The sequence below is a fragment of the Jejudonia soesokkakensis genome, assembly GCF_042664795.1.
GTDB lineage: Bacteria > Bacteroidota > Bacteroidia > Flavobacteriales > Flavobacteriaceae > Jejudonia > Jejudonia soesokkakensis.
The window spans coordinates 231672-289342 of sequence record NZ_JBHTBN010000003.1 but is presented as its reverse complement, the minus strand read 5'-3'; the positions used below and the strand labels follow the sequence as shown (position 1 = coordinate 289342).

Here is a 57671-nt window from a genome sequence, read left to right as displayed (position 1 = left end):
ATAAACTCCGTTACGGATAGCAATATCTGTTGCGCCAGGTACTTTTAAAAAGCTTAACGCTATGGGATTACTGGGGTCACTATTATCGTAGATATGGAACCCTTCTCGTTTTTCAGTAATAAATAAAAAATCTTCAAAAACATAAATTTTTCCGGCATTCTCAATCTCTTTTGTAGTTTCAAAAACAATGCTTGACTCAAACTCGGCGCGGTCAAGAATGATAGGTTCGTAAGCAGTTTGGAAAGGCTCTTCAATAACATCATCGGGGCAGCTTCCATTAAAACAACACCCTTGTAAAATCCCTGCACTGAGTATACAGAGAAAAAGAAGTTTGATATTCATTATAGGTTGGTTTGAGATTGTCTTTTTTATGCATCAAAGATTACACCAATTTTAATGATTCTTCAGAAAAACATAAAAATAAAAATTGCTGTAAACTTATTCTAATTTGTAAAGCTCTTTAAGCTCCGTAATCCCTCTTTTGAGATTTTCGGTAATAATTAAGGATTTGTCAATCCTGGTTTGGCTATTTTTTATTCGTTTAATGTAGTATATTATCGAACGTTTCTTTCCATCTGTAAGTTTTTTAAAGATTTCAAAGGCAAATGGGTCACTATTGAGAACCTCTTCTAGCTCTTCTGGTGGTATTACACCATATTCTGTAGTGTCCTCAAATAATTGTAATGTAAATGGCTCTCCTTTCTCTAATTTCAATTCTTGCTGTTTAGCCTTACTGAACATAAGTAGATAGTGATCGTTTCTTTTGCGCAATGCACCATGAAAAAGAATTTCATTAGAAGCATGACTTGCTTTGAACTGGGGTCGACTGTGTCCTTTCTCTATAAATGGCAATACAATAGTTTCTGGGAGTATAATTATATACATCCCATCGATAGTAACCTCAAACGGTTTCGATTTCAAGCTATATTTCACTCTTTAGTACTAGTAATAATCTGCGTTGTAGTTTCTAATGTTTTATGAACAGGACACTTATCAGCTATCTGTAAAAGTCTTTTTCTTTGAGTCTCATCTAGATCTCCAGATAGTACTATCTCTCTTTTGAACGTGTCTATTTTTGCTCCATCATTTGTTTCACAATCTTCACAGTCTGTCGCATAGTCTTTGGAATAGCTTGTATGAACCTGAACATTCTCAACAGTCCATTTTTTTCGCTTTGCATACATTTGTATCGTCATAGCAGTGCAGGCTGACAAACTACCCGCTAATAATTCATAAGGAGTAGGGCCATAGTCATCACCACCGACGCGTACAGGTTCGTCTGCTTTTAAATAATGATTTCCTAATTTTAATAATGTAGTAAATCCATCATCACCGTCGAGACTTGCTGCTACTTGATGGTTACTTTTAATGGCTTCTTTTTCAGGCATTGCAATATAACGAGCTGCCCAGCCTGCAATTACCTTTCCTACATATGCTGCGTTTTTTTTGTCAATTAATAAATGTTCAGATCCGTCTAGGGTTACAAAACTCTTAGGATGATGTGCTGCGTGGTAAATTTCTTCAGCATTTTTAATAGACACTGTAGCATCCTGGGGCGAATGCATAATGAGTAACGCTTTGTTCAGTTTTCGAGCAGCGTTTTCGCAGGAGTGTTCTTCCAGATTATCCAAAAATTGTTTTTTAAAAGTAAAATCTCTCCCGGCAAGACGTACCACAGCTTCGCCTTCATCTTTAATAGTACTTAGTTCTTCCCCAAATTGTTTCTGAACGTGCACTGGATTACTGGGTGCTCCAATAGTAGCCAAAGCTTCTACGCTTTCAATTTCTGAAGCTGCAAAAATAGCTGCGGCTCCACCTAATGAATGACCAACCAATAGGGAGGGAGCTTTATATTCTGAAGCTAGAAAATGGGCTGCGCTTACCAGATCCTCAACATTACTAGAGAAGTTGGTTTCTGAAAAATCCCCATCACTATCACCTAACCCCGTAAAATCAAATCTAAGTACTCCAAAACCTTGTGAAGCTAGTGCTTTACTTACATTGCGAACTGCCGAAAAATCTTTGGTACAGGTAAAGCAATGGGCAAATATGGCAAAGTTATGTGGATCCTGTTCCAAGGGTAAATCCAGTCTACCAGAAAGCGTTTGGCCTTTATGATTTGTAAAAGTGATTTTGCTGGATTTCATAAGCTACGGTTTTACAGTTTCTTTTTTTTGTAGGTCTGTATTGATGGTCACTATAAATTGAAGTCTGTCGTAGTTCCTGCCGGTTAGATGTATTTTCATATAACCTGCCTGACAAGATATAGCATCATTAATCACGTACCCTACTGCTCCAAAAAGCCTATTTTGATTAAAAATATCATCATTAAAATTGATGAAAATTTCATCAAATGCCTGAATAAACCATTTTGAATTTATAGGATATTTCAAATTAAGACGGTATCGAAATCGATTCACTACAGTTTTATTGATTTTTTCTTGAAAAAATCTATGTTCTAACCTGTATCTATGCTGTAATCCAATTTTTCCAAATGAATGCTTAAATGCAATTTCTTCAAGCAATCTGTTTTCCGAAAAATTATTTTCTTCCTCAAGATCCTCAAAAGTAGAATCGGTATAAAAATATCCATATCCTATACCCAGCGTAATATCATTTTTAATCGCATGCTGGAAAATACCAATGGCCCAAAACTGATCAATATTAGTAAGTACTTCAAATGTGTTGTATTGAAACTCAGTGTAAATAGCAGCATTGTCACTTAAACTGTGTGTTCCATTTAGTATTGCCCAAGAGCCTAGTTGGTCTTCACCTGTATCTTGTGCTTTTAATATAGTAATGGTACTTATAAAAAAAACAGTCATTAAAACGTGCTTCATATTATCAACTATGAATAAAAGTTAAGGAATAGACTCTTTCTTTTTTCTAAAGTCCGGAGTGAATGTAAGTACTAATAAAATTCTATCAAAATCAGGACCATCTAAATGGATTTTTTGATACCCCACTCGTGTTTTAATAAGGTCGTTAAGTTGATAACTTAATCCAGCACCTAACCAGTTCTGTGCAAAAGTAGGCTCGTCACCAACGTTTAACCAGACCTCATTATAAATATCGGCACTCCAAACATCTAAAAAAGGAATTACAAGCTGGCCCATATATCGAAACCAATGACGGGTATCTGTTGTTTCATTTTGAACAATAAATCTATTTTCCAATCGGGCGCGATGATTGACTTTTACTTTTCCTACAGAATGATCAAGGTAGACATCTTCTACAATTCTATGCTCTGTAAAATCGGGTGGCGTTTCTGAAAGATAGGAGAAGTCATTTCTAAAATATGCATAACCAGCACCCACCGAAAGTCCTTCCATAATTCGATATTTTACACCAGTTCTTATTTTAAACTGCTGTAATTCGCTTGCAAATTCAAAATACCTCAATTGTGTTTGTAATTGCACCGAAAATTTATCTGAAACTTTACTGTTGGAACTTAGTATATACCAAACACCTAATTCATCTTCTGGTGCGTTTTGTGCTTTTATTTGTTGAACCCCTATACTAAAGAGGAAAAGGCAAATAAGGACTTTCTTCATAGTTTTTATTTTTCAGCTTTTAATTCTAAATCTTTCATTTTTTCTTCATCCATTTTTGAAGCACCTTCTCCTTTAAGATAGGTGTCCAAAAATTCTTTAATCTTTCCGTAGGCTTCAATCTGATTTTCTTTTTTTACAAATCCATGACCTTCATCTTCAAACAATACATACTCTACAGGGACACCATTTTTACGAACCCCTTCTACAATCTCGTCACTCTCGGCCTGTAAAACTCTTGGATCCTGCGCACCTTGTAAAACCAATAAGGGTTTAGTTACGTTTTCTGTATGAAATAAAGGGGATATTTCTCTAAGACGGATGGAATCTTCAGTATTAGGATCTCCTAATTCAAGATACAATGCATCTTTAAAGGAAGCCCACCATGGTGGAATACTTTTCAACGTACGTATCCAGTTGGTCACGCCGTAGATGTTTACACCTACTTTAAATTCTTCTGGAGCATAAGTTAACGCTGCCATGGTCATATAACCTCCATAAGAGCCTCCCATAATTCCTATTTTGTCAGCATCTATTACTTCTTGTGCAGCTAACCAATCTTTTCCCGCAATACAATCTTTTAGGTCTTTATCCCCATGGTTTTGATCATCCATTTTAAAAAATGTCTTCCCGTAACCACTACTTCCACGATTGTTGACAGCGAGAACAGCATATCCATTATTCACAATATATTGAGTTGTTGCACTAAAGTTTTGCCGTGATTGTCCTCCTGGACCACCATGCACTAAAACAATGGCCGGTACTTTGTTTTCTGCCGAAGCTTGTTTCGGCTGATAATAAATTGCTGGAATCTCCAGTCCGTCAAAAGATTTAAATCGTACTACTTCAGCTTTTACAAGATCTTCTGGGTCGATGTCGGGATTTAAAACATCTGTTAATTGATGGTGTTTTTTTGTTTCCATCGAATAAGAATACACATTGGTTGGATGAGCGGAGTCTCCAACAAATAATAAGGCCATTTTTTCGTCTCTTGAAAAGTTTGCGCCATTTACTTCCTTTCCATCAATATCGGGGAATGTCACTTCTTTACCAGTAGCAACTTCTGTGATTTTAGTTACCGTTTTTGCATCAACATTGGTATCCAGAATCTGATAGGTTCCATTATGAGAAAAATAAAAGCCTAAAATATCCCATTCATTGTCTGTGACACGTGTAATTTCTTCGGTTTCAAAATTGTAGTTGGCTACATAACTGTTTTCCGAATCAACATCTGTTGAAAAATACAAAGACTTGCCATCTGGGGCAAAGTCTAAATGAGTATTACTACTTTGAACTGAATTGATTTTCTTTTTCTCGTTTGTTTCAGTATTTAAAAGATATAAATTTGAATCGTTTGTATTAATGGCTTCAATAAGCGTAATGTACTTTCCGTCGTCGCTCATATCACCAAAATTGATATTACTTTCTAACTTGTGAATCAATTTTGATGAAAAATCTTCGGTATTCATTTCGTAATGATCCATAAACTGTGGGTCACGCTCATTGCTTCCGAAGTAAAATTTAGTGCCATCTTTTGACCAGCCTCTAAAAACAACCCGAACATTCTCTGCTGGAGTTACCCGCTTTACAGAATCATCATCCATTACAAATAATTTAAAAATTTCATCGCCATTACCATCCATTCTAAATAAAATACGATCATCTTTTGGGAAATAGGAGATCCCAAATACCGAAGCACTATCGCTTTTTGTTAACGGTATTAGTTCGCCTCCCGTAGCGGCAATTTCATACATGTTGTAAATTCCAGAACGGTTGCTAGTCATAAGTACTTTAGCGTTGTCTGATGAATATCCGTTAGCAAACGCATTTTCATTGTCCATAAATTGCGCAACACTATACTGTTTTACTTTTTTAGTTTGAGCGCTTTCTTCTTTCTTAGCCTCTTTACAGCCATAGAATAGTAAAAGTGAAAGTATTAAAATGCCTATTTTTTTCATGAGTTCTTGGTATTAGTTAAGTGAAAAGGTTTTGGTTTCTTTAAATGGAGAAAGCTCCACTTTTTCTATCATAGTTCTATATGCAGGCCATTCATTTGTGAAAAATGTATTGGTAGCTGAAAGTACTTCATCCAATTGATTTCTAGCATGTAGTAGTAACGTCTTCTCTGTTGAGGTAAGTCCGTTAGGCCTACTACCCGCATAGCCACGAGCATTTCGTATTCTTTGAATTACAGTGACTTCAGGATTTCGGGTAATGCCCTGGCGTCTATCGACCTTTCCTATATATAATGCAATTAACGAGTCTGCTTTTTTAATAATTTCTTTGCTTTTATCAATTTCAGTTGTATATTTTTTATCATCCTCTTTCTTCATTTTTTTCTGAAAGTCTTCAGCAGTAGTTTTACTTTCTACCAATTGTTTTACAGCATCGGCTGCCACTTGGGTCATGGCCTCCAGCTGTTTTGAAGCATTGTAGGATTCTGTTATTGCTTTTTGTGGGACATCCAATCGTGGATCGCTTTCTACTTTGATCATCGTAGAAGACTTTTGATCCATATATTCCAGATCAACTTTGTAAGTGCCGGGTTTTACTTGTGTTCCTCCAGGCTCATTGGTGCGTTCTCTAATTCTTCTCGAAGGATTGTCAACACCTGCTTCATCCATATACCAACTCCATTTATAGATACCGGTGCTATCTGGTGTATTTGTTTTCAAAGTTCTAATGAGTCTGCTGCCATCATAAATCTTTAGATATAATGAATCTTTTGAAGGTCCTTTTTTGGCTTCTTCTTTTTCTATTTCTGAAAGTTCATCTTCATCTCCCGGCGCTCTGTCTTCTTTTTCGGGTAAAGTGTCGTCCTCTTCATCTTCCTCCTTTTTTGAAGCATTGTTCTTTTCCTTTCCTTTTTCTGAAGGATCTGCTTTAAAATAATAGGTCAATTGGGCTCCATAGTTTCTGTTTTCTCCCTGATAAATAGCATCACCTCCAAATCGAGTCCCTGTAGGCTGTTGATAGGCTGCCTGGTATGCGGTGGGTGGTTCAAACAATTTAATTTTCTGGCTCAATGTATTGCTATTTTTTGCCAACTCCCTTAGAGGTCTAATATCATCCAATACCCAGGCTGCTCGACCAAACGTTCCGATAACCAAATCATGTTCCCGTTCCTGTATGACCAAATCTTTTACAGAGGTAGTAGGAAACCCTTTGGTCCACTTTTGCCAGTCTGCACCAGCATTCAGTGAAACGTAAAGACCGTCGTCTGTACCTAAGAACATCAAATTTTTTTCGATAGGATCTTCAATAATACTTAGTGTAAAGCTTTCAGTATCGTTTTCATCAACAATGCGATTCCAGGTTTTTCCGTAGTTCGTAGTGCGATACGCATAAGGGGTGTAATTAAATCTTCGGTAGTCATTAGCTACTAATAATGCTTCACCTTTCTTTTTATTGGAAGCTTTTATTTGAACAATCCAACTACCTTTTGGAAGTCCTGGAATATTTCCCGAAACATCTGTCCAGCTTTGGCCGCCATTTTGGGTATAGTGTACACGTCCATCATCACTTCCTACCCAAAGCATCCCTTGTTCCAAAGGTGAGGGCTCAATGACCAATAGTGTCGTATGGTTTTCGGCACCCGTAGCATCTAACGTTAGACCGCCACTTTCGCTTTGTTTTTGCTTTTCAGGGTCATTTGTCGTTAGATCTGGAGAAATAACATCCCACGTTAACCCTTTGTCTGTTGATTTATGTACAAACTGACTTCCAAAGTAAATAGTACTATTATTAAAAGGGTCTATATTAATAGCACTGTTCCAGTTAAAACGAAGCATGACATCAGGATCTGGATGCGTTGGTTTTACACCGTAATTATTCCCAGTGATCCAATCATATCTGCTTACAAATCCCTGCTGACTCATACTCCAACCATAACGGCTATCGTCTCTGTCTGGAACCACATCAAAACCATCGCCAAAACTAATTTCCTGCCAGTAACTATTTCGAATTCCTTGGTCTTTCCATACGTAAGCAGGGCCTCTCCAGCTTCCGTTATCTTGCATTCCGCCATACACATTATAAGGAAATTCATTGTCCACATTAATATGATAAAACTGTGCTACCGGAAGATTTCCTATAAATCGCCAGGTCTTTCCGCCATCACGCGTAATATTAAGCCCTCCGTCATTTCCATCGATCATAAAATTACCATTGGTTGGATGAATCCACCAGGCGTGATGATCTGGATGTACTCCATTATTAACTCCATAAGCACCCATGAGTTGGTCGAAATTACGACCACCATCTTCGGAAACATTTACGTAGGTAAAAACTGAATAGACCCGGTTTTCATTCTGTGGATCTACATAAATTTCAGAATAATAGAATGGTCGATTTCCAATATCGCTTTTGTCATTTATTTTTTTCCAACTGAAGCCGCCGTCTTCAGATTTGTACAAAGCATTCTTTTTGGCCTCAACCAATGCATAGACAATGTTTGGCTTGTTTCGTGCAATAGCAATTCCAATACGTCCTAAATTTCCTTCGGGCAATCCATCTGCTTCAGTTCGCTCTTCCCAGGTGTTTCCACCATCATGTGTGATAAAAATACCAGAGCCTTCTCCGCCAGACTTAAAGAACCAAGGATCTCTTTTGTGTTCCCACATGGCAACAATGAGTTTGTTAGGATTGGTTGGGTCCATCACCATATCGGCAACTCCTGTTTTATTATTTTGAAATAAAATTTTATTCCATGTTTTTCCACCGTCTGTTGTTTTAAACACCCCTCTTTCTGGATGCTCTCCCCAAGGGGAACCTATAGCTCCCGCATAGACAACATCTGGATTGGTTGGATCTACAATGACACGATGAATGTGTCGCGTTTTCTCCAGTCCCATCAATTGCCAGGTTTTTCCGCCGTTAATAGACTTATAAATTCCGTATCCGCCATTTAAGCTGTTTCGCGGATTTCCTTCGCCAGTTCCTACCCAAATCACACTAGGATTTGACTGCTGGATGGCAACTGCTCCAATCGAAGCGGTAGCTTCATTATCAAATATGGGATCCCATTTGATACCACCTGAGGTAGATTTCCATAACCCTCCAGAAGCGGTACCCACAAACATCACATCGGGATTGCTTGTTACTACATCAATTGCAGTAACTCGTCCAGACATTCCGCCAGGTCCAATGTTTCTGGGTTGCATGTCTTTTAAAATAGTCATATCTAATTTTTGAGCCGATAGGGATGTTGCGATGCATAGGAGCATCAAGAAGAGTGATTTTTTCATTGTATTTTGGTTGATCATTATTAAGTTCCTAAAATTACTAAAATGTTTAAAGAACTACCCATAAATTCGATAACTATTGAGTGACAATCACCAGAACTAATAAATTAATAGCAGTTTAACTTTTTTACTTATTTTTTAAACAATCTATGTTGTAGTTTTATACGAATGAATACAGCTTCAGAAAATAAAGACTTTCAGCCAAAAAAAACAGGGTTTATTTTTACCAAGCATACGCCTAAGGAGCAATCTATTTTTGATCGTTTGTTTGAAGTGTTTCAAGAATTAATTACCCATACCTCTGGAGATTTTGACGAAGCTATGGATTGGTTACGTCAGTTGGATGAAGAATATCAGCTAACTACAGAAGACTACACCTTAGATGACTTTGTTCAGGAATTAAAAGACAGAGGTTTTATTCGTGAAGAATTTAAGCCAGACGGAAAAAACGGAACTAAGGGTGACGGAAAAGGGGGGACTTCTATTACTGAAAAACTGGAGCGATCGCTTCGGAAGCGTGCCCTTGAGCAGATCTTTGGAAAGATAAAACGAAGTGGTGCGGGCAATCATAAGACAAAATACCATGGGGTAGGAGATGAGCAGGCAGGGGAGTTTCGTAACTATCAGTTTGGAGATGCCCTTGAACGTATTTCAATGACCGAAAGTTTACGCAATGCACAAATCAATCATGGTATTGGCGATTTTCATTTAACTGAAAATGATCTCGTCGTTGAAGAAACCATGTATAAGGCCCAAATGAGTACCGTATTGATGATCGATATAAGTCATTCAATGATCCTTTATGGTGAAGACCGTATTACTCCTGCGAAAAAAGTAGCGATGGCACTTTCAGAATTAATAACTACTAGGTATCCAAAAGACACATTGGATATACTGGTATTTGGAAATGATGCCTGGCCTATAAAAATTAAAGATTTACCGTATTTAAATGTAGGACCTTATCATACCAACACCGTTGCTGGATTGCAATTAGCAATGGATATGTTACGTAGAAAGCGAAATACCAATAAGCAAATCTTTATGATCACCGATGGAAAACCAAGTTGCTTACGATTGCCCGATGGTCGATATTATAAGAACAGTAATGGTTTGGATGAATATATTGTCAATAAATGTTATATGATGGCCCGACAAGCCAGGAAGTTACACATTCCGATAACTACTTTTATGATCGCAAGCGACCCATATTTACAACAGTTCGTGGACCATTTTACCGAAGCCAATCATGGAAAAGCATTTTATACAGGATTGCAAGGATTGGGTGAAATGATATTTACAGATTACGAAAATAATCGAAGAAAAAAATTGAGATAATATATAGTCAAAACTTAGAAGAAAGAAAGAGGAAATGAAAATCGATACTATAAAAACATTAGGCGAATTAAAAAAAGCAGGGTACGAATATAAATCTGTAAAAGAGGAATTACGACGAAATCTGCTTCAGAAATTATTAAAGAAAGAAACTACTTTTGAAGGTATACACGGGTATGAATTTAGTGTGATACCCGAGTTGGAACGAGCTATTCTTTCAAAACACAATATTAATTTATTGGGACTACGTGGGCAGGCGAAAACACGTTTGGCTCGCCAGATGGTGAATCTACTTGATGAATATGTGCCTGTAGTTGAAGGCAGTGAAATCAATGATGATCCGTTGTTGCCTATTTCCAGATATGCCAAAGAGCTACTAGAAGAAAAAGGAGACAAGACTCCTATACGTTGGTTGCACCGTGAAGATCGTTTTGCTGAAAAATTAGCAACACCCGATGTGACTGTAGCCGATTTGGTAGGTGATGTAGATCCTATCAAAGCTGCCAATTTAAAATTAACCTATGCAGATGATCGTGTAATTCACTTCGGAATGATCCCCCGGGCCAATCGCTGTATTTTTGTCATCAATGAATTACCAGATCTACAAGCTAGAATTCAGGTTGCCTTATTTAATATTTTGCAGGAAGGCGATGTACAGATACGAGGATTTGCCGTTCGATTGCCATTGGATATTCAGTTTGTATTTACTGCTAACCCAGAAGATTATACCAACCGAGGAAGCATCGTAACTCCGCTGAAAGATAGAATTGGTTCTCAAATTTTAACCCACTATCCTGAAAGTCTAGAAGTAGCTAGAACCATTACGGCTCAGGAAACAGCTGATGCAGCTTCAGAAAAGAAGAATGTGTATGTGCCAGAACTGGCCAAAGACATTCTGGAACAGATAAGTTTTGAAGCCCGTGAAAGTGAGTTTATAGATGCCAAGAGTGGCGTAAGTGCACGTTTAAGTATTTCTGCTTTTCAGAATTTATTAAGTACTGCAGAACGCAGAGCGTTACAAAATGGTAGTGAAAGAACTACTGTTCGTATAAGTGATTTTATGGGAATTGTCCCTGCTATCACAGGAAAAGTTGAATTAGTGTATGAAGGCGAACAAGAAGGTGCTAATGAAGTAGCAAAACAACTTATTGCAGATGCTATAGTGACACAGTTTCTGGCGTATTTTCCGAAGATAGAAAAACTCACCAAGGAAGGTGATCACGATCCGTATGAAGAATTAGTAGGTTGGTTCTTTGAAGAAAGCGGTGGATTTGAATTACTTGATACGCTTGACGACAATGCATATCAATTGCAATTAGACAGAATTGAACCCTTAGACGACCTATTAGAAAAATATGTGCCCGATCTTTCAGAAGAAGACATGCCTTTTTTCAAAGAATTTGTTCTATGGGCGTTGGTTGAATTAAAGAAATTGAGCAAGTATAATTTGAGCGATGGTATTCGGTTTAAAGATATTTATGGCGGTTATATTAGCGGGTTATAAGATTTCTGACAATGCTTTAATAATAAGAACAATTCCTGAAAGGACCATAATAGCAATAAGCCATCGTCTAAAAGCAATTTTACTCATGTGTTTGAGAATTTCTTTTCCAATTAGGTTACCAAGCGTAGCTCCCAAACCGAGAACGATTCCGTAGATCCAGAGTTCCTTTGTTAATAGTCCAAAAAATGTATAGCTGCTAATTTGAGCGATTCCTAGAAAGAATGCCTGGGCTGCTTTGGTTCCTACAAGTTGCTCCTTATCAATACCCACATTGAGAAGAAATGGATTTAAGATAGGGCCCATTCCGCCAGTAAAGGTTCCAATAATCGCTATGCTAAATCCCAACGGGATAAAGAACCAATAATGAACTGGAAACGAACGGTCTTTTTTTCCGAAGCGATACTGAAAAAAAGTACTCACAAGAAACAATCCAACAACGATCTGAATCCAGTAAATTTTAACTTCAGCAAAAAGGTATCCAGCAATGACAGCGCCTCCCATTGCCGCAGGAACATAATACCAGAAGACCTTCCAATGGATGTATTTCCAGAAGATGATAATTCGGGAAGGACGACTTATCATAGTTCCCAGATTTATAACGGGAGCGGTTTGCGAAGTGCCGATTAAAAAGTTGAGTATTGGAATTTGCATGAGTGCCCCACCACCTCCACTAATTGTTGACAATGTAAAGGCAATTGCTCCTAGAAAAAATAGAGTAATGAGAAGCCAAAGGGAGATTTCTGAAAACATAAAAATAAAAAAAAACCCGCTCAGGGCGGGATTCTATGAATATAAAGGTCTTATAAATTTGGAATTACTAATTCTTGTCCTGGATGAATTACATCAGGGTTTTTTAGTATATTCTTATTTGCTTCAAAAATTGCATTGTATTTCATAGGATCTTTGTAGTAATGCTTTGCAATTTTACTCAAAGATTCGCCGCTCTCTACCGTATGCCTTGCGTAAACAGAGGTGTCTGCCACTCTAATATCTGCCATAATATCATTTGGATTTTCACCGCCAGAAGCTTTAATTTCATCCCATAATCTATCTTTGTGATATTGTGTATTTGCTGTGCCTTTAATGTGGAGTTTGTTATCCTCTACTTTAACATCTCCGTTCTGGATTTTGAATTTTTCCCCCAGATCCAGTACATTTTGATATTTTGCTTTAACCATAATTTTCTAGATTTTAAATTAAACACTAAAGATACAAAATCTGCTGTAGTAACAATTATTTGAATAGCATAAATCAATGCGCTGTATATCAGTTTACTATAAATTAACATCAAACTTCGTTATTGTTAATAATTGGCTAATATTTAACGAAATATTATCTACTCATTAGTATAAGTTATCTAATCTAAATTTTACATTTGTTCTATAAATTTTAAAACCAATTAAAAATGAAACTTAATAAATTAGTATTATCGTTAGCAGTTGTAGGTATGTTATTTGCATCTTGTGACGACACAAAGAAAAAAGAAGCAGAAGCGAAAGCTGAAGCAGAAAAAATGGAAATGGAAGCTAAAATGGCAGCTGAAGAAGAAGCTAAAATGATGGAGGCAAAAAAAATGGAAATGGAAAAGAATTCTATTGCTGGAAAAGCGATGTCAAATCCTACCTATTCTACTTTAGTGGCAGCTCTTAAACAAGCAGGTTTAGCCGAAACCTTTATGGGAGAAGGTGAATACACTGTATTTGCTCCAACAAATGATGCTTTTGCAAAATTACCGAAAGCGACAATGGATGCTGTAATGATGGATGAAAATAAAGAAATGCTTCAAGGCATCTTAAAATATCATGTTGTTGCAGGTGAGTGGAATGCTGATGCAGTAGTAAAAGCTATAAATGATAACAAAAACGCATATAATGTAACTACTTTAAATGGTGAAAACCTGGTTCTTTCTTTAAAGGATGGTAAAGTTATGATCAAAGATGCTAAAGGAAATATGGCGACTGTTGCAGATCCAAACATGGATGCTTCTAACGGTATTATCCACGGAATTGACAAAGTGTTAATGCCAAAAGGATAATTCGAAATTTTCTAATAAAAAAAAAGACCTCCCTCAGGGAGGTTTTTTTTTATTAAAAAGTATTATTATTAACATCTTTAATAAAAGATACGAGTCCAGGAAAGAAATGCTCTTGGTCATCATACTGAGACAAATGACTTCCATTTGGACAATGTAAATACCGTCCGTTTTTTACTTCATTAGCAAGCCATTCCATTTGTTTTGGATCCATAGTGTCATGCGCTGCTCCAATTGCTAAAGTAGGGACTTTAATTTCATGCAACCTGTCTTTTACATCCCAATCCTTAAGCGTAGCATTGCCTTTAATTCCAAACTCACTAGGTCCTTGCATAGTTACATACACATCCGGGTTCAAATGTTTAAAACCTCTATTAATTGAATTTGGCCAATCTTTTTGCGGAATTCTAATCACATGCTTCGGATAATAATGTTCAGTAATAAGGCTTAAATACTCTTCATTTCCATAATCTTCGGCAGCTTCATACTTCATAATAGTTGCTAACACTTCTGGATCTAGTTGAGGAGCTAATACTTCCTCGTTGTATTTCATATAATCAGGAATCGAAGGGACCATATTGCTAATGATCAAGCCTTTTAAATGTTCCTGATACTTCAAGGCATATTCCATGGCAAGTATACCTCCCCAGGATTGCCCAAATAGATAAAAATTATCTTGATTTAGATTAAGTGCTTGACGTACTTGCTCTACTTCTTCAACAAATCGAGCTGTGTCCCAAAGGCTTAAATCATCGGGCTGATCGCTATAATAACTTCCTAACTGGTCATAATAATAATATTCAATCCCTTCCTGCGGAAAGAACCCGTCAAAACTTTCATAGATTTCATGAGTCATTCCTGGACCTCCATGTAAGAGTAGTACTTTCATTTTGGGATTGGTACCAACTCGCTTGGTCCAGACATTAAAGGTGCCTTTAGGGGTTTCAATTGGAACCATTTTAATTCCACCAGTAGCCTGATCATCACGACCTTGATACGAAAGATAGTCTGTACAGTTTATTTCTTCGGAAGCAGTTTCCGTAGCTATTTTTTTAGATGTGTTTTCAGTGCAAGAAACCATCAGTATACAAACAGAAAAAAGACAAATAAAGTATTTCATAATTGGGAGTTTAAATAGTATGCAGAAAGTTACAAAATTTATGCTAAGAGATTTTATGTATCTTCGAATTTAAAATCAGATTCATTGGATAATTTTATTACAAAGAACAAGCGTTCCATATATGGAGGATTGATAGCAACCATCTTTACTGGATTGGGTGCCTTTTTATTGGGTAATTTATCGGGCTATGAGGCAAAACAATTGATCACTTCTTCCTTACCTGGAGTCAATATGCTATGCAATACCATCGCACTGGCTTCGGCCACTATTCTAGCGTTATTGCTTACATTACTTGGGATTAGTTTTGGATCTGAATCAAAACTGAAGAAAGCGCATTACCATCAAGTGCTTACCATCGCGAAATTTGATACCATATTGTTTGTGGGAGCACTCGTGATGTTTCAGTTTTTTAATATTCCTATTACTGAAGCTGAAAATGTAGAAACTTCTTGGTTTGAAACCATCTATTGGGCGACATTGTTATTTTCCTCTATTTTAAGTGGAATGATGATTACCGTAATTTTGATGTTGTACAGTACTGTAACCAATATTATTCATATCATTGGATTAGGAGAAGATCATTATCTGATTTCTAGTGATGAAACTGAAGAAGAAGCCGAAGATTAGTTGTTAGCAACGACTGTTAGAAAGATATTCAAATTTTTTAAGATCGCTCTCTGTTCTAATATGATGACTAATACCATCTTTAATGACTATATTCTTGGAGGTTGTTTGTAACACATCATCATAATAATGATCTGTCAACATAATCCCTTTTTCTTTTTTTATTTCTAAAAAGAAAGTTTTCATGTTTTCTTTCATCATAGGATCTACCATTGAAAAGGGTTCATCAAATAGTAGAAACGGATGCGTACTTGCCCCCAATAAAATGACTTCAAAATATTTTAATTCTCCCAGCGATAACTCACCAACTCTTTTATGTGTGAGCTTAGCAACTCCAGAATTATAAAACACAGTGTCTTGTTGTTTTTCATCCTGATAGCAAGTAAGAATAACATCCCTTACTTTTAAGGATTTTGGTAAAAAAGGATGTTGAGGTACATATCCCATTAATTGCTTCGGAATGACCTGAGAAGCATTCACTTTTTTGCCGTCAATCTCAAAATCTAGCAGATCTGAAGACATCGTGCCAAATAACATCTTAAGTAGGGTGGATTTTCCGCAGCCATTACGACCAAAAATCCCGAGAACCTCACCAGTTTCCACCGAAAAAGAAACACGTTTTAGAATTTCCCTCTTTCCGAAGCTCTTTTGAGCATTATATAATTGTAAGAGTGCCAAATAAATAGGAAATTAAAAGAAATAATAATCCGACAGGTATAGCCACTACCAAATTAATTATACATGCTTTTTTAAAAAGCATCTTTTTGGTTATGCCCATATTGAAATAAAAGTAGAACTCGTCTGCTTTCAATATAGTAAAAGCTGTAAAACCAAACCATATTCCTATAGTACAAAAGAGCACTATTGCTAGGAACCATGCGAAGAATATCGCACATATCAACCCGAATGTTATAACAAACGGAAAACAGTCTTTATAGAATTGCCAATAAGGGCGTAAGGACATATTTTATAAGATTTCTAACATTCTTTTTCTTTCTAATTGGGTACCTTTAAAATAAAAAAGCATGTCAAAAGATAACGAAAAAATTTATGATGAATTTTATGATTTAGTAAATATGACCCCTAGCGAGTTAGAAAAATGGTTAGACACCGAAAAGTCAAAAAATGTAGGTCAGGATAGTGGTGATGGAGAAGCAATAGGACATAAAAGCGGACGTAAAATCATCAAAATAAAACGTAAGAAAAAAGAAGAGCTCACTAGTACAAATTATGATCACATGAATAAGTTGATAGGGTATATTAAGAGACATAAAGCACAAAAACCCTCCAGCGATATTAAAACAAGTGATTGGCGGTACAGTTTAAAAAATTGGGGACACGATCCTTGTAAAGAAATGGATTGTTAAATAAAAACTCCTACACTTGATGTAGGAGTTTTTATTTTAATGTGAGCTATGTATACCACAACCACCTTCTATAAAACTATGGGTTTCTTGGTGCCATGGAAATGCTTGATTATAATTGTCGGCCTCCCACCAGAAGGGCAACCGGTCTTTTGGATGATTTCCAATTTCATTCATGGTGGTAGCCTCGTATAACCTTCCGTTGATCATTACCATTTTGATAGATTGTGTATTTTCAATATCCTCCAACGGATTTTTATCTAGGATTAACAAATCAGCCATCTTGCCTTTTTCTAAGGATCCAATATTTTCGCCAGCACCAATATATTCTGCAGCATTAATGGTAGCTGTTTTTAAAGCCTCCATGTTTGTCATTCCTCCCTGTGCCATCATCCAGGTTTCCCAATGTGCACCCAATCCTTGTAATTGTCCGTGAGCCCCCATATTTACTTTTACACCAGCATCACTCAAGGTTTTTGCGGTCTCGGAAACTAAAATGTGTCCGTTCTCATATTCTTCCTGAGGTACCATCGTTCTATGACGCGAACGACTGTCAATTACACTTCTTGGAGAAAATGTTAGGAGTTTTTCATTTTCCCACACCTTATCTCTCTGGTAATAATAATATTCACCATTGAGTCCTCCATAGTTTACGATAAGCGTAGGTGTGTAGCCACTACCGCTTTTACCCCAAACCTCCAACACATCTTTATAAACAGGAGCAATTGGAATATTATGCTCTACCCCAGTATGGCCATCAATGACCATTGTAATGTTGTGGTAAAAAGTCGAGCCCCCTTCTGGGACTACATTGATCCCCATTTCACGGGCGGCTTGCAATACTTGTTGGCGTTGCTCTCGTCGCGGCTGATTGTAACTTTTCACACTCTTAGCGCCAAACGCTTTGGTACGTCGAATGCTACTTCTGGCGTCTTCCAGACTATTGATAAGCGCTTTAAAATCTCCATCGGCACCATAAAGTATAAATCCGGTAGAGTAGAGGCGTGGTCCTACGAGCTGTCCTGTTTTTTGTAATTCTGAAAGTGAGAATACCGTTTCAGTATTTGCAGAAGGATCATGAGCTGTGGTTACCCCAAAAGCCAAATTTGCCATAAATTGCCAATTCGCCTGTGTTGTTAATCCGTAGCGAAATGCACCAATATGTGCATGAGCATCTACCATTCCAGGCATGATCGTTTTTCCCTTTACATCATATATTTTGGCACTCCTCGGTATATTTATGTTCTCACCAATGGCTTCGATCTTATTTTCAGAAATAAGGATACTTCCGTTTTCAATTACTTTATCACCATCCATTGTGATGATTCGTGCATTAGTAAATGCTATTTTCCCTGAAGGCTTATCAACAGAAGCTGTAAGTCCGATTTTAGTTCCTTCTGTAGTAATTTCTGTAGCTTCGGAAGGAGCTCCCGGCAGAAATGTAAATTTATTCTTTAAGTCGTTACTGAAGTACTCATCACCTAGTGTCCACATTACCTTTTTACTATCTGAAGACCAGTGAATATTAATACCCGCATCTTTTGCAATCTGCATCACAGGTACAGAAGTCGTTTTGTCATCAAGGTTCATTGTTTGTCCATTCATAAGTAGCGGAGCAATAAACACCTTATGAAGGTTGGTATACGCAATCCATTCATTATCTGGACTCGGTATTAAACGGTTTGCATACTTTGAAGAAACATGCTCTCGTTTGTCCTCGCCAGTAAGGTCTACACTGATCAAGGTTTTTGTTAGATTTCCAAAATAAGTTCCTCCAGTTTGTAAAAAGATACGGTCATCCTCTTTATTGAAAGTTGGATACTCTCCATTTTCAGTAACCATTTTCTCATTTCCACCATTGGCACTCATAGTGTAAATACCTGGATTTTTTGTGTAGGTAAAACCTTGGTCTGTGTTTCCACTTTCTTTTCTAAATACAATTTTTTGACCATCACTTGAGAATGACGGAGTGCGATACATTCCTTTTGTCGTAGATATCTTTGTAGGAGTTCCTCCAGTAGCAGGAATTTTAAAAATGGCACCTTTTTCGATATCGTTCCAACCGACGTAAACTATAAAGTTACTGTCTGGGGAGATGGTAGGCTCGAATTCAAAATCGGTGCCGGTAGTAAGTCTTTTTGGCGTTCCATTAGGTAAGTCCTTTTTGTACAAATAGCCTAATGCATTAAAAACAACAAATTTTTGATTAGGAGCTGTAACCAAATGTCTTATCACTTTTGGAGTAATAGTTTGGTCTTCAATAGGCGTGGTGGTATGTACGGTTTCAGCCAACTCAATATTCACATTTACAGTAAAAGGAATGTTGGTGATCGCTAAACTTTCAGTATTTATTTTCTGAAATTTTCCGCCACTCCAAAATACAAGTTCAGTATTGTTAGGCATCCAGCTAAAATTAGGATACACTCCAAAAATAGCCCAAGCTTCCTGTTGATCTTTATCAAGTGCATCATAAATAGGTTTTTCTTCACCTGTTTCAAGGTTATGAATAAACAACACACTTTTGGTTCGTACCCTTTTAACAAACGCTAGTTTTTTTCCGTCGGGAGAAATGGTTGGTCTTGCGGCACCTCCTGGACCTCCTGTAATTGTTTCAGTTTTACCGTCTTCAAAACTATAACGTTTAATTACGTAGATTTGATTGTTTGGATCTTTGTTATACTGAAAGTTTCCTCCAGGATATACATCTTCAGAATAGTAAAGAAACTTTCCGTCGGGAGATATAAAGGGTTCGTTTACATCCTGCTGATCGTTCTTACGTTCTGTCAATTGGACTCCGCTTCCACCGGTAATATGATATTGCCACATTTCTCCTGCGCCTAGGCTTCGTCCTGATGTAAAGTGTTTCCTGGCAACGAGGTAGTTTCCGTCGGGCATCCAAACAGCATTATTAAGTAACCTGAAGCTTTCTTTAGTGATTTGTTTTACGTCGCTACCATCGCGATTCATTACCCAGATGTTATCCCCACCTCCAGCATCGCTTGTAAAGGAAATTTTGGTTCCGTCGGGTGAAAAACGAGGTTGTACTTCAAACGGAATTCCAGTACGGATTGCTTTTGCCGTGCCGCCAGAAATTGGGATCGTATAAATATCACCCAGCATATCAAATACTATGGTCTGGCCGTCGGGACTTACATCAAGGTTCATCCAGGATCCTTCGTTCGTTGAGAAACTGTGCGTTTTAAAATTGAAATCCTTTCCAGGAGCAGCAACGTCCCATTTGGTTTCTTCAGTTTTTGAGTCTTTGTCTTTGTTTTTTTTCTGTGCTGAAAGTGATACGGTAAGTCCTATTAAAAGGATAGAAAGAATGATTCTCATGATTGTTGAATGTTTGGAAAGCACTAAGATACTCAATACTTACGAAACTTGCCTCGTGGTCTTTATATGAATTTGTTTGAAAGCGACAGGTAAATCGTGAACAGTGAATCGTGAATTGTAGACTGTTAATCGAATATTGAAATTTTAGATACTCTGAAAAGCTATTTTTCAAATACCAAATACCAAATACCAAATACCAAATACTGAGCTACCATCCAGACCTTTGTTTTTCGTTTGCTTTACAAAGACCAATGATTTCAGTAATTCTTTTATCTCGTGTTGCTTGGCGTTTGGCTAAATGCAACCAACTCAAATAGTTTTTTCTATAACTAGGGCTGAATTTTTTATAGTTTTTATACGCTTCAGGATTAGTAGAAAAGGCTTTTTGAAGATCTTCTGGAATAATTAGATTTTCTACGTCATCCATTTCAGACCATTTACCAGACTCTTTAGCAAGCTCTATCATTTTGTAGCCGCTTTCATGTATAAGACCCTTAGAATCTAATTCTTCAACATACTGCTTATTTAATTTGCTCCAGGTACTTTTTGGATTCCGTGGACAAAAAAATTGCTGCCGTTTTCCATTTCCTAAGCTTTTAACCGTACTGTCGATCCACCCATAACAAATAGCCACTTTTACCGCTTCTTCCCAGCGCATGGTGGGTTGATTGGTCTTTAATTTATAGAAAATAAGAAACACTCCTTTTGGATAGTGATTATGGTTTTTCTCTAACCATTCGCGCCATTCTACCTCCCGGGGAAAATAAAGCTGTGGTTTTTCGTCCAAGTTTACTTATAGTTTAAGTTTTTCCGAAGTGATATAAAAATCATCCTTTACTTTCAAAGAATCAATAGTGTTACTAAACGTTTCCGTTTTCCAATTGGCGGTAGGATAAATCCAGACCTCATTCCCATCTTCGATAATCTGTACTGGCATATCAAAACCTTCAATAATATTAGTGTACCGATAGGTCATTTTATTATTATCTATTGTGTATTCCAGAGTTGGAACCATAGTAGTTCGAAGATATTGCTCCCAAAATTCGGTAAGATCGATTCCCGTTTCTTTACTTAGATAGTCTTCTAATTGCTTACTTGAAATTGTCTGATGGTAAAATTCTTTATTGAGGCCACGGAGGATATTTCGCCATTTTGTATCGACTTCGACCAATTGCCGAAGGGTATGTAAAATATTAGCGCCTTTGTAATACATGTCACCACTTCCTGATTTATTCACGCCATACGTTCCAATAATTGGTTTATCGTTGCGTATCCCTCGTCGTGTACCAATGACATACTCACTAGCGGCTTGATTACCAAAGTGGTAATCCAAGTACAAACTTTCAGAATAGGCAGTAAATCCTTCATGGATCCACATATCTGCTACATCATTATGTGATATGTTATTTGCGAACCATTCGTGTCCAGCCTCGTGAATAATAATAAAATCGAAACGCAACCCCCAGCCTGTATCACTTAGATCACTTCCCAGATATCCGTTTTGATACTTGTTTCCGTAGGTGACACTACTTTGGTGTTCCATTCCCAGATACGGTACTTCGACAAGCTTAAAACTATCCTCATAAAAAGGGTAGGGGCCAAACCAATACTCAAAAGCATTTAGCATCATGGGCACCTGTTTGAACTGTTCTTTTGCTTTTCCGAGATTATCTTTTAGAACCCAATAACTTAAGTCAAGATCTCCATTGATACCTTCGTAGACTTCAGAAAAATTTACATAATCGCCTATGTTTATATTAACTCCATAATTATTGATGGGGTTCACCACTTTCCAGTGCCAAGTTTTAGTTTTTTCTTTTTCTTCGGAAGTGATTAAGCGTCCGTTACCTACCGCTATCAAATCTTTTGGAGCTGTGATTTTTAGATCTACTCCATTATCTGCTTCATCATACGGATGGTCTTTGTTTGGCCACCACACGCTAGCACCAATTCCTTGATTGGCAGTTGCGATAAAGTGGTTACCGTTAGCGTCTTTCTTCCAGCTGAAACCACCATCCCAGGGAGCATTTTTTGCGACAATAGGCTCTCCTGAAAAATGGATTGTGATTTTTTGTTCAGAATTTAAAGGTTGCTTTTCTTTGAAACTAATAAAATGAGCAGCTCCTTCACTGGTAAATGTTAGTTTTTCACCATTCATTTCTACTTTCTCAATTCCCATAGGTGCCTGAAGATCGATCTGCATTTTTTGATCCGTATCGATGACTTTATAGGTGATTGTATTAGCTCCTTTAATTGTTTGCGTTTCTGGGAAAACTTCTACGGTTAAGTCATAATGAGTGACATCCCACCAGGCGCGTTCTTTGGTAATAGAACCTCTTAGTTTATCTGCTTTGGTAAATTCCTCTTGTGCAAAACCGCTTATTGAAGCTGAAATGAATAAACTGAAAAGTATGTTTTTGATCATTGTCTTATTTTAACTATTTTGTGAACTACCTAAACGTTGCGTTTGGAAAAACTACCATGCTTTCATGGCCATCTGCTCCGACAGCTGCAACTCCAAAGAAATAATTATCAATGACAATGCCATCGAGGGTAAATTCAGTAACATTCCCTACATACCTATTATAATCCCAGGTAGGTGAGGTTGTTAAACGCCAATAAATTTTATAACCTACTGCTCCGTCTACTTTGTCCCATTTAAATTTAGCGCTGGGTTCTACGATGCCACCAATGGCAACATTGTTTGGAGAGGGAGGAGCCCAGGCGAGACTCGCCATAGAAATGGCGTTAACAGCGGTTAGTTTTTTAGCATAGTCGAAGTTTACAAATTTTAGTTTGTCGCCATACTCAATTCCGTTTTCGGTGCGTATGTCCTGATGTTGTTGGGTATAGTTTTCGTGAGCTTCCATGATTCTAATGCCGGCATACCCAAGATCATTAAACGGACGATGGTGTCCACCACGCCCAAAACGATCCAATCGATAGATCATCATTGGGTTCATTTCGGGCATATAGGTTTTAGTTGTTTTATGTACATACCGAGCCAATTGTCTTGAAATTCCGTCGACTTCACCTCCATAAAATCGTCTGGCGTTTCGTTCACGTTCTGTTTCGGTAGGAGGGACAGGTTCTGAAAAGATCCTAAAATCTACATTACTAATGATGCCATCGACTCCTTTAATATTACCGATCATATCGTTATTAAGTACCCCTATAATATCCCAGCCTTTTTCTTTTGCATAGGCTGCAAACCCTGCACCACCAAACAGTCCTTGTTCTTCACCGCTTAAACCGAGGTATACTATGCTACTTTCAAATTTGTATTTTGAGAGTACACGAGCCGCTTCGATCGCACCTGCCATGCCACTGGCATTGTCGTTTGCACCTGGTGCATCTTTGGTAAAATCGCTTCCGTCACTGTTACGGGAGTCGATATCACCACTCATGATGATGTATCTGTTAGGATATTTAGTTCCTTTTTGTACTGCGGCCACATTTACAATCCAAGTATCCTGAGGCACCCGGCGGTTCCCTTCGGCTAAAACCAAATCTTTTTGGTAAAATACATTAAGGCAGTTTCCGCAGTTTGTAGAAATCGTTTCAAATTCTTTTTTAATCCATCTTCTTGCTGCTCCAATGCCTCGAGTATCACTTATAGTGTCACTAAAGGTATTACGAGTTCCAAAACCAGCTAATTTGGTGATATCTGCCTCAATTCTTTCCGCAGAAACATCATCAATAATTTCGTAAATTCTAGGATCTGTTTGAGCTTGCGTGCTGATAGAAAATGTAAAAAGGAGTAGGGATAGTGCGTATTTCATAAATATAAAATTTGTTGATGTATAAAGATACTAAAAGTGATCTATAACCTCTTACTTTTCTTGGGGCATGGCTACAATTGCCAGATGTTTTCCGTCTGGGCTTATCGCCATTCGGGTAATATTTGAGATGTTTTTTTCTGAAAGATCTGCTACTTTAAACCAGTTAGTTCCTTTAAATAAATCCATCATAAAAAGCTTGTCATTACTGCCCAGCAACAAAGTGGAATTATTTAACCAGATGTGGTCTTGAATACCCATAGGTAAGGTACAGACATAAAAACTCTCTCCGGTATCGTCAATATCCACGATATAAATATCGTAAGTGCCTTCCGTATTAAGTTGGGTGTAACTTATGGAAGAACTAGAAGGGACTCTATGAATTGAACGGCCTGTATTCGTAGTGAGTAATAGCGCTTGATCTTTGGAGATTGTGCCAACAACTAGATCTAATTTATCTCCTGAAAGCACTGATGCGATGATACGATCATCATCTTGAAACGCAAAATAGGCGACTTCTAATTCTTCAAAAAGCATTTTCCATTTTCCGTAACCTGGAATACCATACTCATAAGAGTAAAGGCGTTGTAATCCTGTAGTATCTAAGCGTACGGCCGCTACTAATGGTTTGGACGGGAAAGATTGTGGAGAATATTCACCACCTGCCGTGGGAGCATTTAGTCGATGTTGACCATCGCTTTCAAGGTAATACAGAATAATTTCAGTATTGTCGTTTTCTGTACCAGCATATACTAGTTTAGTATTATCTATAAATGAGGGCTGATTGTCATATCCTGGACGATTTGAAATATTCTTAAAATTAGTTATTTGAAGGCTATCACCATTCTCTGAGATATCCATCAAATATAATTCTGTATTGGGTTGCGCAAAACTAAAGCTAGTAAGGAATAGAAAAACAAGTGTAAATTTCATTCGATTTTTATTTTCTCTGTGGAAAGATACAAAGTTTGTTCCACAAAAAAACCGCTCAGATAAGAGCGGTTCTAAAACTAATAATTTTTTGTATTAGAAAGGATATTTGCCTTCAGCAGAGACTTTTTCAGCTATTGTTTTACGCATCGCGCCAATATTTGGCATATTTTGATATTTAGTAAAACGCTTTAAGCCCATCAGCATCATGCGTTGTTCATCACCTTCAGCAAAAGAAATAATCGATTCTTTCGCTTTTACTGAAATAATATCAACAGCATGGTAAAGATACAATTGTGACATGGCAATCTGTACTTCCTGTGAGTCTTCGCCAAAACGTTTTGCGTTCTTTTCAGTTCGAAGAATAGCACTTTCGGCCATATAAATTTCAATTAAAATATCGGCTGCTGCTAATAGCGTTTGTTGATGTTTTTCAAGATCTGTTCCGTATTTCTGAACAGCACTTCCTGCCACCATTAAAAATACTTTCTTTAACTTCTTAACCATATCTTTTTCTTCGGAAAATAACTCACTAAAATCAGGAGTCTCAAAAGAAGGAATTGAAGTAAGTTCTGAAGCCACAGCTTGCGCAGGATTTAAGAGATCTACATGACCTTTCATCGCTTTCTTTACAAGCATACCTACGGCGAGCATCCGGTTAATTTCGTTAGTCCCTTCATAGATACGTGCAATTCGCGCATCTCTCCAGGCAGCTTCCATAGGTGTATCTGCACTAAAGCCCATTCCGCCATAGATCTGAATCCCTTCATCGCTACAGTTTTGAACATCTTCAGACACAGCTACTTTTAAGATAGAACATTCGATAGCATATTCTTCTACCCCTTTTAATTCTGCTTCCTGATGGGTATTCCCAGCTTCCATTCTAAGAGTGATACGGTCTTCTATATTTTTAGCCGCACGGTAGGATGCCGACTCACCTACGTAAGCAGAGGTTGCCATTTCGGCCAATTTTAATTTGATAGCTCCAAAATTGGCAATAGGAGTCTTAAATTGAACACGTTCATTTGCATACTTGGTCGCATTGGTAATAATTCTACGTTGTGCATCCAAACAAGCCGCTGCTAATTTAATACGACCTACGTTTAACGCATTCATAGCAATTTTAAATCCTTCGCCACGTCCAGCCAGCATGTTTTCTACAGGTACTTTCGTTTCATTAAAGAATACTTGGCGGGTAGAAGAAGAGTGAATCCCTAATTTCTGTTCTTCCTCGCCCATGGTAATACCATTTTCAGGATCATTTTCTACAATAAAACCTGTAATATTTTTATCGTCCTCAATACGTGCAAAAACGATCATCACATCACAGAACCCTGCATTAGAGATCCACATCTTTTGCCCGCTAATAGAATAGTATTTTCCATCTTCAGAAAGAGTTGCTTTTGTTTTCCCGCTATTGGCATCACTACCTGCGCCTGGTTCTGTTAAGCAGTAAGCTCCAAACCATTCACCAGTAGCTAATTTTGGCACATATTTTTGTCGTTGTTCCTCAGTACCATAAAGAGTAATTGGCATGGTTCCAATTCCGGTATGTGCTCCAAAGGCAGTAGCGATAGATCCTGTTGCTCCAGAAATATAATCGCAAACCAACATGGTGGTTACGAAGCCCATTCCTAAACCATCATATTTTTCTGGGACAGCAACACCTAATAAACCAAGCTCACCTGCTTTGCGCATCACTTCTTCGGTAAGTGCGTAGTCTTTCTTTTCAAATCTAGGTTTGTGAGGCCAGATTTCTCTGTCTACAAACTCGATTACCGATTCCTTCATCATTTTTTGCTCTTCAGAAAAATCTTCTGGAGTAAAAATATCTTCGCAATTTGTTTCTTTTACTAAAAACTGACCTCCGCGGAGGATTTCTTTATCTATTGTTTCTGTTGCCATATTATTAGTTATGAGTTTTGAGTATTGAGTAAAACATCAATGCCTCCTTTTCAATTTAATTTTTACTAGTTAAGAAATTCAAAAATTCCTGCAGCACCTTGTCCAGTACCCACACACATGGTTACCATACCGTGTTGACCCTGCATATTTCTTTTACGCATCTCATCAAATAACTGTACCGAAAGTTTTGCGCCTGTACATCCAAGAGGATGTCCTAAAGCAATCGCTCCACCGTTAACATTAACGATATCCTGATTGAGATCTAGCTCACGCATGACTGCCAAACTCTGTGAAGCAAAGGCTTCGTTTAATTCAATCAATTTGATGTCATCTTGTTTTAAACCAGCTTGTTGTAATGCTTTTGGGATTGCCTTTACAGGACCAATTCCCATGATGCGAGGTTCAACACCCATGGCCGCATAGTTCACCATTCTTGCGATAGGTTCTATGTTCAATTCTTTTACCATTTCTTCGCTCATCACCATTACAAAAGCGGCTCCGTCACTCATTTGCGAAGAGTTTCCAGCTGTGACACTTCCGCCTTCTGCAAAAACAGGACGTAATTTTGCTAAAGCGTCCAGGCTTGTTCCTTTTCTAGGACCTTCATCTTTAGTGACAGTATATTTTTTTGTGGCTTTTTTACTATTTTCATCCACGTATGTTTCTTCAACTTCAATGGGAACAATCTGATCTTGAAAACGATTTTCTTCTTGTGCTTTTAGCGCTTTCATATGCGAATTATATGCAAATTCGTCTTGGTCTTCACGAGAAACTTTAAATTGGTTTGCAACCGCTTCTGCAGTATTCCCCATTCCCCAGTAATAATCTTCATGTCCATTTTTTACAATGTCATAATTGAGCTCTGGTTTATATCCAGACATAGGAACGCTACTCATACTTTCGGCACCACCAGCAATGATACAATGAGCCATCCCTGCCTGAATTTTTGCGGCTGCAAGAGCAATGGTTTCAACACCCGAAGAACAAAAACGGTTTACTGTCATTCCTGGAACATCTACAATATCCAATCCCATCAAGGAAATTAATCGTCCAAAATTTAAACCCTGAGAACCTTCTGGCATTGCGTTACCAACAATAACGTCGTCAATACGCTTTTTATCAAGATTGGGTAGTTCTTTCATCATGTATTGAATGGTCTCTGCAGCAAGGTCGTCTGCTCGTTTAAAACGGAATACCCCACGAGGTGCCTTCCCTACGGCGGTTCTGTATGCTTTTACTATATATGCGGTTTTCATTTTTTGATAATTTTAATTTGTATTTCTCCCTCCTTTTAAGGGGGCGAGGAGATGTTTTACTATTTCGATAACACCCCTAAAGTCCCCTCAAGGGGACAATTTCTTTGGGTAAAATTCTAATTTCTCAACGGTTTTCCTTTTTGAATCATATGCTGCAAACGCTCTAATGTTTTGCGTTCTCCTGTTAAGCTTAAAAATGCTTCACGTTCTAGATCCAATAAGTACTGTTCACTTACCATGGTTGGTTCAGATAAGTCTCCACCTGCCATTACGTACGCTAATTTGTCTGCGATTTTTTGATCATGTTCACTAATATAATTGCTGGCTTCCATTGAGTCGGTTCCAACATAGAACATACCTAACGCCTGCTTTCCTAATACCTTTACATCGGTTCGTTTTGGTGGTTTTGTGTAGCCCATATCTGCCATCTGTCTAGCCACTGCTTTTGCGGTTGCGATCTGACGGTTTTTATTGACAACAACTATATCTTTTCCAGGCTTCAGAATATCAAGATCATACGCTTCATGGGCAGAGGTTGAAACCTTAGCCATGGCAACGGTTAGAAAGTGCTGACGCAAACGGTTCAGTTCTACATCGTCTTTTTCAAATGAATCACTGGCTCTTAACGCCATTTCTTTAGATCCACCTCCACCTGGAATCACACCTACTCCAAATTCAACCAAACCTATATAACTTTCCGCAGCCGCAACCACGCGATCTGCATGTAATGTCATTTCACATCCGCCACCTAAGGTCATTCCGTGAGGTGCCACAACGGTTGGGATCGAGGAATACCGCAATCTCATGCAGGTATCTTGAAAATATTTTACAGCAGCATTTAATTCATCATATTCCTGCTCTGCCGCCATCATAAAAATCATTCCGATATTCGCACCTACAGAAAAGTTAGTCCCTTGGTTGGCAACAACCAATCCGTCGTACGAACTTTCAGCAAGATCAATTGCTTTATTGAGTCCGGAAAGTACATCGCCGCCGATACTGTTCATTTTACTTCGGAATTCTACGTTTAAGATTCCGTCGCCAAGATCCTGAACAGAAACACCACTGTTACTAAATACTTCGGAAGGTTTTCTGATATTATCAAGAATAACAAATGCATCCTGACCGGGTATTTTTACGTGTGCTTTCTTTGGAATGTCATAGTAATAAGTAGCGCCATCTTTCACGGTATAGAATGAATCAACTCCTGAAGCGATCATGTCTGTGACCCAGCTATCTACTTCTTTACCGGCTTCTTTAATTAACTCAAGCCCTTTTTGAACACCAACAGCATCCCATATCTCAAAGGGACCATGTTGCCAGCCAAAACCAGCTTTCATGGCATCATCAATTTTGTAAAGCTCATCTGTTATTTCTGGAATACGCTTAGAAACATAGGCGAACATCGCTCCGAAGTTTCTTCGGTAGAATTCACCTGCGTTGTCTTTTCCTTTAATAAGAATAGGGAAGCGGTCTGCCACATTATCAACCGATTTTGTTAATTCTAAAGTTGCAAATTTTGCTTTCTTCCCAGGTCTGTATTCTAGGGTATCTAAATCAAGTCCTAGAATTTCTGAAGACCCATCGTCATTTTTTACTTTCTTATAAAATCCTTGTCCTGTCTTGCTTCCCAGCCATTTATTGTCCATCATAGTGGAAATAAACGGAGGTAATTTGAACATATCATGTTCTTCATCTTCAGGGACATTCTCGTAAATTCCGTTGGCAACATGTACCAAGGTATCTAATCCAACCACATCTACGGTACGAAAAGTAGCCGACTTGGGGCGACCTATGACGGGTCCTGTTAGTTTGTCCACTTCTTCGACCGTCAATCCCATGTCCTTTACAAGGTGGAACATAGCCTGGATTCCAAAGATACCAATTCGGTTTCCGATAAAAGCTGGAGTATCTTTTGCAATCACGGTAGTTTTTCCGAGGAATTTTTCTCCATAACCGTTTAAGAAATCAAGTACTTCTGGATCTGTTTTAGGTCCCGGAATAATTTCGAATAACTGAAGATACCGTGGAGGGTTAAAAAAGTGTGTTCCGCAGAAATGCTTCTGGAAATCTTCACTACGGCCATCGCTCATAAATTGTATAGGAATACCCGAAGTGTTACTTGTAATAAGTGTGCCTGGTGTTCTGTGTTTTTCAAGATTCTCAAATACCTGCTTTTTGATATCCAAGCGTTCCACAACGACTTCAATAATCCAGTCCACATCTTTCACTTTCGCAATATCATCTTCCAGATTTCCTGTAGTGATACGACTTGCAAAATCTTTATGGTAGAGTGGTGCAGGCTTGGATTTGATTGCGCTTTGGAGTGCTTCGTCAACGAGGCGATTACGCACTTCTTTATCCTCCAATGTAAGCCCTTTTGCTTTTTCTTTGTCGGTAAGTTCACGAGGCACGATATCTAACAATAAAACTTCGGCACCAATATTGGCAAAATGGCAAGCGATTCCACTTCCCATAATTCCAGAACCTACGACGGCTACTTTATTTATTCTTCTTTTTGACATTTTTTTAAATTCTGAATTCATAATTCTGAACTATGAATTTGTTTATATATCTTTTTGTTATTTATGAGTTCCTGCATGGTATTAGCAACTCTTTTAAACGTTTTTAAATCTTCTTCTGAAATGTTTTCGGTCACCGCTTCATCAAACCTAAAGACCACTCCCTTTGAAAACTGACGCATCTCTTTACCAAACTCAGTTAAATGAATTAACACTCCACGTCCGTCCTCCGGATTAGGTCTGCGGTCGATCAAACCTTGATCTTCCATTTTTTTTAGTGTACGAGATAGCGAAGTCGCTTCCATTCCCATCTTAGGTCCTAAGGCCGTAGAAGGTGTTCCCTTTTCAGGATCAATACTAATAAGAGCAAACCCAGTAGCCATAGTACTTCCTTTTCTTCCTGCTTCTTCATTGTACATCTTTTGCACTGCCATCCAGGTAGAGCGTAATATATAATCTATTGTTTTTTCTTTCAAAAGGGTCTGATCTGATACATTAGTGAGCCAAATATACAACAATTTACTATGCATGCATAGTAAATTGTTGAATTTTTTATCAGATTTTAAAATTTACTTGTAGGGGATTAGAAATTTCTATAGATAGATAATGTGTAAGAATTTAAAAAAATATCAGTTACAGTACCTCAACTAGTATTTGGAACATTTATCTATGTTTTTAAGTACATTAAAAGAATACCTAATACCTTACTCATATTTTTCTCCCTTGTAATTTCTTCCAGCATAAATTTTTAATGGTTCTGGCTTCGGAATGATTGGTACAATGTAAAGCGGTGTATTTTCATAAAATAAAATAGCCTCTTTTTCATTTAGAGGTTTGGAAGACCAACCATAGGTAAAATATTGTTTTGCTCCTTTAATTAAGGTCATATTATCCTGAAGATTTTCGCCCATGTACATAACCAAAGGAGCGTCAATTACTTTAAAATTAATAAATTCTTTAGGTATACCTTTAGTATTCTTATCGATATAGAAGTATTTCTCTTCTTCTTGGTCATAAAATAAGGTGTAATTAGAATCACCATTTTTTATGATTCCCTCTCTACTCCCGTTTTTAAGAAATACCGGAAATGTTTCGCTATACCAAATACCCAGATACGGACTATTACTTTGAAGAATCTCAACAGGAACAGGATTCTCCTTGGTAATTTTCGAATCATAAAAATCATTAGCAATTAGATATTGTTTAGTATTTGGTAAGTAAATAAGAACATCCTCTTTTAGACGATCCATGGGTAAATTAATGATACTTCCTTCAATTTCGATTTGTGGAATGCTCACTGCATACTGGTTTGCACGAATATCTCTCACTACAACATATTCAGGTTTCATATGATCTCGGTATACAACATTGTAATGTACTTTTTCAATTCGATTGTCTTTTATATATTTTTTTGAAACACAATTTCCTTTACCATCGGGTTCACAAATACTTTCAACACTAAGTGCCGATTTTTCATACACTTTTCTTCCATCTTTAAAATGAAATTCCTCAGTTTCAATTCCGTCAGGATAGGTTGAGGTTTTAGTTATTTTAAGTAAGTCATTTTCCTGTTTGTACGTATATTTTATAGATACGGTACGGTCTGTAGTACTAAACGTTCTATACTCTGTGTCAAGCCTTCCTTTTTTATCGTACTCATATGTAGTAATGTCGTTCTGATATTGTTTTTTAATAAGGTTTCCTTTGGAGTCATATTCATAAACATATCTAAGTGAACTCGAATTATTAATGATATACTCGGTAAGTTGTCCTTTTGTATTGAATTGCATGTACGGACTTTTCTCTTTATAAGCTTCCTCCTTAGACCATTGACTATACTTTGTAAAACTTGACCCATCTTCCAATAATTGCTTACGATCGTTATCGTAAAATTTCCCCGCATAATAGGCGACATCTCCTTTAATGTCTGAGGGTACAACAAATTTCAAGGCTTCAAGGGGTTTTGGATTCAAAGGTGCTTCTTCAAACCTTGCTGTTTGCCCAACAATAGTATTTAAACAAAATAAGGTGCTTACGAAAATAACGAGTGTTCTCATACAAAAAATGTTTTCGTAAAATTCGGAAAAATATATACATAAAATTATACGGCAATTGACGTATTTAAAAATTGAAGTTTAATAAAACAAAAACCCTCTTACAGTTCAAGGTAAGAGGGTTAGAAATTTGTTTAATTCTAGTTATTCTACAGAGGCCCAGGCTTCATTGAATTCTTTGTCAAATCGCACTTTCTTTTCCGAAGTTCTTAAAGAGGTAAGCCATTTAAGTTGTTTAGGACTTAAATACTTTTCAGCATTTTGTCTGCTTCCTAAGGCACTATTAATTTTTGTGCGCTGCAACGGGCTTAATGGTAAATATTTAAAATTGGAATGTTGTAAATAATAATCTTCATCCTTTTTAGAGGCCCTATAGGAAGAATCCTTGTTTATTGGAGACATGTTGTTTTGTTTGGCAAAGCTAGTTAGCATTTGATCTGCTATTATTTCTGGATTATAGGTCACTTTTACCACTTCGCGACCTTTCATAAAACCGGCTTCGGTATTTAAAACTCCTTCGTTGCTTCCTAATTGCTTTTCGCCCGTCCAGAAACAATACATACTGTAATAGGCCTCTTTTTGGTTATTTACTGCGGAAAGTTCTTTTCCTAAAATCTGCATATATTCCGGAATTTCATTCCCGTATTTTTTTAGTGAAGTAACCATGGCATCAAATAATCCTTTGGCCGAATAATCACTTGCTACGCGTCTTACCAGATTATCACCATTTTGATCCACAATGCGAACTACTGGATTATTCCAGCTAGGCTCGTTGTATTTTTTTAAGATTTTAGCATCATTGCCTCCTTTGTTATTAAAAATAGCAAGTGGAATAAATTCGTTTTCAATTGCTTCGGTCATCAACGGATTACTCAATACATTATGCCCATAATTACGACACGTCGCACAACCAGGAACTTCTTGAAATAATATTAAAATTGGTTTATTGTGTTTTGCTGAAAGCTGTATTGCAGCATCATAATCCCGTAACCAGGCTACTTTACCCAGTTCTTCATCCTGATCTTTAGGATTTGTTTTTTGCTGTGCTGTTGCTGAAAGTATTGTTATACAGAATATAAAGGGGAATATATTTTTTAAAAGTTTGAAGTTCATAATTTTTCTTTCGGTAGACGAACCAATGATATAATTCTTACAAGGTACGTATGTCAAAAAAAATCCCTTATTTAAGATAAAGGATTTTTCATACACTTTTATTGTAAGTTTTATAGTCTTATCTCTATTGCAACAGGCTCATTAGCTACTTCAAATTTAGCATCACTCCACATAGGAGGGCCAAAACTCATAACATTATTAGATGCTCCATACATTTCGGCAGGCATCCCATTAGGTTCAAAATCCATTTTTTTATTTCCATTTGTGTCAAGAAATAATAATACAGCATACGTACCGGGAGTCACATTCTCAAAAGTTATAGTAGCGATAGCATCTTTAACATCACTGTTTACTTCAACGCCGCCATCCTTCATAAAAGTATTTTCACTGTGGAGCACTGCATATACAGTTCCTTTGTTAGACGGTACAGGAACGGTAACAGTAACAGTTGTACCGTTTGTTTCAGTTTTAATTTCGGTCTGGGCGCTTAGTACAAAAGTTGATACTGCGAATACAAGTGTTGCGATGATTGTTTTCATGATATAAGGTTTTAAGTTGTAATTAATTTCTGAAACAAAGATGCAACGAATGTCTTTTCCGAAGAAAGTAATCTAACCCAACTGTCATATATGATAGCTGAATTGTTTTTTTCCTAGAAGCTAGAAGCTAGAAGCTAGAAGCTAGAAGTGAATAGTGAGACGTGAAAAGTAAAAAGTTATTTCTGATTAATATAATGAAACCTGGATAATCTATAACTCCACCAACTACCAACTATTTCTATAACAATCCTCTCGCTTTGATTTCAAGATACTTGTTAATGGTGTTTACCGTTAAATCTTCGGGAGCTGTGAGAATGGTCTGTATCCCATATTTCTGAAGCTCATTTACGATTAGTTTCTTTTCGTAGATAAACTTTTCGGCAATAGTCTTTTCAAAGATCTGATGGGTTGTTGATGCTTTTTTATGTAAAAAACTCTCCAGTTCGGTATTTTTAAAAAAGATGATCACCAGTAAATGTGTCTTTGCAATAGCTTGCAAATAGGGGAGTTGCCGGTGTAACGCATCAAGTGTTTCAAAGTTGGTGTACAACAATAACAGACTACGTTGTTTGATGTAGCGCTTTACATCTACATACAATCTGGAAAAATCACTTTCAGAAAAATCGGTTTTTACATTGTATAACGTTTCCAATAACAAATTCATCTGCGCACTACGTCGTTGCGCTACGACACGATCTTCTACTTTTCTGGAAAATGTAAACATTCCTGCTTTGTCATGTTTTTTTAACGCAATATTACTAATCACTAAAGTTGCATTAATAGCATAGTCGAGCAAGCTTAACTGTTCAAAAGGCATTTTCATCACACGGCCTTTATCAATGACCGAATACACTGGCTGTGATTTTTCATCCTGAAACTGATTCACCATCAGGTTTCCTCGTTTTGCCGTAGCTTTCCAATTGATGTTTCTAACATCATCACCCGACACATAGTCTTTTATCTGCTCAAATTCCATTGTGTGACCAATACGACGTATTTTTTTTAGTCCGTATAATTTTAGTCGATTGGTAAAGGCTATAAAGTCATATTTTTTTAACTGAAGGAAGGACGGATAATTAGGCACCATCGCTTCGGCAGAAAATTGTTGCCTGCGGGAGGCTAAACCCAAAACTGAGGTGCTAAAGATATTGAGATTCCCAAAATGATACTCTCCTCTTTCCGTAGGACGCACTTGATAGGTGAATTTTTTTTCTTCGGAAGAATTTAAAAGAGACTCAATTTTAAAATCCCGTAATTGCCATTGAATTGGAAGTTCATCAATAATCTTGATCTTTGTTGTAAAGCTGAAGCGGTTGACCACCTTTATCTCGATTTCATTATCATCTCCGTTAGAAAGTTTATCAGGCAGTATACGAGTTGCTTGAATACCTGTGTTGTTTCGGAATAATAGTAACAAATCAAATAATAAAAAAACGATTAACAACAACACCAATAGTTTTGTGATTCCATAGAGCGTGGGAAAAAAATAGGCGAACACAAAAAGTCCTACTATGCTAAAATGTAGCACGAAGAATCGCGGCGTGAGGTATATATTTTTAAAGATTTTTTTCATGGTAACATAAACACCCCTAAAGTCCCCCCAAGGGGACAATTAGTTTGATTTATCTTGGGATTTCTATCGTTTCAATAATCTGTTGTACTACTCTGTCTGGAGTGATACCTTCCATTTCCCGTTCTGGTGTTAATAGAATACGGTGACCTAGAACAGCAGGTGCTATTTTTTTGATATCATCTGGGGTAACAAAATCACGACCATTAATAGCTGCCATGGCTTTTGAGGCATTCATGATTGCCAAAGAGGCTCTTGGCGAAGCTCCCAGGAAAAGATTCGCGTTGTTGCGTGTATTGTCTGTAATCGCAGCGATATATTTTAATAGATGTGGTTCTATAATAATCTTTTTGATAGTCTTTTGGTATTCGGCAATTTGGGCTGCTGTTAAAACAGGCTCAATCATCTCCAGCGCGAACTTATTTTCTCTATGGTGCTCATTTTCTAAAATTGTGATTTCTTCTTCCAGACTCGGGTAGGGCACATTGATCTTAAATAAGAATCGGTCTAACTGAGCTTCAGGTAGTGCATAGGTTCCTTCTTGCTCCACAGGATTTTGAGTGGCAAATACCAGAAATGGTGGTGCCATTTTATATTCGGTACCGTCCATAGTGATTTGTCGCTCTTCCATCACCTCAAACAAAGCTGCTTGTGTTTTTGCAGGGGCACGGTTAATCTCATCAATCAGTACAATATTTGAAAACACAGGTCCTTTTTTAAATTCAAACTCGCTCGTCTTTACATTAAACACGGAGGTACCCAAAATATCACTTGGCATCAAATCTGGCGTAAATTGAATTCGGCTAAAATCTACTGCCAAGGTTTTAGCTAGTAATTTTGCTGTCACTGTTTTTGCAACTCCGGGAACTCCTTCAATTAGTGAATGACCATCACTCAAAATAGATACAATGAGCATTTCTAGCATGTTATGCTGTCCTACGATAACTTTTCCCAATTCTGCTTTGATTTTTGCAACAGCTTGTTGGAGGTCGTTCAGATCAATTCGCGAGGTAAATTCTAACGAAGAATTTTCAGTAGTGGGATTTGTAGTTTCGGGTGCCGGCCTTGCTTCCGTTTTTGGAGTATGTTCTGCTTGGTTTGCAGACAGGTCTTCTGGCTGTGATTTGTTCTCTTCCATAAGTTATAGTCTAAATGCTTCTATTTGTTTATTTAGTTCGATTAAGTCTGCTTCGGTATGCAGTACTTTTTGTTTTAAATGTTTGATATTTTGTATTAATTTCTCTGTTTCAGTTTCAGAATGATTACTCTTTAGCGCTAATTTTTTGATAAAATTTGCATCCAGTGTTTCCGTTTTTAAATAATAACGGGTACGCACACTTTCCAGAAAATAAGTAATCTTTTTTGAGATTATATTACTGTAATCTTTATGCTGAAAATACAAATCACCAATTGTTCTTGTAAATTCTATGGAGGTATTTTCCAGAGGTGCTACAACTTCTATAATGCGTTGTTCTCTTTTTCCTCTAAAAATAACGAATATGAGCAATCCTCCCAACAATACATAATAGGCCCAGGTCAAAGGTGCCTGATTAAAGACAAAGCGCATTGGTGATTCGACTACTTTACGACCTGACTTTTTATAAGCATCCAGATAAAAATGATCTGCCTCCAGATAGGAAAGTACTGCTGCTGTATAATGTTCATTGTTACGAAGCATATAATAGTTTGAAAAAGCTTCAGGGATCGTGTGAAAGTAAAACTGACCTTCCCCATAGTCAAGCTTCACATAATTTAACTGGTCGATTCTTTCTTCTTCCTCTTTTTCCGAAGTATAAAAACCTAAGGCAGTCGTATTGAGAGTATCTATTTCTCTAAAAACCGATTTATACATTCCTCGTTTGAACTGTGCCAATGAATCTGGCGCGTAGGAAGGTGAAAACAAATCAGGTTCAATCTTTTTAAATAACTCCTCATAATCGATACGTGCATCCATGCTTATGGTATCGGTAAGGCTAAAAAATAAGGTGCTGGAAGATATAAAAACAGTATTTCCGGCGGCTACATAGGACTTCATCTTTTTTGTCTGATTTTCATCCAGGTAGATATAATCATTTAGTAAGAAATAGGCCGTATTTGTTTTGTAGGCAGTGGTATCTTGAAGAAATTCAAATGGATCTAGGGTTATGGTTTCAAATGTGCTTTCAGGAAAAAGAGACGGTAGTTCTTCATAAAAAACCGAACTTCCAAAAGGCTGTGTATCATTCGCGACATAACTAGGATTCCAATTGACGGGTTTAGGACGTGTTGTTTCAGAAATAATTAAGAGCAGTAGAAACGCACAGAAAATATATACGATTGTTTTAGACCTTTTATCCAGCATGATTTGATTTTTTGGTTAATATATCAAAATCCTGCTGTGCCTTGTAAAAGCCATTCTCATCAAGCACATATTCACCATACCAGATATTATCATACAGATAAGACACCTTTTTAAATCCTTCTTTTATGTCTGTATTAGTAATTTCATGATAATAATCGGTATTGGTTTTGTCAAAATGCCAGTCTATAATATTTTTTAGGGAGAGCATTTTTAGAGACTTTAGATACATATAGCGTATGGCAAGTCGGTAGTTTTTTTCTGAAAGTGCATCGGTTATGTAGACATCCAAATCAATAGTTTCAATATGTTCCTCCTGAATGTTTAACGGAGCGACTAGAGTGCTTTTTCGAGTAAAAAAAGACGATGCTCGTTCACCTACCAATAACCTCACAATAATATAGACAATAATGATGCCTATGATCACATAAAAGAAGAACCGAAGGAAGATGATCATCTCTGGACTGATATCAATACCAAATAGCTCTCCTATTTTTCTGAAAAACCAGTTTAAAAACTGAGTGATAAGATTTTCGGCTTCGCCTTCTAGTTTGTCATAATCATACGTATCGCCTGAATATTTTTCTGAAAGTTGTTCATCATACTTTTTTAATGGTACTGGAGCATCTTCAATTTTTACTTGCAGGCTATCCTGCACGGAAGCAATAGCAGCTGTTACAACACCGAAAAACCCAACTATGAAACTGTATATTTTATTCACCTGCGCCTATTTCTTCAATTCGTTTTCGAGCTTCTTCATTATACGTTTCTTCATGTAAAGAGAAATATAATACACTGTTGGTGAGTTGTGACATCGATTGATTAAAACTGGCCACCATTAAAAATATCGCTCCTGCAATCGTAAAGATGATTTTTGCCACTGCAGATTGTTCTAATTCGACTCCAGTTTCCGAAGAATGAAATAAATATATTCCTAATAAAATTCCAGGAATCATATAAACGACCAACATTAGAACAGAGATTAAAATCCCAACAACAAGATTAACTAACACTGCTTTCCAGAAGTGTGTAAAAAGCAGGGTCCAACCTTCACCTAACGCATTTATGACATCGCGTTTTTCATAAAGCATCGCCATAAAAGATAAACCCATCCAGGTAATAAATCCTATCTGCAGTAAATAATAGGCAAAGGTTCCTAGTACGGGAATAAATGACAGAACCATTCCCACAATAAATACAATTACAAACATGCTTACCGCTAAAAAAACAAATAAGGCGATACTTCCTATCCTATCAAAAATAAAATGCCACACATTTTTCTTGTCTACATCTTTGGTAGGATGAGCCTCATAGGTTATAGCGTACGAAGCCGCAAGGCTGTAATTTAAAATTGCAGTACAGAAAAAGAGAAACAGAAATCCAATGATTCCGAGTCCGAAATACAAATTTGCAGTATCGGTTGCAGCTTCATTATACATAGTACTACCACCCACACTTCCCATAAAACCAGTGACCATTAAATAGCTTACTCCAAGAAATCCAATGAGAAAGATTCCGTTGTATCTTATAAAGATATTGACGAAGTTCTTCAAATTCTGTTTAAAGAATTCGAAGTATGTAGTAATAGTATCTCCTATATCTCGCTTTACTTTAAGCTTTATTAACTGCTGCATATTTTTTATTCAAACGTATGGGGTATATAATATAATAGTAAATGATCAATGCTAGGGAACTAAAAATAATACTCATCGCCAACCAAACTGGCATATTACTATATCTAGTGATAAAACCTTCAATAAATCCGGCAATAATAAAAAACGGAATGGTACTCACCACAATTTTCAATCCGTCCTTAGCTCCCTTTAAAAAGGATACTTTTCTGGAATAGGTCTTTGGAAACAAAATACTGTTTCCCATCACCATTCCTGCACAACCTGCAATTACAATGACACTAATTTCAATCGTGCCATGCAACCAGATGCTTTTGGAAGCAACAAAAAGAAGGTCTTTATTGTAGAAAAAAGTAAAAAAAGCACCCAGCATTACGCCGTTGCTAAATAAAATATATCCTGTCCCAATCGAGGTGACCACACCTGCTGCATAGGCAAAGATGGCCACACGAATGTTATTGATAGTGATTCCTAAAAATGTTCCTAATTCACCTCCACTTTTATAAATGGCTGTTGGGTCTCCATTTTCAATATTGTTTAAGGTTGTGTTCACATAGCTGTCACCTAAGATGAGGCGTAAAAAAGAATCGTCGTTCAACGTAGAAATGACTCCAATTGCAGTAGCAATAGCAAATAGTAAAAATGAATAAAACAACATTTTTTGATGTTGCATAAAAAACAATGGAAACTCATATTTCCAAAAAGAAACGATGCGATTTCCCGTTTCTTTTTTATTAATGTAGATCTGCTGATGCGCTTGAGAGGCCAGCGAATTTAAATACTGAAGGGTTTTACTTTCAGGATAATAGGTCTGTGCATAGGCTAGGTCATTCGTCAACTGAATGTAGTAATCTGCCAGATGATCTGGACTCATTTTAGAATTAACTGTGATTGCCTTTTCAAAAGCAATCCATTTTTCTTTATTTTGCTTGACGAATGCTGCTTCCCGCATTTTAAAATTTTCAATAAATATAAACACTTGTTGTCACATGGCAAACATAGCAATCAATACCACACAAAATGTCAATTTAGACTATAAAATTGCAAGTGTAGGCGAACGAATCTTAGCATTTTTAATAGACCTTGTTTTGTTTATGGTCTATTTCTATGTAATTGAGATCATTACTTCTGCTATGCAAATGGCCATAAGTGATAACTGGACCGTATTTGGTTTACAACAATTACTATTGTTCCCAGTTTTCTTTTACTCTTTATACATGCACATATTATTCAATGGTAGGACCTTGGGTAAGTATATCATGAAAACCCGAGTCGTTATGATGGATGGCTCTCCTGTACATTGGTCCAATTATTTAACATTGTGGATGCTTCGCTTAATAGATATTTGGATGTTTGCCTGCTCTATAGGGATTCTCACTATTATTTTTTCTGAAAAAAGACAACGGCTGGGAGACATGGCTGCTGGAACCATTGTAATTACCACCAAAAAGAAAGTACATATTACCCATACTATTTTGGAAGAAGTTGAAAACACCTACGAACCAAAATTTTTAAATGTGACCGTGTTTACCGATAAAGATGCGCGTTTAATTAAAGAAACGTACCAGATAGCTGTTCGGTCAAGTGATTATAAAACACTGAATATGCTTCGTAAAAAAGTAGAAGGCATCTTAGAGGTCGAAAGTGATCTCTACGACAAACAGTTTATCGATACCGTTTTAAAGGACTATAACTATTTTACCCAGAACATGTGAGTTTATTTTTAATCATCGACATATTAGGAACCATCGCCTTTGCAGTTTCCGGAGCCTTGACCGCCATGAAAAAGCGTATGGATGTCTTCGGAATCTTTATCATTGCCTTTGTAACAGCAGTAGGAGGCGGGACACTACGTGATCTCCTTATAGATGCTAACATTACATGGATGCGTAATCTTACATTCGTATATGTAATTACTGTAGCTGTGGTATTGGCTATTATTTTCCGAAGAAAATTAGGATATGTTCGACGCTCTCTCTTTTTATTCGACACCATTGGGATTGCACTATACACTATCGTTGGAGTGGAAAAAGGAATTGCAGCCGATTTTCCGCCGATCATTTGTGTGGCCTTGGGTACCATGTCGGCTTGTTTTGGAGGAGTGATACGTGATATTCTGTGTAATGAAATCCCTGTAATTTTCAGAAAAAATATTTATGCGACAGCTTGCATCGTAGGTGGAGTTGCTTATTTTTTACTGCTGAAAACTACGTTGTCTTCAGATATTATTGTTATTATTTCAGGTTCAGTAGTGATTACAATCAGATTACTGGCAGTTACCTTTAATTGGTCATTACCTAGTATTTATAGAAAAAGCGAATTGGCTGAAGATTAATTACTACGCTTACTTATAAAATTGTAAGCACATATTTATACGCCATTGCACAGCCTATTCCTATTGCAAAACTCAACAGCGTACCTATGAGAATATATTCGGTAAGCCGAATGTCTTTCGATTCTTTTAAATCTCCAAACCTGAAAATGGACTTGGCTGCTAGTAAAAACCCGATGCCTTCCCAAAAATCAATTACCACAAAGAAGAAGATAAACAACCGTTCCAAAATCCCAATGTATTTACCGGCGTCATTGATACTGTGAGTTTCTTTTCCTTTCTCAACACTCCATTTTTTCATTACAAATTTGAGAACGATCGCACTTACATAAGTTGCAGTAAGGAGTGCGACAAAGAATATCAAAACTTCTGGAGAATAGAAATTATCAAGTGGAATTGAAAAAGGATAATAATAATAGACCACCCCTAGAAGTACTGCGATATGTGCTGCCTGATCTGCAAAAAACCACCATTTTGCTGTTTTCTTTTTTTGAAGGCTTAACTTTAGTGCGTCGATCCCAAAATGACTTACCGTGATAAGTAGAACAGCTACAAAGTAGCTGCTCTCAAATTTTGTAGTAATTAATAAGAGTAGTAAATGTATGGCAATATGAAAATATAAGTATCTGGATTTTAGGGCATGCTTATTCTTATGTGTCACCCATCGACCAGGCTGTAGCAGAAAATCTCCTACAAGATGAGCTAATAATAATTGTAGTAGGAAAGTTAGCATCTTTTTGAGATTTCAGAGTTATAATAGGTGAGGACATTTTTTAATTCATCAAAACTACCACGCTTAAGTGCAGCGCTTACAGTACTCTGACTTTTAAGCTGAAGTAAATCTGCAAGCTGATTTTGATTTAGATCCGGTTTTTCTAATGCGAGTTTTATGACTTCTGAAGAAGCTGTGGTCCATTGATCTGCAAAAAGTGCGGTCAACTCTAAGACCAATGTGAAAGTGGTGTTGAAATCGTCCCACGGTGTTTTGATGGCTAATGTATTTTTCTTCAAATTTTCAAAAGCTGCACCCGAGCTTACAAAAGCATCACCGTTAGATTCTGTTATTTTTTTTGCTTCATAGCTAATGGAACCTATTCCAATTGCTATGCGCACATCCAGTTCTTTAAATTGTTTTATCGTTGCCTTTAGTAAAAAGGCAAGTTCTAATGCTTTTTCAACTTCCGTTTTTATCTGAAAGCTATCACCTCTATAGATTTCCCAATCTTTGGGTTCTTTGCCAGTTTTAGACAATTCTTTCCGAAGTAAAGGTAGCCACTTATCAGCTTCAATTGACTGAGAATTAATAATATCGCCTGTTAGGATTGCTTTCAATCAATTAGATTTTAATGCAATATACTAAAATTATCGTCTATTTAAGCGATAATAACAATTATCGTTGATTTAAGCGATATTTTGGATTATCGTCTGTTTTGTCGATACTACTAATAGGCAGTTAAACTAATAGGATAGATGATTTACTAATAAGATGTATAATTTGGTATTGTTTCAAGAAAATGATAGCGCTCTTGTTCTGCATCAATTTGACAGTAATAATGTGCAACACCATTGGTAACCATTAAATAGGTGGCGTCCAGCACAAAATTATAGCGGGCGATCTGGTCAAAGGTATCTTGCGTGATATCAATTTTTGGAGCTTTGCATTCTACGATGAGGTGAATGCTTCCGTCGCTATTAAAAACTACAATATCATAGCGTTTAATCGTATCGTGAAGTTTGAGTTGTTTTTCGACATTAATGTGGCTTAACGGATAGTTTTTTTCAGAAATAAGAAATTGTACCGTGTGTTGACGTACCCATTCTTCGGGTGTGAGTACGACAAATTTTTTCCGAATGACATCAAAAATCAATGATTTGTTTTCGTTACTTTTGAAACGGAAAGTATAGTCTGGGAAGTTCAGCTTCTGCATATCGCAAAGAAACACTTTCCGAAGAAAATATCATAACATAATCACAATTCGTACCCTAATAAAATGCCTTTAGACAAAGCAAAATCCATTATCACAGATATTAAAAACGGTACCATACATCCAATTTATTTTTTGATGGGAGAGGAGCCGTATTATATCGACGGAATTGCTTCGTTTATTGAAAACAGTATTCTTACTGAAGAAGAACGCGGTTTTAATCAGATGACTTTATATGGTCGTGATGTAAGTATCGATGATATTGTAAGCAACGCAAAGCGCTACCCTATGATGGCAGAAAAGCAAGTGGTTATTGTAAAGGAGGCACAGGATCTAAGCAGAACCATAGAGAATCTGGTGTCGTATGCCGAAAATCCGCAGCCAACCACAGTGCTTGTAATTTGTTATAAATACAAAAAGCTGGATGCCCGTAAAAAACTGGCAAAAGCAATAAAAAAGACGGGTGTTGTTTTTGAAAGCAAAAAATTATATGAAAATCAGGTGCCAGACTGGATTCGCCGTGTATTAGCAGGCAGAGGCTATACGATTACGCCCAAAGCGGCGCAGATGCTGGTAGAGTTTTTAGGAAACGATTTAGGGAAAGTAAATAATGAGCTTGAAAAATTGCAATTGATTATCAAGCCTGGAGAACAAATCACTCCACAAATTATTGAAGAAAATATAGGAATAAGTAAGGACTTCAATAATTTTGAATTGCAAAATGCAATAGGGGTTAAGGATATAAAGAAAGCTTTTGCGATTGTGCAGTATTTTGGTCAAAACCAGAAAAATCATCCCTTGGTGATGACGGTGGCTTTGTTGTATAGTTTTTTCTCTAAGCTATTAAAATATCATGCATTACGAAACAAAGGAGATGCAGCCAGCGCTTTAGGTGTAAGTCCTTATTTTATAAAAGACTATCAGATAGCCGCTGCAAATTATCCTATGAAAAAAGTAAGTGCAATCATATCTTCTATACGAGAGGTTGATATGAAAAGTAAAGGTGTAGGTGCTGCCAATATGAGCCAGGGAGATTTGCTAAAAGAATTATTGGTTTCTATTTTTGATTAAACTTATTTTCGGTCTATAGAAAACTTACCAGGGCCACAAATAGCAATCACTAAAAAACCGACAAGATATAAGAGCGCTTTTTCTTTCGTAGCGATCGGATCGGCTGCATGCACTACAAATGCGGCTACGACCATGGTAATAATAGTTGGAATAGCAGCTATACGCGTGCGAAGTCCTATGATGATGAGCACAGGGCAAATAGCTTCAGCTATTACCGTTAAAATAAAAGAGGCCGTATTGCCAATTCCTATAGGGTCACCAAACTCAAAATTACCATTTAAAAGTCGTATTAGTTTAGGAATTCCGTGGGTAAGCATTAAGCCTCCCATTCCAAATCTAAGTAATAATAATCCTAAGTTGTAGTTTGGTTTCATAATGTATTTTTAAAATTAAGTTGTTAAAGGTATAAAAAATTTTAACCGTATTTTTGCCTTTAAAATTAATTCAATGACAAAAGTACGCGCCTGGATTTCTGCCGCTCGATTACGTACGTTACCTTTATCAATTTCAGGAATTATTGCTGCGGGAGCCGCAGCTTACGCAGTGAATCAATTTTCTATATTAGTTTTTATACTTGCGATATTAACTACACTAGGATTTCAAATTTTATCAAATTTTGCAAATGATTATGGCGATGGAGTGAAAGGAACTGATAATGCCAATAGAGTAGGACCAGCCAGAGCATTACAAAGTGGTTTACTTACACGAAAGGAATTAAAAGTTGGAATGGCAATTACTGTCCTTGTCACATTATTACTTGCCAGTATGCTTATTTTTGCAGCCTTCGGAATGGAAAATTTTGTACTGTCTATAGTATTTTTTAATCTAGGTATTGCGGCTGTTATTGCTGCTATTACGTATACGGTTGGAAAGAAAGCCTACGGTTATCGTGCCATGGGTGACCTATTTGTGTTTATATTTTTTGGGATCGTGGGTGTTATGGGTTGTTATTTTTTATTTACAGAAAGTCTTGGAAATTTTGTACTATTTCCAGCGATTACTATAGGTCTATTGAGTACCGCTGTGTTAAATCTCAACAATATGCGGGATAGGGAAGCAGATGCCTTGGTTAATAAAAATACCTTGGCAGTAGTGCTTGGGGGTACTCGTGTAAAAAGATACCATGCGTTATTGATTCTTGCAGCATTGATAAGTACACTTCTTTATTTTTTGCTGAATGCTTACCGTCCAATTCAATATATGCCATTGCTTGCATTTGTTCCTTTGTTATTAAATCTTATAAAAGTTTTCAAAGTTAAATCACCGGTCTTACTGGATCCCGAATTAAAAAAAGTCGCACTTAGTACCTTTTTATTTTCAATCCTATTGTTTGTGGTACAGTTGCTATAAATTTTAGTGCTGTTTTTGTATTTTTAAGAAAAATAAATCGAATTATGAAAATTACATTTTACGGTCAAAATAGTTTAGCATTAGAAATAAAAGGAAAACATATAGTAGTGGACCCTTTCATTACAGGAAACGATAATGCCAAGCATATTGATATTTCTAGTCTTAAAGCAGATTATATTTTACTCACACATGCGCATCAGGACCATATTCTTGATGTAGAAGCTATTGCTAAGAATACGGACGCCACTATTGTTAGTAATTATGAAATTGCGAATCATTTTGAAGAAAAAGGATTTAATGTACATCCCATGAATCATGGTGGGAATTGGGCTTTTGACTTCGGAAATGTAAAATACGTCAACGCCATTCATACTAGTTCATTCCCAGACGGAAGCTATGGCGGACAACCAGGCGGATTTGTTATTGAAGGTGAACACAAGAATATCTACATCGCAGGAGACACTGCATTGACTATGGATATGAAATTAATCCCATTGCACACCAAGCTTGACCTTGCAATTTTGCCTATTGGCGATAATTTTACGATGGGAATTGACGATGCCATTATAGCTAGTGATTTTGTAGAATGTGATAAAGTTCTGGGCGTTCATTACGATACTTTTGGATATATTGAGATTGACCATGATGAAGCAAAAAAGAAATTTTATGATGCTGGTAAAGATCTTATGTTGCTAGACATTGGTGAGTCCATAGAGTTGTAAGTCAAATGCTAAAAGCTACTTTTAAAAAGCACATTCTCAATTTTAAGAAACCAGCAGGCACGTCTCGGGGAGTTTTAAAAACGAAGGAGACCTGGTTTTTATTTCTTTCTGAAAAAGAAAGACAAGGTATTGGCGAATGCGGAATGTTTCAAGGCTTAAGTATTGATGACAGACCTGATTTTGAGTTGAAACTTCAATGGGTATGCGATCATATCCAACTAGGGAAAGATGCATTGCTGAAACAACTTACTGAGTTTCCCGCTATTCAGATAGGGGTAGAAATGGCTTTTTTGTCTCTTGAGGGTGACACACGCTTTGAGTTATTTCCTTCGGAATTTACTAACGGAATGGTAGGAATTCCTATCAACGGACTCATTTGGATGGGCGATAAATCCTTTATGAAAAAGCAGATTGAGGCGAAACTTAAAGAAGGGTTTAGCTGTATTAAATTGAAGATTGGTGCGATCGACTTTGCTTCAGAAATCGAATTGTTAAAATCCATACGAAAAGAATTCTCTGCTTCAGAAGTTGAACTACGCGTAGATGCAAATGGAGCATTTTCAGTTTCCGAAGCACTAGAAAAACTACACTTACTTTCAGAATATGAACTCCACTCTATAGAACAACCTATTAAACAAGGACAATGGCAAGAAATGGCAGCACTCTGTGAAATGACGCCACTTCCAATTGCGCTGGATGAAGAACTGATCGGGATTTTTTCCGAAGAAAAAAAAGAAAAACTACTTGATACCATCAAACCACAATACATCATTTTAAAACCAACGCTGGTAGGCGGATTTGGAGGAAGCGATTCATGGATAAAACATGCCGATCAACGAAAAATAGGGTGGTGGATCACTTCGGCGCTTGAAAGTAATGTAGGATTAAACGCAATTTCGCAATACACCTTCACAAAAAATAGTAAATTGCCACAAGGTTTAGGAACTGGAAGCTTATATACTAATAATATGGGGTCGCCATTAACAATCCGTAACGGGAATATCTATTATGATACCAATACGCCATGGGATTTACATTTTTCAATCAAATTTTAATTTAATAAATTACTTAATCAACTAATACATGTACATACAACAAGCCTATAATTTTTTGCACGATTGGTGGCGCTATTTGGTAGGTGCTATACTTATTTTTATCGCCTCTCAATTGGGTTCTATTCCTTTTATTTTAGCAGTTGTTTTAAAGAAATTAAGCAACGGTGGAGGATTTGCCGAATTACAGGATACTAATTCACTTCTCAATGTGTTAGATTCAAACCTTACGCTATTCTTGATGCTTCTTAGCTTTGCGATAGGTTTGTTGGGATTATATATTGTTGTCAAATATCTTCATAAACAACCTTTTGTAACATTAACTACCTCAAGAAGAAAAACAGACTGGGGTCGTGTGTGGTTTGGTTTTGGATTAATTGCGGTGGTGACCATCGTTTTAACATTAGTAGATTATTATAGCAGTCCCCAAGATTATATCGTGCAATTCGATGCCGTACCCTTTATAATTTTAGCCGTAATTGCTATTGTCATGATTCCTTTGCAAACCAGTTTTGAAGAATATTTGTTTAGAGGCTATTTGATGCAGGGCTTAGGTACTATTGTTGGTAATAAATGGCTTCCTTTGATCGTAACATCTGTAGTTTTTGGCGGTTTACATTTCTTTAACCCAGAAGTTGATAAACTGGGACCTTCTATTATGGTTTACTACATTGGAACTGGTTTTTTCTTAGGAATTATTACATTAATGGATGATGGGATGGAATTAGCTTTGGGCTTTCACGCAGCCAATAACATGGTAGGTGCGATGTTGGTTACCGCAGACTGGACAGTGTTTCAAACACATTCGATCTTTAAAGATATTTCTGAACCAGTAGTAGATTTTGCAACTGTTTTTGGGCCTGTATTTGTCATGTATCCTATTTTTATTGCGATTATGGCATGGCGTTATAAATGGAATAACTGGGGACAAAAACTGTTTGGTAAGGTTACAAAACCCAGCCCCTCAACGATTCCTCCACAAGAAATTGTATAAAACTGTTGAAAACTCCCCCGCTTCATATCGACCCATCTTTTACCTTAAATGGTCTTTCTTTTGAAACCGATGCAGATGTATTGGATTTTGCACATAGTCTCAAAAGGGATGGTGCCCCACACGAGCGAAGTATGGGAAAGTTTATTATGAAATGGCTTAACGATGATGCTCATATAAGTGTAAAAACATCTGGATCTACAGGAAAGCCAAAAAAAATATTGCTTTCCAAACAAGCAATGATCAATAGTGCAAAGGCTACAGGAGCTTATTTTAAGGTAGGTGAAAAAACCACTGCATTGTTATGTTTGCACCCTAAGTTTATCGCAGGAAAAATGATGCTCGTTAGGGCAATGACCTTAGGCTGGCATTTACATGTAGTAGCTCCAGAGAAAGATGCTCTGACTCAATACGATAACGATTATGATTTTGCCGCAATGGTTCCGTATCAGGTTCGCCATTCGATTGATGCTTTAGGAAAAGTAAAAAAACTAATTATTGGAGGTGGTCCTATATCAATGAAACTAGACGAGATGCTTCAGGACGTGCCTACCGAAGCATTTGCCACCTACGGAATGACCGAAACCATTACTCACATAGCAGTACGACGTATCAATGGACCAGCCAAATCGCAACATTACCATGGATTGCCAGATGTAAAATTTGATATCGATGACCGCGGCTGTTTAAAGATAAACGCTCCCAGAATTCACCCCGAAACAATTGTCACTAACGATCTCGTAAATTTAACAACGTCTTCCTCATTTGAATGGTTAGGAAGAGTAGACAATGTCATTAATAGCGGCGGAATAAAAATCTATCCTGAAAAAGTAGAACAGAAACTAGCAGATGTTATCGACTTTCCTTTTATCATTACCTCTCAACCCGATGAAGCCCTTGGAGAACGAGTTATTTTGGTGATTGAAAACAAACATGAAGTCAGTATTCCTAACTATTCTGAAGCTTTTGAAACGCTTCAGCCCTACGAAAAACCTAAAAAGATCTATACGGTCTCTAAATTTCCATATACCGAAAATGGGAAGATCAAACGCAATGAGGTTCTTTCCGTTTTAAAAAAATATTAATACTTCACTCATTCAAAAGGAGGGTTCGCTCATTTAAGGTTTTCTAAATTTCTTTTGTGGAATAGATTTACATCATAATCTAAAAACCATTAAAAAATAAACCCATAGTTTAGAGAGAGAATTTGCATTGGGTTTCTAGTGAAGGGCGTCGAAAGACGCTCTTTTTTTTCTGTCATTCTAAACTTATTTCAGCTTCTCCTATTAATCAGGGATTCTTACACCCTTTTTTGTATTTTTATTTCTGAAAATCCATCCCTATGAAAAACCTTTTCTTTCTGTTTTGCTGTATTACCATTTCTTTAAACGCTCAAATACTTTCTGAAAGAAACCGAGCCGATTTAAAAAACGAAATTCTAGTAGATCGTTTTGACAATTTACTCCCACAGCTCATGGACAGAGCGGGGATCGATATGTGGCTGGTTATCTCACGTGAATACAACGAAGACCCAGTGATGCAAACCATGTTACCCGCCACCTGGCTCAATGCTAGACGAAGAACAATGCTTGTTTTTTATAGAAATTCTGAAAAAAACACCATCGAAAAATTGGCAGTTGCGCGTTACGATGTGGGTGAGAATATTACCTCGGCATGGGATAAGGAAAAGCAACCCGATCAATGGGCACGATTGGTCGAGATCATCCAAGAACGCAACCCAAAAAGTATCGGAATTAATATTTCAGAGAATTTTGCTATTGCCGACGGACTGGTAGTCACAGACTATAACGAATTAAAAGAAGCGCTGCCACAGGATCTGGAAGATAAATTGGTTTCTGCTGAAAAGCTTGCTGTAGGATGGATAGAAACCCGTACCCAAAAAGAGATGCAATTGTATGAAACGCTTGTGGAAATAACCCATGGTATCATTGCGGAAGCTTTTTCGAAGAAAGTGATAACTCCTGGAGTTACCTCCACAGACGATGTGGTGTGGTGGATGCGCCAAAAAGTAACTGATATGGGATTGGAAACATGGTTTCATCCTACCATTGACGTACAACGAAGTACCGAAGCACTAAAAAGCCATATTGAATCTTTCAGCAAAGCAAAGCAAAAAGATCTGATTATGCCTGGTGATCTATTGCATTGTGACTTTGGAATTACTTATATCGGTCTTAATACCGATTGCCAGCAGCATGCTTATGTATTGCGAGAAAATGAAACTAAAGTTCCAGATTTTTTAGCGAAAGCTTTTGCGGAAGGTAATCAAGTGCAGGATATTTTTACTTCAAATTTTGAAACTGGAAAAACAGGGAATGAAATATTGCTCAAATCCCTTTCTGAAGCTAAAAAAGAAAAATTGCGCCCCTCTATTTACACACACCCCTTAGGATCGTATGGTCATAGTGCTGGCCCCACGATTGGAATGTGGGACTCAGAGGGTGGTGTGCCAGGAACAGGTGATTATCCGTTATGGGTAAATACGGTCTATGCGATTGAATTAAACACCACTGTTTATATCGAGGAATGGGAAAAGGACATTCGGATTATGTTGGAGGAAGCAGGGTTTTGGGGAACAGAAGGCTTTAGATATGTAAACAAGCGACAAGAACATATTAAAGGTATTTGATTATATCTAATTTTTTTATAAAACTTTAATTTAAAATAAAAATAGTACTAAATAATTCGTGGGTATTTTGATGACATTGTCACCTTTTTTCGATGTCATGGTAATTGTTTCAATAGATTTTTTGCCCAATATCAAAATCTTACAAACTTACTTATGCTTTTAAAATAAGTAACCTATGAGAATTATTTTTTTATTTTTAATGTTTTCGATGATAAATCCTGTCATTGGACAGGTTGGTGTCAATACAATTTCACCAACCAAAGAGCTAGATGTAAATGGTGAATTAAGAATTAGAAATTTACCTATTATGAATAACTCATTAGATGTACTTTCAGCAGATTTGAATGGTAATACAGGAAAGATATCAAATATTAAGTTTTTAAAAGAAGTTTATTTTGATGAGGCTACCAATCCAATAAATTATACTATGTATTCAACGGGGTTACAAATTGTAGACAATGTTAATTTGGGTCTTACAAATACCGTTGTCATTCCTGCTCGAGTAAAAGCTACTCTCATTGTTAATTATTCGGTGCCTATGGGATTAGCGGGAAGTTTTGATAAAGTCAATGGTTATTATGGAATTAGATTTCTAAGAAATAATGTAGAGGCTCAAGCAGGAAGTAGAAAATACTCTATACCAGATAGATATCTCTTAAACTCATTCAGTAACGATAGTTATAGTATGGTTTCTGTTAGTACAACATTTATAGAAGTTGTAAATAACTCAGCAAATAATAATCCGCTTACTATTACTTATTCCCTAAATGGTTATATAGAACAGAGACATTCGAATGCATCACCTGTTGAGTACAGATTTAATATGTGGTCTAGCTCAGGTAACAACTACAATTGGGGAAAAAGTTTTATTTCAACTCAAATGTACATTCACAATTAGTATCGTTAACCATACGATGTTTTACACTTGAATTACGCCTAGATTAAACTTTTTTTCAATAGGAGCGTGGTTGGCTGCTTCAATTCCCAAACTGATCCAGGTTCTGGTATCGATGGGATCAATTACGGCATCTGTCCATATTCTGGAAGCAGCATAATAAGGAGAAATCTGCTCGTCATAGCGTGCTTTGATTTTATCGTACAGCTCTTTTTCAACATCTGGAGTAATGGTTTCTCCTTTTTTCTTTAAAGAAGCAGTTTCAATCTGAAGCAATACTTTTGCGGCGCTATTACCACTCATCACAGCCAGTTCTGCACTTGGCCACGCAACAATCAATCTTGGATCATACGCTTTACCGCACATCGCATAATTTCCGGCACCATAAGAGTTTCCTATCACAATCGTGAATTTTGGCACCACACTATTACTTACGGCATTTACCATTTTAGCTCCATCTTTAATAATACCACCGTGCTCACTTTTACTACCTACCATAAATCCGGTCACATCCTGTAAGAAAACCAACGGAATTTTCTTCTGATTGCAATTGGCAATAAAACGAGTCGCTTTATCGGCACTATCACTATATATCACTCCGCCAAACTGCATTTCGCTAGGTTTGGTTTTTGCTTTGGTGGTTTTTACCAGTTTTCGTTGGTTGGCGACAATTCCTACCGCCCACCCATCGATTCGTGCATAGCCAGTAAGGATGGTTTGACCGTAGCCTTCTTTATATTCTTCAAACTTACTATCATCTACCAGACATTTAATGATCTCGCGCATGTCATATTGATCTGCACGCGATTTTGGTAGAATTCCGTACATATTTTTAGGATCTTCTTTTGGCTTTATTGCTTTTTCACGATTAAAACCTGCTTTTTCAAAATCACCGATCTTAGATACAATATTCTTTATAGTATCCAAAGCGTCTTTGTCGTCTTTGGCTTTATAATCTGTCACTCCACTAACTTCACAATGAGTGGTTGCTCCCCCCAAAGTTTCGTTGTCAATACTTTCGCCAATGGCAGCTTTTACCAAATAACTACCGGCAAGAAAGATACTTCCGGTTTTATCGACGATAAGTGCCTCGTCACTCATTATAGGCAAGTACGCACCTCCTGCCACACAGCTTCCCATTACGGCGGCAATCTGTGTAATTCCCATACTGCTCATCACGGCGTTATTTCTAAAAATCCGTCCAAAATGTTCCTTATCCGGGAAAATTTCATCCTGCATAGGAAGATAGACTCCTGCGCTGTCCACCAGATAAATAATAGGAAGCTTATTTTCAATAGAAATTTCTTGTGCCCGCAAATTTTTCTTTCCGGTAATTGGAAACCAGGCTCCTGCTTTTACAGTGGCATCATTTGCTACTACGATACATTGTTTCCCTTTTACATACCCAATTTTTACAACCACTCCGCCACTTGGACAACCCCCATGTTCGGCATACATCCCTTCGCCAGCGAATGCGCCAATTTCGATGGAAGGTTTTTTGTCATCCAAAAGATATTTGATTCGCTCTCTGGCAGTCATTTTCCCTTTGGCGTGGTGCTTTTCGATACGTTTTTCGCCACCACCCAGTTTGACTTTGGCAAGTTTTGAGCGTAATTCTGAAACTAATAATTTATTGTAGTCTTCGTTTTTGTTGAAGGTAAGGTCCATGTAGTATTATTGAATTTGTGTAAAAATACAAAATGAGAGGTATTAGAATTCTATTCTACACTAAAAATCTTACTATAAATATGATGTTTTGTATTAAAACTTAGCTGAAATGTATTCTGAAAATACTCAAGAAATAACGATATTTGTAAGATTCTAAAACTTGCAATACGGATTGATGCGGCATCACCAGACCGAACCTAGTGCGCGTCTGGTATACAGCAGAAAGCCGGACCGGAAAGCAAAGTGAAACGAAAGCTTGACGGATTGCCATAAAAAACAAACCAAAAATGATGAATAAAAATACAGTATTGGCATGGGCAACATTTATTATGATTGTAGTAGGCTGCGGATTAATTGCCCTAGGTGCTTTTAGATATGACGACGTTGCAGGATGGGGATTTGTATCTGTGGGGATTGGTTTTTTCGCCATCGCATGGGTGTTTAATGCATTGAAAGGGAGAATGTAAATTTTTCTTCAAATCAATCAATCAACTAACTTTTTAACCAAATAACTAATAATATACACATGTCCGACGATAAAAAAGTAATTTTCTCTATGTCTGGGGTAACCAAGACATTTCAGAACGCGCAAACTCCCGTTTTAAAAAATATTTATTTAAGCTTCTTCTATGGCGCTAAAATTGGAATTTTAGGTCTTAATGGAAGTGGTAAATCTACCTTGCTGAAAATTATTGCAGGAGTTGATAAAAATTATCAGGGCGATGTCGTTTTCGCACCTGGATATTCTGTTGGGTATTTAGAACAGGAACCGAAACTGGATGAAGATAAAACTGTTATCGAAATTGTAAAAGAAGGGGCAGCCGAAACTGTTGCGATCTTGGATGAATACAATAAAATTAATGATGCCTTTGGTCTGGAGGAAAACTATAGCGATCCAGATAAAATGGATAAGCTAATGGCAAGACAAGCTGCTTTACAGGACCAGATCGATGCAACCAATGCCTGGGAGTTGGATACCAAGTTGGAGATCGCTATGGATGCGTTACGTACGCCAGAGAGTGATAAGAAGATTGGTGTACTATCTGGAGGAGAGCGTCGTCGTGTGGCCTTATGTAGATTACTTTTGCAAGAGCCTGATGTATTATTACTCGATGAGCCTACCAACCATCTGGATGCAGAAAGTGTACATTGGTTAGAACATCATTTAGCGAGCTATAAAGGAACGGTCATTGCCGTAACACACGATAGATATTTTCTTGATAATATTGCTGGTTGGATTCTAGAATTGGATCGTGGAGAAGGAATCCCCTGGAAAGGAAATTATTCTTCCTGGCTAGATCAGAAATCAAAACGAATGGCACAGGAAAGCAAAACGGCTTCAAAGCGCCAGAAAACATTAGAACGAGAATTAGAATGGGTGCGTCAAGGTGCAAAAGGTCGACAAACCAAGCAAAAGGCTCGTTTAAAGAATTACGATAAGTTGATGAGTCAGGACCAGAAACAACTGGATGAAAAGTTGGAGATTTATATTCCTAATGGTCCAAGGCTGGGAACCAATGTGTTAGAAGCACAGGGGGTTTCCAAAGGATATGGGGACAGGCTTTTATACGAAGACCTAAATTTTAAATTGCCTCAGGCGGGAATTGTAGGTGTCATAGGACCTAACGGTGCTGGTAAGACGACTATCTTTAGAATGATCATGGGAGAAGAAACGCCAGATAAAGGTAGCTTCTCTGTAGGTGAAACCGCTCAGATCGCTTATGTAGATCAGTCGCACTCTAACATTGATGTCAATAAAACGATCTGGGAAAACTTTAGTGACAGTCAGGAGCTCATCATGATGGGAGGGAAGCAGGTAAATTCCAGAGCGTATTTGTCGAGGTTTAATTTTAGCGGAAGCGAACAGAACAAAAAAGTAGACAGTCTTTCTGGGGGTGAGCGCAACCGATTGCATCTCGCCATGACTTTAAAAGAAGAAGGAAACGTATTATTACTCGATGAGCCAACAAATGATTTGGACGTAAATACATTGCGTGCCCTAGAAGAAGGTCTTGAGAATTTTGCAGGTTGTGCTGTGGTGATTAGTCACGACCGCTGGTTTTTGGATAGAATTTGTACACACATACTTGCTTTTGAAGGTAATAGTCAGGTGTATTTCTTTGAGGGAAGCTTCAGTGATTATGAAGAGAATAAAAAGAAACGTCTTGGAGGAGATCTTATTCCGAAGCGTATCAAATATAAAAAGCTAGTGCGATAAGCTTTTTTTATATTTCTTATTAAAAACTTACCTTTAGCTTTCATTTAATATAACTCAAAATGAAGCTAAAGGTTTTTAATTTTCTACCCCTATTTTTTTATTTTTTTATTGCTGCTGAAAGCTTTTCACAGCTTCAAAAACCGTTTGAATACCTTGATGTATTTGAATTAGAATACGCTGGTGATCCTCAAATTTCACCAGATGGTGATCATATTGTCTATCGCAGAACGGGTTTTGATATCATGGAAGATAAAAGTGTGGGAGCTCTGTGGATCGTAGATGCTGAAGGTAAAAATCACCGTAAACTTACCCAACGAGAAGGAAGTGAAAGTCAGGCGCAGTGGTCGCCAGACGGTTCTAAAATTGCATTTGTGAGTGCTGGCAATGATGGAAGTGAAATCTTTTTATACTGGCTAGATACTGGCGCGTTGGCACGGTTGAGCCAATTAGATGGCAGCCCGTCCAATCTCTCCTGGGCACCTAATGGAAAAACTTTAGCATTTACGATGAAAGTAGAAGGGAAGGCACCTGTCATCGCAACGGTACCGCCAAAGCCTGAAGGTGCCAAGTGGGCGAAAGCACCTAGAATTACAGACCGATTGAAGCATGAAGCAGATGGTGCTGGGTATATCAAGCCTGGATTTACGCATATTTTTACAATTCCTGCGGAAGGTGGTACACCACGACAAATTACAAGTGGTAATTACAATCATAGTGGATCTTTATCGTGGTCGCCAGACAGTTTTAAAATTTATTTTTCAGCGAACCGAAGCGACAACTGGGAGTATGAAACCCGCAATAGCGAAGTATATGCTATTAGTGTAATGACTGAATTATTTGAAACGCTTACAGATAGAAATGGTCCGGATCATAGTCCTAAGGTTTCTCCTAACGGAAAGCATATTGCCTATATTGGATATGAAGATAAAGTGCAAAATTACCAGGTGAGTAAATTACAGCTCATGGATATGGATGGAAAAAACAAACGTGTGATTTCTTCAGATTTGGATAGAAGTATTAGCGATGCACAGTGGGCGAGTGATAGTGACGGATT

At 37.2% G+C, this 57671-nt stretch carries 52 protein-coding genes (2 of these 52 cut by a window edge); 18 read left to right on the top strand and 34 right to left on the bottom strand.

The window, feature by feature from the left end; genetic code table 11:
• The 7 genes from ACFQO1_RS08035 to ACFQO1_RS08005 all read right to left on the bottom strand — a co-directional run.
• Positions 1-342, bottom strand: the 5' portion of a protein-coding gene (locus ACFQO1_RS08035; protein WP_380217478.1) for a hypothetical protein. It extends 183 nt beyond the left edge of the window; the window shows 342 of its 525 coding nt (coding positions 1-342); it begins with the start codon at positions 340-342; the stop codon falls past the left edge of the window.
• A gap of 96 nt (positions 343-438) precedes the next feature.
• Positions 439-921: a YdeI/OmpD-associated family protein gene (locus ACFQO1_RS08030; RefSeq protein ID WP_380217477.1), complete on the bottom strand. Its 483-nt coding sequence runs from the start codon at positions 919-921 to the stop codon at positions 439-441.
• Between the two features lie 8 nt (positions 922-929).
• Positions 930-2147, bottom strand: coding sequence for a bifunctional alpha/beta hydrolase/OsmC family protein (locus tag ACFQO1_RS08025; RefSeq protein WP_380217476.1), 1218 nt, complete (start codon positions 2145-2147; stop codon positions 930-932).
• Between the two features lie 3 nt (positions 2148-2150).
• The gene (locus ACFQO1_RS08020) at positions 2151-2825 is read right to left on the bottom strand and encodes a DUF2490 domain-containing protein (RefSeq protein WP_380217475.1); all 675 of its coding nucleotides are present in this window, start codon (positions 2823-2825) and stop codon (positions 2151-2153) included.
• A gap of 36 nt (positions 2826-2861) precedes the next feature.
• Positions 2862-3554: a DUF2490 domain-containing protein gene (locus ACFQO1_RS08015; protein WP_380217474.1), complete on the bottom strand. Its 693-nt coding sequence runs from the start codon at positions 3552-3554 to the stop codon at positions 2862-2864.
• 5 nt (positions 3555-3559) lie between these two features.
• Positions 3560-5509, bottom strand: a complete 1950-nt coding sequence (locus tag ACFQO1_RS08010) for a S9 family peptidase (RefSeq protein WP_380217473.1) — start codon at positions 5507-5509, stop codon at positions 3560-3562.
• Between the two features lie 12 nt (positions 5510-5521).
• Entirely contained in the window at positions 5522-8797 is a 3276-nt protein-coding gene (locus tag ACFQO1_RS08005; RefSeq protein ID WP_380217472.1) for a VPS10 domain-containing protein, read from the bottom strand.
• Between the two features lie 165 nt (positions 8798-8962).
• Here ACFQO1_RS08005 and ACFQO1_RS08000 point away from each other — a divergent pair, with 165 nt between their 5' ends.
• Together ACFQO1_RS08000 and ACFQO1_RS07995 are read left to right on the top strand one after the other, a co-directional pair.
• Positions 8963-10129, top strand: coding sequence for a vWA domain-containing protein (locus ACFQO1_RS08000; RefSeq protein ID WP_380217471.1), 1167 nt, complete (start codon positions 8963-8965; stop codon positions 10127-10129).
• A 34-nt stretch (positions 10130-10163) separates the two neighbouring features.
• Positions 10164-11630 carry a MoxR family ATPase gene (locus tag ACFQO1_RS07995; protein ID WP_380217470.1) on the top strand — a complete coding sequence of 489 codons (1467 nt, stop codon included), beginning with the start codon at positions 10164-10166 and terminating at the stop codon, positions 11628-11630.
• Here ACFQO1_RS07995 and ACFQO1_RS07990 read toward each other — a convergent pair.
• Positions 11625-12380, bottom strand: coding sequence for a sulfite exporter TauE/SafE family protein (locus ACFQO1_RS07990; protein ID WP_380217469.1), 756 nt, complete (start codon positions 12378-12380; stop codon positions 11625-11627). The genes ACFQO1_RS07995 and ACFQO1_RS07990 overlap by 6 nt on opposite strands.
• A 50-nt stretch (positions 12381-12430) precedes the next feature.
• On the bottom strand, positions 12431-12808 hold the full coding sequence (locus ACFQO1_RS07985; RefSeq protein ID WP_380217468.1) for a LysM peptidoglycan-binding domain-containing protein: 378 nt from the start codon (positions 12806-12808) through the stop codon (positions 12431-12433).
• Positions 12809-13035: 227 nt separating this feature from the next.
• Here ACFQO1_RS07985 and ACFQO1_RS07980 point away from each other — a divergent pair, with 227 nt between their 5' ends.
• Positions 13036-13665 (top strand): fasciclin domain-containing protein, encoded by a 630-nt coding sequence (locus ACFQO1_RS07980; RefSeq protein ID WP_380217467.1) that lies wholly within the window; start codon positions 13036-13038, stop codon positions 13663-13665.
• 52 nt (positions 13666-13717) lie between these two features.
• Here ACFQO1_RS07980 and ACFQO1_RS07975 read toward each other — a convergent pair whose 3' ends face one another.
• On the bottom strand, positions 13718-14782 hold the full coding sequence (locus ACFQO1_RS07975; protein ID WP_380217466.1) for a proline iminopeptidase-family hydrolase: 1065 nt from the start codon (positions 14780-14782) through the stop codon (positions 13718-13720).
• 84 nt (positions 14783-14866) lie between these two features.
• On the opposite strand from ACFQO1_RS07975, the gene ACFQO1_RS07970 reads away from it, so the two are divergent.
• Positions 14867-15409 carry a hypothetical protein gene (locus tag ACFQO1_RS07970; RefSeq protein ID WP_380217465.1) on the top strand — a complete coding sequence of 181 codons (543 nt, stop codon included), beginning with the start codon at positions 14867-14869 and terminating at the stop codon, positions 15407-15409.
• Positions 15410-15412: 3 nt separating this feature from the next.
• On the opposite strand, the gene ACFQO1_RS07965 is transcribed toward ACFQO1_RS07970, so the two are convergent.
• Positions 15413-16084 (bottom strand): ATP-binding cassette domain-containing protein, encoded by a 672-nt coding sequence (locus tag ACFQO1_RS07965; RefSeq protein ID WP_380217464.1) that lies wholly within the window; start codon positions 16082-16084, stop codon positions 15413-15415.
• A gap of 347 nt (positions 16085-16431) precedes the next feature.
• Between ACFQO1_RS07965 and ACFQO1_RS07960 the strand changes: the two genes are divergently transcribed.
• Positions 16432-16773, top strand: a complete 342-nt coding sequence (locus ACFQO1_RS07960) for a DUF3140 domain-containing protein (protein ID WP_380217463.1) — start codon at positions 16432-16434, stop codon at positions 16771-16773.
• A 36-nt stretch (positions 16774-16809) separates the two neighbouring features.
• Here the strand turns inward: ACFQO1_RS07960 and ACFQO1_RS07955 are convergent, their stop codons facing one another.
• The 18 genes from ACFQO1_RS07955 to ACFQO1_RS07870 all read right to left on the bottom strand — a co-directional run bounded on the left by ACFQO1_RS07955 (position 16810) and on the right by ACFQO1_RS07870 (position 40695).
• Positions 16810-20106, bottom strand: coding sequence for an amidohydrolase family protein (locus tag ACFQO1_RS07955; RefSeq protein WP_380217462.1), 3297 nt, complete (start codon positions 20104-20106; stop codon positions 16810-16812).
• 208 nt (positions 20107-20314) lie between these two features.
• The gene (locus ACFQO1_RS07950; protein WP_380217461.1) at positions 20315-20893 is read right to left on the bottom strand and encodes a YdeI/OmpD-associated family protein; all 579 of its coding nucleotides are present in this window, start codon (positions 20891-20893) and stop codon (positions 20315-20317) included.
• A 6-nt stretch (positions 20894-20899) separates the two neighbouring features.
• Positions 20900-22531, bottom strand: coding sequence for a M1 family metallopeptidase (locus ACFQO1_RS07945; protein WP_380217460.1), 1632 nt, complete (start codon positions 22529-22531; stop codon positions 20900-20902).
• 25 nt (positions 22532-22556) lie between these two features.
• Positions 22557-23888, bottom strand: a complete 1332-nt coding sequence (locus ACFQO1_RS07940; RefSeq protein WP_380217459.1) for a M28 family metallopeptidase — start codon at positions 23886-23888, stop codon at positions 22557-22559.
• A 51-nt stretch (positions 23889-23939) separates the two neighbouring features.
• Positions 23940-24818, bottom strand: a complete 879-nt coding sequence (locus ACFQO1_RS07935) for a hypothetical protein (protein ID WP_380217458.1) — start codon at positions 24816-24818, stop codon at positions 23940-23942.
• Between the two features lie 93 nt (positions 24819-24911).
• Positions 24912-26720 (bottom strand): acyl-CoA dehydrogenase family protein, encoded by a 1809-nt coding sequence (locus ACFQO1_RS07930; RefSeq protein ID WP_380217457.1) that lies wholly within the window; start codon positions 26718-26720, stop codon positions 24912-24914.
• A gap of 65 nt (positions 26721-26785) precedes the next feature.
• Entirely contained in the window at positions 26786-27976 is a 1191-nt protein-coding gene (locus tag ACFQO1_RS07925; protein WP_380217456.1) for an acetyl-CoA C-acyltransferase, read from the bottom strand.
• A 116-nt stretch (positions 27977-28092) separates the two neighbouring features.
• Positions 28093-30501 carry a 3-hydroxyacyl-CoA dehydrogenase/enoyl-CoA hydratase family protein gene (locus ACFQO1_RS07920; protein WP_380217455.1) on the bottom strand — a complete coding sequence of 803 codons (2409 nt, stop codon included), beginning with the start codon at positions 30499-30501 and terminating at the stop codon, positions 28093-28095.
• Positions 30502-30518: 17 nt separating this feature from the next.
• Positions 30519-30974 (bottom strand): MarR family winged helix-turn-helix transcriptional regulator, encoded by a 456-nt coding sequence (locus ACFQO1_RS07915; protein WP_380217454.1) that lies wholly within the window; start codon positions 30972-30974, stop codon positions 30519-30521.
• A 228-nt stretch (positions 30975-31202) separates the two neighbouring features.
• Positions 31203-32555, bottom strand: coding sequence for a hypothetical protein (locus ACFQO1_RS07910; RefSeq protein ID WP_380217453.1), 1353 nt, complete (start codon positions 32553-32555; stop codon positions 31203-31205).
• A gap of 141 nt (positions 32556-32696) precedes the next feature.
• Positions 32697-33665, bottom strand: a complete 969-nt coding sequence (locus ACFQO1_RS07905; protein WP_380217452.1) for a VPGUxxT family thioredoxin-like (seleno)protein, type 2 — start codon at positions 33663-33665, stop codon at positions 32697-32699.
• Positions 33666-33775: 110 nt separating this feature from the next.
• Positions 33776-34204 (bottom strand): DUF2141 domain-containing protein, encoded by a 429-nt coding sequence (locus ACFQO1_RS07900; protein WP_380217451.1) that lies wholly within the window; start codon positions 34202-34204, stop codon positions 33776-33778.
• 238 nt (positions 34205-34442) lie between these two features.
• Positions 34443-35777: a DUF58 domain-containing protein gene (locus tag ACFQO1_RS07895; protein ID WP_380217450.1), complete on the bottom strand. Its 1335-nt coding sequence runs from the start codon at positions 35775-35777 to the stop codon at positions 34443-34445.
• A gap of 49 nt (positions 35778-35826) precedes the next feature.
• Complete coding sequence (locus ACFQO1_RS07890; RefSeq protein ID WP_380217449.1) at positions 35827-36912, bottom strand: AAA family ATPase; 1086 nt, start codon at positions 36910-36912, stop codon at positions 35827-35829.
• Between the two features lie 3 nt (positions 36913-36915).
• Entirely contained in the window at positions 36916-38115 is a 1200-nt protein-coding gene (locus ACFQO1_RS07885; protein WP_380217448.1) for a DUF4350 domain-containing protein, read from the bottom strand.
• Positions 38105-38833 carry a hypothetical protein gene (locus ACFQO1_RS07880; RefSeq protein ID WP_380217447.1) on the bottom strand — a complete coding sequence of 243 codons (729 nt, stop codon included), beginning with the start codon at positions 38831-38833 and terminating at the stop codon, positions 38105-38107. Before ACFQO1_RS07880 ends, ACFQO1_RS07885 begins: the two co-directional genes overlap by 11 nt.
• Positions 38826-39746 carry a hypothetical protein gene (locus ACFQO1_RS07875; RefSeq protein ID WP_380217446.1) on the bottom strand — a complete coding sequence of 307 codons (921 nt, stop codon included), beginning with the start codon at positions 39744-39746 and terminating at the stop codon, positions 38826-38828. Before ACFQO1_RS07875 ends, ACFQO1_RS07880 begins: the two co-directional genes overlap by 8 nt.
• Positions 39724-40695, bottom strand: a complete 972-nt coding sequence (locus tag ACFQO1_RS07870) for a stage II sporulation protein M (protein ID WP_380217445.1) — start codon at positions 40693-40695, stop codon at positions 39724-39726. Before ACFQO1_RS07870 ends, ACFQO1_RS07875 begins: the two co-directional genes overlap by 23 nt.
• A 37-nt stretch (positions 40696-40732) precedes the next feature.
• Between ACFQO1_RS07870 and ACFQO1_RS07865 the strand changes: the two genes are divergently transcribed.
• A complete protein-coding gene (locus ACFQO1_RS07865) occupies positions 40733-41458 on the top strand; it encodes an RDD family protein (RefSeq protein ID WP_380217444.1) in 726 nt (241 codons plus the stop codon).
• On the top strand, positions 41455-42078 hold the full coding sequence (locus ACFQO1_RS07860) for a trimeric intracellular cation channel family protein (RefSeq protein WP_380217443.1): 624 nt from the start codon (positions 41455-41457) through the stop codon (positions 42076-42078). Before ACFQO1_RS07865 ends, ACFQO1_RS07860 begins: the two co-directional genes overlap by 4 nt.
• Before the next feature lie 13 nt (positions 42079-42091).
• Here the strand turns inward: ACFQO1_RS07860 and ACFQO1_RS07855 are convergent, their stop codons facing one another.
• The 3 genes from ACFQO1_RS07855 to ACFQO1_RS07845 all read right to left on the bottom strand — a co-directional run bounded on the left by ACFQO1_RS07855 (position 42092) and on the right by ACFQO1_RS07845 (position 44003).
• Complete coding sequence (locus tag ACFQO1_RS07855; RefSeq protein ID WP_380217442.1) at positions 42092-42808, bottom strand: DUF3307 domain-containing protein; 717 nt, start codon at positions 42806-42808, stop codon at positions 42092-42094.
• A complete protein-coding gene (locus ACFQO1_RS07850) occupies positions 42802-43407 on the bottom strand; it encodes a transcriptional regulator (protein WP_380217441.1) in 606 nt (201 codons plus the stop codon). Before ACFQO1_RS07850 ends, ACFQO1_RS07855 begins: the two co-directional genes overlap by 7 nt.
• Positions 43408-43553: 146 nt before the next feature.
• Positions 43554-44003 carry a type I restriction enzyme HsdR N-terminal domain-containing protein gene (locus ACFQO1_RS07845; RefSeq protein ID WP_380217440.1) on the bottom strand — a complete coding sequence of 150 codons (450 nt, stop codon included), beginning with the start codon at positions 44001-44003 and terminating at the stop codon, positions 43554-43556.
• A gap of 63 nt (positions 44004-44066) precedes the next feature.
• On the opposite strand from ACFQO1_RS07845, the gene holA reads away from it, so the two are divergent.
• Positions 44067-45071: a DNA polymerase III subunit delta gene (gene holA / locus ACFQO1_RS07840; RefSeq protein ID WP_380217439.1), complete on the top strand. Its 1005-nt coding sequence runs from the start codon at positions 44067-44069 to the stop codon at positions 45069-45071.
• A 2-nt stretch (positions 45072-45073) separates the two neighbouring features.
• Here holA and ACFQO1_RS07835 read toward each other — a convergent pair whose 3' ends face one another.
• The gene (locus ACFQO1_RS07835) at positions 45074-45445 is read right to left on the bottom strand and encodes a DoxX family protein (protein ID WP_380217438.1); all 372 of its coding nucleotides are present in this window, start codon (positions 45443-45445) and stop codon (positions 45074-45076) included.
• 73 nt (positions 45446-45518) lie between these two features.
• On the opposite strand from ACFQO1_RS07835, the gene menA reads away from it, so the two are divergent.
• The 7 genes from menA to ACFQO1_RS07800 all read left to right on the top strand — a co-directional run bounded on the left by menA (position 45519) and on the right by ACFQO1_RS07800 (position 52734).
• Positions 45519-46421: a 1,4-dihydroxy-2-naphthoate octaprenyltransferase gene (menA, locus tag ACFQO1_RS07830; RefSeq protein ID WP_380217437.1), complete on the top strand. Its 903-nt coding sequence runs from the start codon at positions 45519-45521 to the stop codon at positions 46419-46421.
• A gap of 44 nt (positions 46422-46465) precedes the next feature.
• A complete protein-coding gene (locus ACFQO1_RS07825) occupies positions 46466-47143 on the top strand; it encodes a metal-dependent hydrolase (RefSeq protein ID WP_380217436.1) in 678 nt (225 codons plus the stop codon).
• A 5-nt stretch (positions 47144-47148) separates the two neighbouring features.
• Positions 47149-48198: an o-succinylbenzoate synthase gene (locus tag ACFQO1_RS07820; protein ID WP_380217435.1), complete on the top strand. Its 1050-nt coding sequence runs from the start codon at positions 47149-47151 to the stop codon at positions 48196-48198.
• A gap of 28 nt (positions 48199-48226) precedes the next feature.
• Positions 48227-49189, top strand: coding sequence for a CPBP family intramembrane glutamic endopeptidase (locus ACFQO1_RS07815; protein WP_380217434.1), 963 nt, complete (start codon positions 48227-48229; stop codon positions 49187-49189).
• A 5-nt stretch (positions 49190-49194) separates the two neighbouring features.
• Positions 49195-50271 (top strand): AMP-binding protein, encoded by a 1077-nt coding sequence (locus tag ACFQO1_RS07810; RefSeq protein WP_380217433.1) that lies wholly within the window; start codon positions 49195-49197, stop codon positions 50269-50271.
• Positions 50272-50528: 257 nt separating this feature from the next.
• A complete protein-coding gene (locus ACFQO1_RS07805; RefSeq protein WP_380217432.1) occupies positions 50529-51836 on the top strand; it encodes a M24 family metallopeptidase in 1308 nt (435 codons plus the stop codon).
• Between the two features lie 175 nt (positions 51837-52011).
• Complete coding sequence (locus ACFQO1_RS07800) at positions 52012-52734, top strand: hypothetical protein (RefSeq protein ID WP_380217431.1); 723 nt, start codon at positions 52012-52014, stop codon at positions 52732-52734.
• Positions 52735-52755: 21 nt separating this feature from the next.
• Here ACFQO1_RS07800 and ACFQO1_RS07795 read toward each other — a convergent pair whose 3' ends face one another.
• Entirely contained in the window at positions 52756-54399 is a 1644-nt protein-coding gene (locus tag ACFQO1_RS07795; RefSeq protein WP_380217430.1) for an acyl-CoA carboxylase subunit beta, read from the bottom strand.
• A 290-nt stretch (positions 54400-54689) separates the two neighbouring features.
• Here ACFQO1_RS07795 and ACFQO1_RS07790 point away from each other — a divergent pair, with 290 nt between their 5' ends.
• The 3 genes in view from ACFQO1_RS07790 to ACFQO1_RS07780 are tightly spaced (at most 59 nt apart) and all read left to right on the top strand, a layout consistent with a single transcriptional unit that may run on beyond the window.
• Positions 54690-54866 carry a CAL67264 family membrane protein gene (locus tag ACFQO1_RS07790; protein ID WP_380217586.1) on the top strand — a complete coding sequence of 59 codons (177 nt, stop codon included), beginning with the start codon at positions 54690-54692 and terminating at the stop codon, positions 54864-54866.
• Between the two features lie 59 nt (positions 54867-54925).
• The gene (ettA, locus tag ACFQO1_RS07785; RefSeq protein ID WP_380217429.1) at positions 54926-56617 is read left to right on the top strand and encodes an energy-dependent translational throttle protein EttA; all 1692 of its coding nucleotides are present in this window, start codon (positions 54926-54928) and stop codon (positions 56615-56617) included.
• A 59-nt stretch (positions 56618-56676) separates the two neighbouring features.
• On the top strand, positions 56677-57671 hold the start of the coding sequence (locus ACFQO1_RS07780; RefSeq protein ID WP_380217428.1) for a S9 family peptidase. The gene runs 1042 nt beyond the window's last position; 995 of the gene's 2037 nt are visible here — the first part of the coding sequence; it begins with the start codon at positions 56677-56679; the stop codon falls past the right edge of the window.

Bases quoted from the DNA above. Each gene is read 5' to 3' on its own strand.
- ettA (WP_380217429.1), top strand. From the start codon at position 54,926: ATGTCCGACGATAAAAAAGTAATTTTCTCTATGTCTGGGGTAACCAAG.
- menA (WP_380217437.1), top strand. From the start codon at position 45,519: ATGACAAAAGTACGCGCCTGGATTTCTGCCGCTCGATTACGTACGTTA.
- ACFQO1_RS07865 (WP_380217444.1), top strand. From the start codon at position 40,733: ATGGCAAACATAGCAATCAATACCACACAAAATGTCAATTTAGACTAT.
- ACFQO1_RS07920 (WP_380217455.1), bottom strand. From the start codon at position 30,501: ATGTCAAAAAGAAGAATAAATAAAGTAGCCGTCGTAGGTTCTGGAATT.
- ACFQO1_RS07935 (WP_380217458.1), bottom strand. From the start codon at position 24,818: ATGAAATTTACACTTGTTTTTCTATTCCTTACTAGCTTTAGTTTTGCG.
- ACFQO1_RS07980 (WP_380217467.1), top strand. From the start codon at position 13,036: ATGAAACTTAATAAATTAGTATTATCGTTAGCAGTTGTAGGTATGTTA.
- ACFQO1_RS08000 (WP_380217471.1), top strand. From the start codon at position 8,963: ATGAATACAGCTTCAGAAAATAAAGACTTTCAGCCAAAAAAAACAGGG.
- ACFQO1_RS07995 (WP_380217470.1), top strand. From the start codon at position 10,164: ATGAAAATCGATACTATAAAAACATTAGGCGAATTAAAAAAAGCAGGG.
- ACFQO1_RS07855 (WP_380217442.1), bottom strand. From the start codon at position 42,808: ATGCTAACTTTCCTACTACAATTATTATTAGCTCATCTTGTAGGAGAT.
- ACFQO1_RS07990 (WP_380217469.1), bottom strand. From the start codon at position 12,380: ATGTTTTCAGAAATCTCCCTTTGGCTTCTCATTACTCTATTTTTTCTA.
- ACFQO1_RS07955 (WP_380217462.1), bottom strand. From the start codon at position 20,106: ATGAGAATCATTCTTTCTATCCTTTTAATAGGACTTACCGTATCACTT.
- ACFQO1_RS07905 (WP_380217452.1), bottom strand. From the start codon at position 33,665: ATGAACTTCAAACTTTTAAAAAATATATTCCCCTTTATATTCTGTATA.
- ACFQO1_RS07790 (WP_380217586.1), top strand. From the start codon at position 54,690: ATGAATAAAAATACAGTATTGGCATGGGCAACATTTATTATGATTGTA.
- ACFQO1_RS07845 (WP_380217440.1), bottom strand. From the start codon at position 44,003: ATGCAGAAGCTGAACTTCCCAGACTATACTTTCCGTTTCAAAAGTAAC.
- ACFQO1_RS07800 (WP_380217431.1), top strand. From the start codon at position 52,012: ATGAGAATTATTTTTTTATTTTTAATGTTTTCGATGATAAATCCTGTC.
- ACFQO1_RS08015 (WP_380217474.1), bottom strand. From the start codon at position 3,554: ATGAAGAAAGTCCTTATTTGCCTTTTCCTCTTTAGTATAGGGGTTCAA.
- ACFQO1_RS07890 (WP_380217449.1), bottom strand. From the start codon at position 36,912: ATGGAAGAGAACAAATCACAGCCAGAAGACCTGTCTGCAAACCAAGCA.
- ACFQO1_RS07875 (WP_380217446.1), bottom strand. From the start codon at position 39,746: ATGCAGCAGTTAATAAAGCTTAAAGTAAAGCGAGATATAGGAGATACT.
- ACFQO1_RS07930 (WP_380217457.1), bottom strand. From the start codon at position 26,720: ATGGCAACAGAAACAATAGATAAAGAAATCCTCCGCGGAGGTCAGTTT.
- ACFQO1_RS08005 (WP_380217472.1), bottom strand. From the start codon at position 8,797: ATGAAAAAATCACTCTTCTTGATGCTCCTATGCATCGCAACATCCCTA.
- ACFQO1_RS07945 (WP_380217460.1), bottom strand. From the start codon at position 22,531: ATGATCAAAAACATACTTTTCAGTTTATTCATTTCAGCTTCAATAAGC.
- ACFQO1_RS07835 (WP_380217438.1), bottom strand. From the start codon at position 45,445: ATGAAACCAAACTACAACTTAGGATTATTATTACTTAGATTTGGAATG.
- ACFQO1_RS07825 (WP_380217436.1), top strand. From the start codon at position 46,466: ATGAAAATTACATTTTACGGTCAAAATAGTTTAGCATTAGAAATAAAA.
- ACFQO1_RS07975 (WP_380217466.1), bottom strand. From the start codon at position 14,782: ATGAAATACTTTATTTGTCTTTTTTCTGTTTGTATACTGATGGTTTCT.
- ACFQO1_RS07870 (WP_380217445.1), bottom strand. From the start codon at position 40,695: ATGCGGGAAGCAGCATTCGTCAAGCAAAATAAAGAAAAATGGATTGCT.
- ACFQO1_RS07895 (WP_380217450.1), bottom strand. From the start codon at position 35,777: ATGAAAAAAATCTTTAAAAATATATACCTCACGCCGCGATTCTTCGTG.
- ACFQO1_RS07815 (WP_380217434.1), top strand. From the start codon at position 48,227: ATGTACATACAACAAGCCTATAATTTTTTGCACGATTGGTGGCGCTAT.
- holA (WP_380217439.1), top strand. From the start codon at position 44,067: ATGCCTTTAGACAAAGCAAAATCCATTATCACAGATATTAAAAACGGT.
- ACFQO1_RS07900 (WP_380217451.1), bottom strand. From the start codon at position 34,204: ATGAAAACAATCATCGCAACACTTGTATTCGCAGTATCAACTTTTGTA.
- ACFQO1_RS07805 (WP_380217432.1), top strand. From the start codon at position 50,529: ATGAAAAACCTTTTCTTTCTGTTTTGCTGTATTACCATTTCTTTAAAC.
- ACFQO1_RS07925 (WP_380217456.1), bottom strand. From the start codon at position 27,976: ATGAAAACCGCATATATAGTAAAAGCATACAGAACCGCCGTAGGGAAG.
- ACFQO1_RS07820 (WP_380217435.1), top strand. From the start codon at position 47,149: ATGCTAAAAGCTACTTTTAAAAAGCACATTCTCAATTTTAAGAAACCA.
- ACFQO1_RS07940 (WP_380217459.1), bottom strand. From the start codon at position 23,888: ATGAAATACGCACTATCCCTACTCCTTTTTACATTTTCTATCAGCACG.
- ACFQO1_RS07795 (WP_380217430.1), bottom strand. From the start codon at position 54,399: ATGGACCTTACCTTCAACAAAAACGAAGACTACAATAAATTATTAGTT.
- ACFQO1_RS08025 (WP_380217476.1), bottom strand. From the start codon at position 2,147: ATGAAATCCAGCAAAATCACTTTTACAAATCATAAAGGCCAAACGCTT.
- ACFQO1_RS07985 (WP_380217468.1), bottom strand. From the start codon at position 12,808: ATGGTTAAAGCAAAATATCAAAATGTACTGGATCTGGGGGAAAAATTC.
- ACFQO1_RS07960 (WP_380217463.1), top strand. From the start codon at position 16,432: ATGTCAAAAGATAACGAAAAAATTTATGATGAATTTTATGATTTAGTA.
- ACFQO1_RS08020 (WP_380217475.1), bottom strand. From the start codon at position 2,825: ATGACTGTTTTTTTTATAAGTACCATTACTATATTAAAAGCACAAGAT.
- ACFQO1_RS07885 (WP_380217448.1), bottom strand. From the start codon at position 38,115: ATGCTGGATAAAAGGTCTAAAACAATCGTATATATTTTCTGTGCGTTT.
- ACFQO1_RS07910 (WP_380217453.1), bottom strand. From the start codon at position 32,555: ATGAGAACACTCGTTATTTTCGTAAGCACCTTATTTTGTTTAAATACT.
- ACFQO1_RS08010 (WP_380217473.1), bottom strand. From the start codon at position 5,509: ATGAAAAAAATAGGCATTTTAATACTTTCACTTTTACTATTCTATGGC.